At 63.2% G+C, this 57671-nt stretch carries 48 protein-coding genes (2 of these 48 cut by a window edge); 21 read left to right on the forward strand and 27 right to left on the reverse strand.

Annotated elements, in window-relative coordinates:
* The 4 genes from Q4S41_RS03985 to Q4S41_RS04000 form a co-directional block, all read right to left on the reverse strand.
* On the reverse strand, nt 1-2024 hold the 5' portion of the coding sequence (locus Q4S41_RS03985; protein ID WP_305029814.1) for a hypothetical protein. It extends 526 nt beyond the left edge of the window; 2024 of the gene's 2550 nt are visible here — the first part of the coding sequence; it begins with the start codon at nt 2022-2024; its stop codon lies beyond the left edge, outside the window.
* A 539-nt stretch (nt 2025-2563) separates the two neighbouring features.
* Entirely contained in the window at nt 2564-3262 is a 699-nt protein-coding gene (locus Q4S41_RS03990; RefSeq protein WP_305029815.1) for a metallophosphoesterase family protein, read from the reverse strand.
* A gap of 103 nt (nt 3263-3365) precedes the next feature.
* The gene (locus Q4S41_RS03995) at nt 3366-3581 is read right to left on the reverse strand and encodes a hypothetical protein (RefSeq protein WP_305029816.1); all 216 of its coding nucleotides are present in this window, start codon (nt 3579-3581) and stop codon (nt 3366-3368) included.
* Nucleotides 3582-3638: 57 nt separating this feature from the next.
* Complete coding sequence (locus tag Q4S41_RS04000; protein ID WP_305029817.1) at nt 3639-4142, reverse strand: hypothetical protein; 504 nt, start codon at nt 4140-4142, stop codon at nt 3639-3641.
* A gap of 144 nt (nt 4143-4286) precedes the next feature.
* Between Q4S41_RS04000 and Q4S41_RS04005 the strand changes: the two genes are divergently transcribed.
* The 6 genes from Q4S41_RS04005 to Q4S41_RS04030 all read left to right on the forward strand — a co-directional run bounded on the left by Q4S41_RS04005 (nt 4287) and on the right by Q4S41_RS04030 (nt 8821).
* Nucleotides 4287-4535 (forward strand): 4a-hydroxytetrahydrobiopterin dehydratase, encoded by a 249-nt coding sequence (locus Q4S41_RS04005; RefSeq protein ID WP_305029818.1) that lies wholly within the window; start codon nt 4287-4289, stop codon nt 4533-4535.
* Between the two features lie 73 nt (nt 4536-4608).
* Nucleotides 4609-5391, forward strand: a complete 783-nt coding sequence (rsmI, locus tag Q4S41_RS04010) for a 16S rRNA (cytidine(1402)-2'-O)-methyltransferase (RefSeq protein WP_305029819.1) — start codon at nt 4609-4611, stop codon at nt 5389-5391.
* The gene (lnt, locus tag Q4S41_RS04015; protein WP_305029820.1) at nt 5345-7027 is read left to right on the forward strand and encodes an apolipoprotein N-acyltransferase; all 1683 of its coding nucleotides are present in this window, start codon (nt 5345-5347) and stop codon (nt 7025-7027) included. The genes rsmI and lnt overlap by 47 nt, the downstream gene beginning before the upstream one ends.
* Nucleotides 7028-7176: 149 nt before the next feature.
* Nucleotides 7177-7980, forward strand: coding sequence for an inositol monophosphatase family protein (locus tag Q4S41_RS04020; RefSeq protein ID WP_305029821.1), 804 nt, complete (start codon nt 7177-7179; stop codon nt 7978-7980).
* A 154-nt stretch (nt 7981-8134) separates the two neighbouring features.
* A complete protein-coding gene (locus Q4S41_RS04025) occupies nt 8135-8356 on the forward strand; it encodes a hypothetical protein (RefSeq protein ID WP_305029822.1) in 222 nt (73 codons plus the stop codon).
* A 123-nt stretch (nt 8357-8479) separates the two neighbouring features.
* Nucleotides 8480-8821 (forward strand): hypothetical protein, encoded by a 342-nt coding sequence (locus Q4S41_RS04030; RefSeq protein WP_305029823.1) that lies wholly within the window; start codon nt 8480-8482, stop codon nt 8819-8821.
* 132 nt (nt 8822-8953) lie between these two features.
* Here Q4S41_RS04030 and Q4S41_RS04035 read toward each other — a convergent pair whose 3' ends face one another.
* The 8 genes from Q4S41_RS04035 to Q4S41_RS04070 form a co-directional block, all read right to left on the reverse strand.
* Nucleotides 8954-9973 carry an SPASM domain-containing protein gene (locus Q4S41_RS04035; protein ID WP_305029824.1) on the reverse strand — a complete coding sequence of 340 codons (1020 nt, stop codon included), beginning with the start codon at nt 9971-9973 and terminating at the stop codon, nt 8954-8956.
* A gap of 151 nt (nt 9974-10124) precedes the next feature.
* Nucleotides 10125-11747 (reverse strand): TlpA family protein disulfide reductase, encoded by a 1623-nt coding sequence (locus Q4S41_RS04040; protein ID WP_305029825.1) that lies wholly within the window; start codon nt 11745-11747, stop codon nt 10125-10127.
* Between the two features lie 441 nt (nt 11748-12188).
* Entirely contained in the window at nt 12189-13586 is a 1398-nt protein-coding gene (gene radA, locus Q4S41_RS04045; RefSeq protein ID WP_305029826.1) for a DNA repair protein RadA, read from the reverse strand.
* 495 nt (nt 13587-14081) lie between these two features.
* Nucleotides 14082-14813 (reverse strand): hypothetical protein, encoded by a 732-nt coding sequence (locus tag Q4S41_RS04050; protein ID WP_305029827.1) that lies wholly within the window; start codon nt 14811-14813, stop codon nt 14082-14084.
* A 186-nt stretch (nt 14814-14999) separates the two neighbouring features.
* Nucleotides 15000-16325, reverse strand: a complete 1326-nt coding sequence (locus Q4S41_RS04055) for a galactose oxidase early set domain-containing protein (protein WP_305029828.1) — start codon at nt 16323-16325, stop codon at nt 15000-15002.
* 78 nt (nt 16326-16403) lie between these two features.
* On the reverse strand, nt 16404-17135 hold the full coding sequence (locus tag Q4S41_RS04060; RefSeq protein ID WP_305029829.1) for a hypothetical protein: 732 nt from the start codon (nt 17133-17135) through the stop codon (nt 16404-16406).
* Nucleotides 17136-17157: 22 nt separating this feature from the next.
* On the reverse strand, nt 17158-18933 hold the full coding sequence (locus Q4S41_RS04065) for an SBBP repeat-containing protein (RefSeq protein WP_305029830.1): 1776 nt from the start codon (nt 18931-18933) through the stop codon (nt 17158-17160).
* Nucleotides 18934-18957: 24 nt separating this feature from the next.
* Nucleotides 18958-19776, reverse strand: a complete 819-nt coding sequence (locus Q4S41_RS04070; RefSeq protein WP_305029831.1) for a hypothetical protein — start codon at nt 19774-19776, stop codon at nt 18958-18960.
* Nucleotides 19777-20174: 398 nt separating this feature from the next.
* On the opposite strand from Q4S41_RS04070, the gene Q4S41_RS04075 reads away from it, so the two are divergent.
* Nucleotides 20175-21578: a sensor histidine kinase gene (locus Q4S41_RS04075; RefSeq protein WP_305029832.1), complete on the forward strand. Its 1404-nt coding sequence runs from the start codon at nt 20175-20177 to the stop codon at nt 21576-21578.
* A 154-nt stretch (nt 21579-21732) separates the two neighbouring features.
* Nucleotides 21733-23391 carry an FAD-dependent oxidoreductase gene (locus Q4S41_RS04080; protein WP_305029833.1) on the forward strand — a complete coding sequence of 553 codons (1659 nt, stop codon included), beginning with the start codon at nt 21733-21735 and terminating at the stop codon, nt 23389-23391.
* Nucleotides 23392-23602: 211 nt separating this feature from the next.
* Here Q4S41_RS04080 and rfbA read toward each other — a convergent pair whose 3' ends face one another.
* The 6 genes from rfbA to Q4S41_RS04110 all read right to left on the reverse strand — a co-directional run bounded on the left by rfbA (nt 23603) and on the right by Q4S41_RS04110 (nt 29944).
* Nucleotides 23603-24481 carry a glucose-1-phosphate thymidylyltransferase RfbA gene (rfbA, locus tag Q4S41_RS04085; protein ID WP_305029834.1) on the reverse strand — a complete coding sequence of 293 codons (879 nt, stop codon included), beginning with the start codon at nt 24479-24481 and terminating at the stop codon, nt 23603-23605.
* 113 nt (nt 24482-24594) lie between these two features.
* Nucleotides 24595-25602 carry an SDR family oxidoreductase gene (locus Q4S41_RS04090; RefSeq protein WP_305029835.1) on the reverse strand — a complete coding sequence of 336 codons (1008 nt, stop codon included), beginning with the start codon at nt 25600-25602 and terminating at the stop codon, nt 24595-24597.
* Between the two features lie 138 nt (nt 25603-25740).
* Nucleotides 25741-26796 carry a dTDP-glucose 4,6-dehydratase gene (gene rfbB / locus Q4S41_RS04095; RefSeq protein WP_305029836.1) on the reverse strand — a complete coding sequence of 352 codons (1056 nt, stop codon included), beginning with the start codon at nt 26794-26796 and terminating at the stop codon, nt 25741-25743.
* Nucleotides 26797-26914: 118 nt separating this feature from the next.
* Complete coding sequence (galE, locus tag Q4S41_RS04100) at nt 26915-27934, reverse strand: UDP-glucose 4-epimerase GalE (RefSeq protein WP_305029837.1); 1020 nt, start codon at nt 27932-27934, stop codon at nt 26915-26917.
* Nucleotides 27935-28017: 83 nt separating this feature from the next.
* Nucleotides 28018-29313 (reverse strand): nucleotide sugar dehydrogenase, encoded by a 1296-nt coding sequence (locus tag Q4S41_RS04105; RefSeq protein WP_305029838.1) that lies wholly within the window; start codon nt 29311-29313, stop codon nt 28018-28020.
* Between the two features lie 4 nt (nt 29314-29317).
* Nucleotides 29318-29944: an acyltransferase gene (locus Q4S41_RS04110; protein WP_305029839.1), complete on the reverse strand. Its 627-nt coding sequence runs from the start codon at nt 29942-29944 to the stop codon at nt 29318-29320.
* Nucleotides 29945-30034: 90 nt separating this feature from the next.
* On the opposite strand from Q4S41_RS04110, the gene Q4S41_RS04115 reads away from it, so the two are divergent.
* Nucleotides 30035-30634: a Uma2 family endonuclease gene (locus tag Q4S41_RS04115; protein ID WP_305029840.1), complete on the forward strand. Its 600-nt coding sequence runs from the start codon at nt 30035-30037 to the stop codon at nt 30632-30634.
* A 1-nt stretch (nt 30635) separates the two neighbouring features.
* Here the strand turns inward: Q4S41_RS04115 and Q4S41_RS04120 are convergent, their stop codons facing one another.
* The 3 genes from Q4S41_RS04120 to Q4S41_RS04130 are packed head-to-tail and all read right to left on the reverse strand — an operon-like array spanning nt 30636 to nt 33447.
* Nucleotides 30636-30989: a hypothetical protein gene (locus Q4S41_RS04120; RefSeq protein ID WP_305029841.1), complete on the reverse strand. Its 354-nt coding sequence runs from the start codon at nt 30987-30989 to the stop codon at nt 30636-30638.
* Nucleotides 30990-30994: 5 nt separating this feature from the next.
* Entirely contained in the window at nt 30995-32437 is a 1443-nt protein-coding gene (locus Q4S41_RS04125; RefSeq protein WP_305029842.1) for an aldehyde dehydrogenase, read from the reverse strand.
* A 59-nt stretch (nt 32438-32496) separates the two neighbouring features.
* Nucleotides 32497-33447 (reverse strand): glycosyltransferase family 2 protein, encoded by a 951-nt coding sequence (locus Q4S41_RS04130; protein ID WP_305029843.1) that lies wholly within the window; start codon nt 33445-33447, stop codon nt 32497-32499.
* 231 nt (nt 33448-33678) lie between these two features.
* Between Q4S41_RS04130 and Q4S41_RS04135 the strand changes: the two genes are divergently transcribed.
* Nucleotides 33679-35769: a hypothetical protein gene (locus tag Q4S41_RS04135; protein WP_305029844.1), complete on the forward strand. Its 2091-nt coding sequence runs from the start codon at nt 33679-33681 to the stop codon at nt 35767-35769.
* A 142-nt stretch (nt 35770-35911) separates the two neighbouring features.
* Here Q4S41_RS04135 and Q4S41_RS04140 read toward each other — a convergent pair whose 3' ends face one another.
* Nucleotides 35912-38254 (reverse strand): hypothetical protein, encoded by a 2343-nt coding sequence (locus Q4S41_RS04140; protein ID WP_305029845.1) that lies wholly within the window; start codon nt 38252-38254, stop codon nt 35912-35914.
* Between the two features lie 94 nt (nt 38255-38348).
* Here Q4S41_RS04140 and Q4S41_RS04145 point away from each other — a divergent pair, with 94 nt between their 5' ends.
* Nucleotides 38349-38894, forward strand: coding sequence for a carbohydrate binding domain-containing protein (locus tag Q4S41_RS04145; RefSeq protein ID WP_305029846.1), 546 nt, complete (start codon nt 38349-38351; stop codon nt 38892-38894).
* An 86-nt stretch (nt 38895-38980) separates the two neighbouring features.
* On the opposite strand, the gene Q4S41_RS04150 is transcribed toward Q4S41_RS04145, so the two are convergent.
* On the reverse strand, nt 38981-40825 hold the full coding sequence (locus tag Q4S41_RS04150) for a hypothetical protein (protein ID WP_305029847.1): 1845 nt from the start codon (nt 40823-40825) through the stop codon (nt 38981-38983).
* Between the two features lie 262 nt (nt 40826-41087).
* Here Q4S41_RS04150 and Q4S41_RS04155 point away from each other — a divergent pair, with 262 nt between their 5' ends.
* The 4 genes from Q4S41_RS04155 to Q4S41_RS04170 all read left to right on the forward strand — a co-directional run bounded on the left by Q4S41_RS04155 (nt 41088) and on the right by Q4S41_RS04170 (nt 46127).
* Nucleotides 41088-41639 (forward strand): hypothetical protein, encoded by a 552-nt coding sequence (locus Q4S41_RS04155; RefSeq protein ID WP_305029848.1) that lies wholly within the window; start codon nt 41088-41090, stop codon nt 41637-41639.
* Between the two features lie 24 nt (nt 41640-41663).
* Nucleotides 41664-43541 (forward strand): hypothetical protein, encoded by a 1878-nt coding sequence (locus tag Q4S41_RS04160; RefSeq protein ID WP_305029849.1) that lies wholly within the window; start codon nt 41664-41666, stop codon nt 43539-43541.
* Nucleotides 43542-43651: 110 nt separating this feature from the next.
* Nucleotides 43652-44203, forward strand: a complete 552-nt coding sequence (locus tag Q4S41_RS04165; protein ID WP_305029850.1) for a hypothetical protein — start codon at nt 43652-43654, stop codon at nt 44201-44203.
* Nucleotides 44178-46127: a hypothetical protein gene (locus Q4S41_RS04170; protein ID WP_305029851.1), complete on the forward strand. Its 1950-nt coding sequence runs from the start codon at nt 44178-44180 to the stop codon at nt 46125-46127. Before Q4S41_RS04165 ends, Q4S41_RS04170 begins: the two co-directional genes overlap by 26 nt.
* A gap of 88 nt (nt 46128-46215) precedes the next feature.
* Here the strand turns inward: Q4S41_RS04170 and Q4S41_RS04175 are convergent, their stop codons facing one another.
* The 3 genes from Q4S41_RS04175 to Q4S41_RS04185 all read right to left on the reverse strand — a co-directional run bounded on the left by Q4S41_RS04175 (nt 46216) and on the right by Q4S41_RS04185 (nt 49799).
* On the reverse strand, nt 46216-46941 hold the full coding sequence (locus Q4S41_RS04175; RefSeq protein ID WP_305029852.1) for a glycosyltransferase family 2 protein: 726 nt from the start codon (nt 46939-46941) through the stop codon (nt 46216-46218).
* Nucleotides 46942-47073: 132 nt separating this feature from the next.
* Nucleotides 47074-47865: an SDR family oxidoreductase gene (locus tag Q4S41_RS04180; RefSeq protein ID WP_305029853.1), complete on the reverse strand. Its 792-nt coding sequence runs from the start codon at nt 47863-47865 to the stop codon at nt 47074-47076.
* Nucleotides 47866-48032: 167 nt separating this feature from the next.
* A complete protein-coding gene (locus Q4S41_RS04185) occupies nt 48033-49799 on the reverse strand; it encodes a hypothetical protein (protein WP_305029854.1) in 1767 nt (588 codons plus the stop codon).
* A 276-nt stretch (nt 49800-50075) separates the two neighbouring features.
* Here Q4S41_RS04185 and Q4S41_RS04190 point away from each other — a divergent pair, with 276 nt between their 5' ends.
* Nucleotides 50076-50612, forward strand: coding sequence for a 3-hydroxyanthranilate 3,4-dioxygenase (locus Q4S41_RS04190; RefSeq protein WP_305029855.1), 537 nt, complete (start codon nt 50076-50078; stop codon nt 50610-50612).
* Nucleotides 50613-50635: 23 nt separating this feature from the next.
* On the opposite strand, the gene Q4S41_RS04195 is transcribed toward Q4S41_RS04190, so the two are convergent.
* Nucleotides 50636-51955: a hypothetical protein gene (locus Q4S41_RS04195; RefSeq protein ID WP_305029856.1), complete on the reverse strand. Its 1320-nt coding sequence runs from the start codon at nt 51953-51955 to the stop codon at nt 50636-50638.
* A gap of 186 nt (nt 51956-52141) precedes the next feature.
* Between Q4S41_RS04195 and Q4S41_RS04200 the strand changes: the two genes are divergently transcribed.
* The 5 genes from Q4S41_RS04200 to Q4S41_RS04220 all read left to right on the forward strand — a co-directional run.
* A complete protein-coding gene (locus Q4S41_RS04200) occupies nt 52142-53434 on the forward strand; it encodes an ArnT family glycosyltransferase (RefSeq protein ID WP_305029857.1) in 1293 nt (430 codons plus the stop codon).
* On the forward strand, nt 53434-54744 hold the full coding sequence (locus Q4S41_RS04205) for a hypothetical protein (RefSeq protein WP_305029858.1): 1311 nt from the start codon (nt 53434-53436) through the stop codon (nt 54742-54744). The genes Q4S41_RS04200 and Q4S41_RS04205 overlap by 1 nt, the downstream gene beginning before the upstream one ends.
* Before the next feature lie 10 nt (nt 54745-54754).
* Nucleotides 54755-55807: an amidohydrolase family protein gene (locus Q4S41_RS04210; protein ID WP_305029859.1), complete on the forward strand. Its 1053-nt coding sequence runs from the start codon at nt 54755-54757 to the stop codon at nt 55805-55807.
* Between the two features lie 66 nt (nt 55808-55873).
* Nucleotides 55874-57151, forward strand: a complete 1278-nt coding sequence (kynU, locus tag Q4S41_RS04215; protein WP_305029860.1) for a kynureninase — start codon at nt 55874-55876, stop codon at nt 57149-57151.
* Nucleotides 57152-57268: 117 nt separating this feature from the next.
* Nucleotides 57269-57671, forward strand: the 5' portion of a protein-coding gene (locus tag Q4S41_RS04220) for a hypothetical protein (protein ID WP_305029861.1). 293 nt of this gene lie beyond the right edge of the window; only the first 403 of its 696 coding nucleotides appear in the window; it begins with the start codon at nt 57269-57271; the stop codon falls past the right edge of the window.

The raw sequence follows: 57671 nt of genomic DNA on the forward strand, positions 1-57671 counted from the left end.
AAGGCGGTGAGGCCCACCGGCAGCGGCGCGTTGATGTCGCCCAGCGTCCAGCGCGAGAAGCCGTCCACGCTGTTCAGCACGGCGTAGCCGGTGCCGGCCGGCGTGCCCGCGCCGGCGCTGCTCACGCCCTTGTTCACCCAGGTAGCGCCCAGGTTGGAGGACTTGAAGAAGCGCAGGTTGCCGCGCGTGATGCCGTTGAGCTCGTGGTCGAGGTAGCGCAGCGTCATGGTCAGGTTGAGGCCGGTGAGGACGTCGGCGTCGATATCGAAGTAGCGCAAGATGCCCTGGCGGCCGGCCGCGCCCACCGGGGCCGTGCCCGTGATGCGCGTCACGAAGGTGCTACCGGGCAGCGTCGAGCCGTTGGCGGGCAGCATTTCCAGGCCCACGCCGCCAAAGTCTTCCAAGGTGCCGGCCGTGGGCGTGCGGTTCACTTCCACGCGGCCCAGCACGTAGCTGGCGTCGGTTTCGCTCAGGTTGGCCAGGCGGTCAAGGATGAGGCCGTAGCGGCCGGTGGCCAGCACGCCGTCAATCATTTGCACGCCGTTGTACACGGTGGCGTTGCCGGTGAGGGTTTTGGTGCCCGCGCCGTTCACTTCCAGGTTGAAGTAGAGGCCGCCGCTCACGGTCTGGGGGCCGGTGCCGGTGAGCTTCACCTTGCCCGTGGAGCAGGTGAACTGGCCCGTGTTGGTCATGTTGCCCTTGATTTCGAGGTCGCCCAGCGTCTGGGCAAAGGTGCCCGAGTTGATGAAGTTGCCGGTCACGAGCATGTCGCCGCCGGTGTGGTTGAGGATGCCCGCGTTGGTGAGGTTGCCCTGCACCACGGTCAGGCCGTTTTCCACCACCATCAGTTGGCCGCTGCTCACCGAGAAGTTGGTCAGCACGGTGGTGGCGCGGCTCACCAGGCTGTTCACGCCGCTGGTGCCGGTGTTGCTCACGCTCGATACTACGTTGCCCGACAGCTCGTTGCGGCCGGCATCGACGCCGAAGGCCGTGAGAGCCGCCGAGCTCGTGCCCGTCAAACTCACGTTGCTCACCGTGTTGCCCATCACCTCGTTGGTGAGGCTGGTGCTGCTGCCGCAGCTCATCACAATGCCGCGGAAGCTCTGCGTACCGGCATTGGTCCAGGTGCCCGCCGTGGCCCCGGCCGCCTGCCCGCCAATCACGTTGTTCGATACCAGGGCATCGTTGGCGGCGCTGCCGGGGCCAAAGTCGATGCCCGTTTGGGCCGTGGTGGGCACCGCCGAGGCATTGTAGTAGATGTTGTTGTTGCTGATGGTCCACTCGTCGCCGTTGCCGGTGGTCACCAGCACGCCGGTGCGGGTGAAGTTCGACAGCTCGTTGCGCGTGAGGGTGAAGCCGTCGTTGGTGCCACCGCCGGCATTGGCCGCGTACACCAGGTTGGCGGGCAGCTGCGCGGGGTTGGCATTGGACACGAAGCTTTGGGTCAGCGTATTGTAGTCGTTGCCCGTGGTGGTGCCGTCGCCCACCACCACCACGCCGCTGGTCCACGACGACGCCGCGCCGCGCACCAGGATTTCGCTGGCCGTGTTATGCGAGGCATCGTCGCTGAACACCAGCGTGGGCGCCAGCTGGCTGGTCTGGCGCAGCGTGAGGGTACGCGGGGTGCCGTTGTTGCCGCTGAGCGTGACGTAGGCACTGCCCGCCCCGAAGGTGAAGGTGCCGTTGATAATTGGCGTCACGCCGGGTCCGGGCTTGATGGTGAGCGTATTGGTTGCCGTGCCCGTTTGGGTTACCAGCACGTTTTCGCTGTACGAGCCGCTGAGTAGTTGTAGCTCATAGGGCTGCGTGAGCGGCGAAGGCACGGCCGCCAGCGCCTGCGTGATGGTGGCATACTGGGCCTGCCCGTTGCCGACGGTAATGATGACCGTGGCCTGGGCGCGGCTGCCCAGCAGCAGTAGCCCGGCCAGCAGCAGGGCCACCAGTTGCCAGCGGCGGCGTTCCCACCACGGCTGGACAGGCAGCGGTCCAAATGAATGAACGGCGGAGGGTAAGGAGTGTTTCATGACAGTTGTTGAAAAGAAGTGTGATGATTGCAGCCGGCCAGTCTGATGAGGACAGGCAATTCCATCAGCCGTTAGACATTCACTTGCACGACCAGGCATAGTTCAATCCTGGTTTTGGGCCATCTATGAAATGGCTTTAGTGGCGCATATGGTCAGACGGAGATAAATAGCATTTATCAAACCTATTCCTCCAACTATCAAAACGCAATACTCACGTCAATACCAAACAGTCATAATCCTATTTATCGTCAATATTATTTCCACCATTCTATTGATTTCCAAATATTTTCCAATTATATTTTTTAACAACAACTAAAATGACTCATTTTATTAAAAATACTTCAATTCATTATATCCCATGCAAAAAAAATTTGTGGGCACCCATGTAAATATAATTTTTCTAACCACAAATTTATTTAGAATATCAACTTCGCTTAAACAAGTGTATAATGGCAAAGAATTAATATTTGCATAATGCAAAAACCCGCCTCAGCCTTTGCATGCCTGAAGCGGGTTTTGAGAAAGGCAAATCGGACGGTTTACCGCTTCCCGATGGTATAGGCCGGCTCGCAGTTGGGCACCAACGTCAACTCCCAGCTGTCTAGGTTCAGGGCGGTGAGGTGGGCCATTTCAGGGTTGTGCCGGTATACGCAGCCCGTGTCGAGGCCCAGCGCGCCGGGATGCGTGGCGGCTTTGCTGCGCACCTGAGCCGTGGGCGTGGGCACGTGGCCGTGCAGCAGGCGCCGCCCGCCCAGCCGCGAGGCGTCGTAGATGAATTTCTTGGTGTTCATCATGGTGGCATGGTCCTGGCGCATCTCGGCCGGGGGCAGGGCAAAGTTGTAGCCGGCGTGTACCAGCACAAAATCGGGCAATTCGATTTCGTAGGGCAACGCTGCTAGCCAGTTGAGGTAATGGGCCGGGATGTCGGCCATGCGCCGCACGCCGAAGCTGCGCAGCGTGGGCTGCCGGCCGCGCGGGCCCAGCCAGTCCCAGCGCCAGCGGTGGCGCGCGGCGTCGAGCAGGGCCTGGTCGTGGTTGCCGCGCAGGCAGTGCACGCGGTAGCCGCCGGCCTGCAGCTGCATGAGGTAGTTGAGCACGCCGCGGCTGTCGGGGCCTTTGTTCACGTAGTCGCCCAGCAGGTAGAGTTCGTCGCGGGGCGTCAGGCGCAATTCTTCTTCTACCAGCTTGCGAAAAGTGTGCAGGCAGCCGTGCAGGTCGGTGGTGGCGAAGCGGCGCATGAGGTCAATTTGGAATTGGGACTCAATAAAACGAAAAGCACGTCATGCTTCGGCTGCGCTCAGCATGACGTGCTTTTTGCTTAATCTAGACTATGCTAGCAGCCTAGTGGCCGCCGCCGTAGGCCGGTTTGTCGAGGTCGGCTTTGTCGTGGCTGCGGTTGGGATGACGCTGGCCGGCGTCGAGGGCATCCTGCTCGAGCTGGTCTTCGGTTTGGTCGGTAGTTTCGCCGGCGGGCGTTGCATCGGCTTTAGGCGTGCCTACGGCTTTGCGCTCGTTGGGATGCTCGCCGGTTTTCTGGTCGTTGTGGTGCGTGGACATGGCGGAAAGGAATAAAAATGTGGAAAAGAAGGGACCGGAGGTAGCCGGTCCAGGAGGCTATTGGTCGATGGCCGAATCGGAGGCGTTCGGGTCGTTCAGCTCGGCGTTGGTGTCGGTGCCGGTGATGGGCTTAATGGGGCGCGGCTCCATCTGGCCCATGCCCACGCGGGAGTTGGGGTTCAGCATCTCATCGAGACCGGGGCGGCGGTCGTGCACGTCGAGCTCATCGACGGGGCGGCCACTGGGTTCGATGGTGTCGGTGAGCTCGTCGTCGGCCGGCAGGTCCTGGTTGGCGCGGCCGGCGCGGCCCTCGTCGTTCGAGCGCATGTTGTCGGCGGGCGGGCTCATGTTGTCGGCGGTTTCGTTCACGCCCACGGCCGTTTCGCCGCCCGACGTGTCGGAGCCGAATCCCTCCTTGCCGTCGCGGTTGCCGAAGCCCCCGCGGGCGGCGTCGTTCTTGGGCGGGTCGGCGTTGGGAATGTGGTGGCCGGCCTCCATTTCTTCGTTAGTGGTGTCGTCGTTGATGACGCGGATGGGGCGGTTGTTGGGGTCGATGGCCATGGTTTTAGGGTATGAGGGTACGGGGGTATGGGGGCGGGAAGTGTGTAGGAAAGGTGTACTTTGGTTCAGCGGTTTGGGTTGCCCCAACCTCACGCCGGCCTTGCCTCCTACCCCCATACCCGCCCGCCCTCTTGCCCCAGCCTCATGTGGACCGAAACCGACAACAGCCTGCGCCGGCGCTTCCGCTTCGCTGATTTCAAAACCGCCTTCGCCTTCCTGACCGACGTAGCGGCCGAAGCCGAGCGCCTCGACCACCACCCGTGGTTCAGCAACGAATACAACGTGGTTGAATTTCGCCTGCGCACCCACGACGCCGGCAATACCGTGACCCGGCGCGACCACCGGCTGGCCGAGGCCATCGATGCCGTGGCGGCGCGGTATAGCGTGGAGTAAGCGCCTGTCATTGCGAGGCAGCGCCGAAGCAATGACAGGCGGCCTCGGCCTTCCCACTCGCTACCTTTGCCCTATGCCCAACACGGTTCTGTACCTCGTGCCCACGCCCATTGGCAATCTGGAAGATATTACCCTGCGGGCCATCCGCGTGCTGGGCGAAGTGGGCACCGTGCTCTGCGAAGACACCCGCACCAGCGGCCGCCTCATGCAGCACCTGGGCCTGAAAAAACCGCTCCTCTCCTACCACCTACACAACGAGCACCAGCAGGTGCCCCGCCTGCTGGAACGGCTTGCCAGCGGCGAAACCATGGCCCTGATATCCGACGCCGGCACGCCCGGAATTTCCGACCCCGGGTTTCTGTTGGTGCGCGAGTGCCTGGCCCGCGGCCTGGGCGTGGAGTGCCTGCCCGGCGCCACGGCCTTCGTGCCGGCCCTGCTGAAGTCAGGCTTCGGGGCCGAGCGGTTCACGTTTGAAGGCTTTTTGCCGGTGAAGAAGGGCCGGCAGACGCGCCTGCAGCAACTGGCTTCGGAAACGCGTACCATGATTTTTTACGAGTCGCCGCACCGCATCGTGAAAACCCTGGGCCAGTTGGCCGACGTGCTGGGCCCGTCACGCCCGGCTTCGGTGAGCCGGGAGCTGACTAAATTGTTTGAAGAAACCGTGACCGGCACGCTGGCCAGCCTGGAGGCTGACTTCGCGGCCCGGCCCGCTATTAAAGGAGAAATTGTCGTTGTCGTCGAAGGAAACCTTGCCCCGCCCGCCCGCGAGCCCCGCCCCGGCCGCGAAGACCGAATCCGCCGCCCCGCTGATGACGCCGACGAGGCCGATGACGACGACTTCGACGGCCAGGACTAGCCTGCTGCGGCTGCGCACGCCCGTGCTGGCCGCACTGGGTGCCCTGCTGCTGAGCGGCGGCTGGGCGCCGTGGCCCACGGCCTGGCTGGTGCCGCTGCTGTTCATCGGCTGGCTGCCTTACCTGCTCATGGAGCGCAAGCTCACGCTGGAGGGCGCGCGCAAGGGCCGCGTGTTTGCCAGCACCTACCTCATGCTGGTGGGCTGGAACGCCCTCACCACCTGGTGGGTGAGCTATGCCGAGCTGGCCGCCGGCATCGCCGCCGTGGTGCTGAACGCGCTGCTCATGTGCCTGCCGCTCATGGCCTTCCGCCAAACCAAAAAGCGCCTTGGCAACCGCTGGGGCTACCTCTCATTGCCCATCTACTGGATTGCTTTCGAGCAGCTGCACCTGCACTGGGACATCACCTGGCCCTGGCTCACGCTGGGCAACGGCTTCGCGGCCGCGCCCGGCTGGGTGCAGTGGTACGAGTACACGGGCTTCCTGGGCGGCAGCGTGTGGGTGTGGGCAGTGAATCTGCTGGCATTCTGGGCGTGGTTTGGTCGAGGCGGCGTGGCTCCGTGGGCGGTGGCTGGCACAGCCCGCTTCCGCTGGGCCGCGCCGGTGCTGACGGTGGCCGTGCCGCTGTTCATTTCGACGCTCATCGGCCGCAGCTATGAGGAGAAAGGCCCGGCGGCCGAAGTCGTCGTGGTGCAGCCCAACCTCGACCCCTACGTGGAGAAGTTTGAAGGCGGTGCCCAGTTCGTGCCCTACGACGAGCAGCTGACACGCCTGCTGAACCTGTCGGAGCAAAAGCTCACGCCCGAAACGCGCCTTATTCTCTGGCCCGAAACGGCGCTGGAAGAGCCGTATTGGGAGAATACGATTGAAAGCCATCCCAAAATCCGGCGGGTGCGGGCGTGGCTGGCGCGGCACCCCGGCGTGGCCCTGCTCACGGGCATCACCACGCTCGGCTCCTACCCTAACAAGGAGGCTGCCAGTGAAACGGCCCGCTACCGCGACGACCTCGGCTACTACGACTTCTTCAACACCGGCGCCTACTTCGCCGGTGCTACGGCGCCCGTGGCCCTCTACCACAAGTCGCGCCTCGTGCCCGGCGTGGAGAAGATTCCGCCGGTCTTGGCCTCGCTCATCTCACACATCGACCTGGGCGGCACGGTGGGTAGCGTGGGCAGCCAGGCCGAGCGCACGGTGTTTGCCGCGCCGGCCAATGCGCCCGCCCTACGCGTGGCCCCCATCATCTGCTACGAATCCATCTACGGCGATTTTGTGGGTGAATACGCGCGCAACGGCGCCACCCTGCTGGGTCTCGTCACCAACGACGCTTGGTGGCACGACTCGCCTGGCTACCGGCAGTTGCTGAGCTACGGCCAGCTGCGCTGCATCGAAACGCGCCGCGACTTGGCCCGCTCGGCCAACACCGGCTTCACCGGCTTCATCAACCAGAAAGGCGAAATCACCCAGCGCGAAACGGCCTGGATACCGACGAGCAGCCGCGCCACCGTGCATTTGAATACGGAAACGACATTTTATGTCCGCTTCGGCGAGCTAATTGGGCGCGGGGCGCAGCTGGCGGCGGTGTTGCTGTTGGTAGCAGCCACTGTAATAGGCTGGCGGCGGAAACGCTTGGCGGTGTAGAGACGCGGCACTTCGCGTCTCCGCGTTGAGCGTCTGTCACTCCACCATACTAAAGCAAGCCATCTGAACAACAATAGCAAACGAAGTTCAGCGAAACTAACGCTGAGACGCGAAGTGTCGCGTCTTTGCATCGTTCTAACCATTCCATTATGCCCCTCGATTTCACCCAACTATCCCACGACCTCGCCGCTCTGTGCTGCCGCACGGCCGAATTTATCCGTCAGGAAGCCACCACCTTCGACCGGGCCAAAATTGAGCACAAGGGCCTGCACGACCTCGTGAGCTACGTGGACCAGGAAACCGAGCGCCGCCTTGTGGCCGGCCTGCGCCAGCTGCTGCCCCAGGCCGGCTTCATCACCGAAGAAGGCACCGCCGGGCCCGACTCGCAGACCGAGGAATTCACCTGGATAATCGACCCGCTCGACGGCACCACCAACTTCGTGCACGGCCTGCCGGTGTATTCCATCAGCGTGGGGCTGCTGCACGGGGCGGACCTGGTAGTGGGCGTGGTGCACGAGGTGAGCCGCGACGAAAGCTTCCGGGCCGTGCGCGACGGCGGCGCGTTTTGCAACGAGAAGCCCATCCACGTCACTAATACCGACGACCTGCACAGCGCCCTTATTGCCACGGGCTTCCCTTACAAAGACTTCGGCCGGCTCGATGCCTTCCTGCAAATCCTCGGTGCTTTCATGACCCGCACCCACGGTGTGCGCCGCCTCGGCTCCGCCGCTGTCGACCTAGCCTACGTGGCCGCCGGGCGCTGCGAGGCCTTTTTCGAATTCAACCTCAACTCCTACGATGTGGCGGCCGGCATCCTGCTGGTGCGCGAGGCCGGTGGCCACGTCACCCAGTTCCTGACCGATGGCGACCCGCTATTTGGCCGGGAGCTGGTGGCCAGCAACGGGGCGCTGCACGCGCAGGTGCAGGGCGTAATTGGCGAGTTCTGGAAATAGCACGAGTCGGTTAGAACGTCATGCTGAGCGATGTCGAAGCATCTTTACCGCAGGAGTAAATCAAATTACTTGCGCGGTAGAGATGCTTCGACTTCGCTCAGCAAGACAGCCACCCTCCCCCAAACTTTTCCTCCGGCAACGTAGTTTTCCCCGCATGCTTCTCGCCATCACCTCCGTCGAAATTCAGTACTTCCTGATTGGCGCCCTTTTCGTGGGAGCCGCGTTCTACGTGGGCCGCATTTTCTGGCGGGCTTTCTTCAGCCGCACGGCAGCGGGCTGCGCCAAGGGCTGCGGCGGCGCCTGCGGGCAGCTCGACGTGGAACGCCTGCAAGCGACTATTGAGGCGCGGGCGGCCCGCGAAAAGGCTACGGCCTGAGCTGCTACACTTTCTTCTGGCCACAGAATAACCCGCCCCCGCCCCGGCTCCGTATAGCCGGGGCGGGGGCTGCCGTTTTAGCGCTGCCCGCACTTCCTTTCATTACCCAAACACCCCACCGCCATGCAGGACAAAGAAGAAGAACGGTCGCTTGTCAACGTTGAGAACCGGCTGACTAAGGACGGCTTCACGCAGGATTTTAAAGTGACCGATGGCCGCCTCCACACCCTCGACCCCGCCTCGCCGAAAAGCTACGCGCCCGATGAGGTCACCATCGTAGACTTCTACCGCTTCGAGGGCGAAAGCAACCCTGACGACACCTCCATCCTCTACGCCATTGCCGCCAACGATGGCGTGAAAGGCACCATCGCCTCGGCCTACGGCGTGTACGCCGATTCCGACACCGACGACTTCCTCAAGCAAGTGGAAGACCTCGGCAAGAACCTGGATAAAAAGGACAAGTAAGTTCAGGCGACTGCCTAACCAGAACGTCATGCTGAGCGAAGTCGAAGCATCTCTACCGCAATAGTAAAATCAATTACTCCTGCGGTAGAGATGCTTCGACTTCGCTCAGCATGACGTTCTTTTTATCTCTGGCTACCCCCACACTTTCGTGCCTTCCGAGCAGTTGCGGCACATCTCAATCTGGTCGCGGCCTTTGAGGAGGCTGCCGCGGAAGCGCTGGTACTTGGGGCCGCGCCAGAGCTGCCGGAAGGTTTCGGTTTTGAGGTCGCCTTGGCGGTATTCGGCGTCTTTGTCAAAGCAGCAGGGCACCACCAGGCCGTCCCAGGTGATGACGCAGGAATGCCACATTTTCCAACAGTGGTCCACCAGCTTGTTTTTCAGGCTCCAGGTGCCGTTGGCGTTGTTCTGGTAGCGCGAGTAGTAGTCGATGGTGGGAATGAGGGGCGAGCCGTTCTGGTGGTCGTAAATCTGGGCGGTTTTGAACCACACGTCGTCCACGCCTAGGGCATCGGCCAGTTGCTTGGCGTCGTCAATCTGGTGCTCATTCGGCCGCACTACTAGGAACTGGAAGATGATGCGTGGCGTGGCCGACTTCAGTTCCTTACGCCATTTCACCACATTGCGGGTTCCCTCCAATACTTTTTCCAGCTTGCCGCCCACGCGGTACTGCTGGTACACGTCCTGTGTGGTACCGTCGAGGGAGATGATGAGGCGGTCGAGGCCGCTTTCCACGGTTTTGCGGGCGTTTTGGTCGTTGAGGTAATGGGCGTTGGTGCTGGTGGCGGTGTAGATGCCCTTGTCGGCCGCGTACTTCACCAGTTCCAGAAACTGTGGGTGCAAATAAGGCTCGCCCTGGAAATAGAAAATCAAGTACCACAGCCGGCTGGCTACCTCATCGATGGTCCGCTTGAATAAGTCGCCCTGCAGCATGCCGGTGGGGCGCGTGAAGGAGCGCAGGCCGCTGGGGCACTCGGGGCAGCGCAGGTTGCAGCTCGTCGTCGGCTCGAAGCTCAGGGCCATGGGCAAGCCGCTCATCCGGGCCTTGCCCGTGAACTTGCTCAGAATGTAGGAGCCCACCACCTGCGCGGTATTCCACACGCGCAGGGGCGTGGCTTTGGAGAGGAGGTTGAGGGTGTCGGTGAGCGTGGACATGAAGGCAGGGAAAGGCTAAAAATACGTCATCCTGAACGTAGCGAAGGACCTTATTCCGTCTGAACAGTTGGCGCCAGGATTGTTCTAGCGGTTGTTCTGACGGGATAAGGTCCTTCGCTATGCTCAGGATGACAAGTGGTTGATTTACCGCTTACTTCTTCGTGGCCGGAAAATCGATGGCGCTGGTGTAGGTGCTGGCCTTGCCGAACGACTGGTTGATTTCGTCGATGGCGGCGCGGCTGCTCAGGCGCTTAGGCTTGGTGTTGAGGAAGGTACCGTCTTCGCCCACCAGCATGTAGGTAGGCACTTCCTGCAGGGCATATTCTTTGGCCAAGTTCGAGCGGAGGCCGCCGCTGGGCACGCGCACCTGCACGCCGGGCAGCTTTTTCACCGTCACGAGGGAGCGCCAGGCCTGCTCATTCTCATCGAGCGCGATGTTGATGAAGGCAATGTTTTTGCCCTCAAACTTGCGCATCATCTCCTGGGCGTAGGCTAGGTCGCGCAGGCAAAGGCCGTTGGTGGTTTTCCAGAAGTTGAGGTAGACCAGCTTGCCGGCAAAGTCGTGCAGGTGCACCGTGTCGCCGGTGGCGGTGGGGAGCTTGAAATCGGGCGCGGGCGCGCCGATGGCGAAGTCCTTGTGCTGGTCGAAATCGTTCTGCAGGATGGGGAAGTACAGGTTCTTGGGGTCGTAGTTGCGGAAGTCGGCCAGCATGGCGGCCGACTGCTTCACGTGCCCGAAACGGAACGACTCCTGCAGGATGCGGCCCAGAATGATGGCGCGCGTGGGGCCGGTCAGCTTCTTGCTGGCCAGGGCGTAGGAGGCGGGGTAAAAATCCGGGTCGGTGCGCTGGTGGTGGTCCTGGGCCACGGCGAAGTGCACGTAATTGAGCAGGAACTCGTGGTACAGCTCGCTCTGGGCGGCGTTGGGGTCGTTCAACAGGCCGGGCTCGCGGAGGAAGTTGTAGTAGTCGGGCGCCATTTTCAGGCGGCCTTCGGTGTTCACCACCTGCTCGCGCAGGTCCTGGAAGGTGAGCTTGTCGTTGGCGTAGGCGTACACCACCTCGGCGTGGGCGTAGTTATAGAAGTCCTGCGTGAACGACTGCTTGGCGGCGTGGTCTTCCAGAAATTCGTACTCGTGCTTGCGGCGGTACTCCAAGAAGGACAGAAACGGCGCTTCGTAGAGCTGAATGTTGTCGGGCAGCACCTGGAAGCCGTCGTTTTCCACGAACTGGGCGTCGGCCTCCACCAGGTAGTTGTTGGCGTTGGCGCCCTGCTGGCGGTGGCGCTGCTCGTCGGTCAGGTTGTTGCCGTTGCGCAGCTTGGTGGCCAGGCCGGTGGGCACGTCGTTGGCCTTGAAGCGCAGCGTGCCCGACATGTCGTTGCCCTTGAAGCGCACGTCGATGTCGGTGCCGGGGTCGAGGTAGAGCGGGGCCACGTCGTCGCCGTACACGAGGTCGGCCTTGGTGGGGCCGGCCACGGGCACCGTCAGCTTGAATTCGCCTTTGTCGCCGATTTTGGTGCGGAACAGCTTCTCCCTGGGCTCTAGCGGGTTTTCGCGCAGCGAGATGGCCACGGAATCGGTGGTGGGCCCGCTGATGCGGCCGGTGAGCGTGGCCGTGCCGCCGGTGGCCGCCGCCTCGGTAGCCGGGGCTTTGCGGGCGGCGGCGCCAACCACCGTGGTAGTCATGCGCCCTTGCCCGTAGCTCAGCAACGGCCCCAGCAACAGGGCCGCGCCCAGCAAGCGGCGCGCATACGTAGTGAGAGTGGACGTCATACTTATAATAAAACCTACCGCCGACGACCGCCGGCAATTGCTAAAATCGACTAAACCAGCAGGAGCTTTCGGGCTGCCTTACCCGGTATTTCGCGGTAAAAGCCTATCAGCACTCCGAAGATACGGCTTTTTGATTTATAAAATCCAAATCTTAACGCAGATTTATTAAGCAGTTAGGTGGGTCGACACTCGACGGAGGGCACCGGGACCGGGGGGCGCCGGCTGATTATCAGGGCGGTTTTTGGATTGGGGTGAGCAGAGCACGTTGAATAGGACGTCGTGCTACGCGCCTTGCGACATTGTTCTAACGTGGCGCCTCACCCCCGGCCCCTCTCCCCAGGGAGAGGGGAGCCTGACGGTTTGCGCATTGGAGCAGAACCGGCGCCCCCTCTCCCCAAGGAGAGGGAGGTCAGGGGGTGAGGCGCCACGTTAGCACGATGCCTACCCAAACAGGCCGTTCAGCACCTCATCGAGGCGGCTCACGGCCTGTACCTTGAGGCCGAAGCGGGCCAAATCAAGCCCTTTGCCGTTGAATTGGGACACGTACATCTCGCGGAAACCCAGCTTCTCGGCTTCGGCCAGGCGCTGGTCGAGGCGCGAGACGGCGCGGATTTCGCCGCTCAGGCCCACCTCGGCGGCCAGGCACACGTGGCCGGGGATGGGCAGGTCATTCAGGGAGGAAACCACGGCGGCGCACACGGCCATGTCGAGGGCGGGGTCGTCGAGCCGCAGGCCGCCTGCTATGTTCAGGAACACGTCGTGCTGGCCCAGGCGCAGGCCGGCGCGCTTTTCGAGCACGGCCAGCAGCATTTGCAGGCGCTTGGCGTCGAAGCCGGTGCTGCTACGCTGCGGCGTGCCGTAGGACGTGGGCGAGACGAGGGCCTGCACCTCCACCAGCAGGGGGCGGTTGCCCTCCAGGGTGGCGCCGATGGCCATGCCGCTCAGGCTTTCGCCGCGCTGCGAGAGCAGGATTTCGCTCGGGTTGCTCACCTGGCGCAGGCCGTCGCCCTGCATCTCGTAGATGCCCAGCTCGGAGGTGCTGCCGAAGCGGTTTTTGGTGGTGCGCAGGATGCGGTAGCTCAGGTGCCGGTCACCCTCGAACTGCAAAACCGTGTCGACCATGTGCTCCAGGATTTTGGGGCCGGCAATGCTGCCATCCTTGGTGATATGGCCGATGAGCAGGACGGGCGTGCTGGTTTCCTTGGCGAATTTGAGGAACTCGGCGGTGCACTCGCGCACCTGGCTCACGCTGCCGGCGCCGCTTTCCACCAGCGTGGAGTGCATGGTCTGGATGGAGTCGATGACGAGGATGTTGGGCTGCACCTGGTCAATCTGGCGGAAGATGTTCTGGGTGTTCGTTTCCGTCAGAATGTAACAGCCTGACTGCTGGCCCTCGGCCATGCGCTCGGCGCGCATCTTAATCTGGGCTTCGCTTTCCTCACCGCTCACATACAGCACCTTCATGTTGCGCAGGCTGAGGGCAATCTGGAGCATAAGCGTGCTCTTGCCGATGCCCGGCTCGCCGCCGATGAGCACCATGGAGCCCGGCACCAGCCCGCCGCCGAGCACACGGTTCAGCTCGCCGTCGGGGGTGACGATGCGTGGCTCGTCTTCCACCAGAATGTTGTTGAGCTGCACCGGCTTGGCGGCTTTGGCCAGGTTGCCGCCGGGCACGGTGCTGGCGGGCTTCCACTGGCCGGTGGTGGTGGCCACGGTTTCTTTCTGGACGACTTCTTCGACGTAGGTGTTCCACTCGCCGCACACGGGGCAGCGGCCTATCCACTTCGCGGATTGGGCGCCGCAGGACTGGCAGAAATAGACGGTTCTGGCTTTGGCCATGCTGGTTGTTTAGGGAGGGTTGGAGGTGTGGATGATAAGGCCGGCGGGGGCAAAAAAGTTGCCTGGGAAGCGGGGGCGGCAAGGTACGGCGCCTCGCCCTCCTCGTCAACCTCACCCCCTGACCCCCTCTCCAAAAAAGAGGGGGCACCGGTTCGTGAAGACGATTTCAAAAACCGCGTTTCGTTCGTCTAGGAGAAGGACAGGTGCCCCCTCTTTTTTGGAGAGGGGGTCAGGGGGTGAGGTTGACGAGGAGGGCGAGGCGCCAGCACACCTCCAAAACCTAAAAACCCGCCCCCGCCGAGGCGGAAACGGGTTTCGGAGGTTCCGGAAGTCCATCCCGCTAAGGCGGGAGGCACTTCCTCATCTACTGAAAGCCCATCCCGCCGAGACGGGAGGCACTTCCCCACATACCGGAAGTACCCTCCGCCGAGGCGGGATGCACTTCCCAAGGTACCGGAAGCCCCTCCCGCCGAGGCGGGGGGCACTTGCGGTAGCCTAGGCAGCGGGGCCCGCCTCGGCGGGGGCGGCAGGGACTTTGGCAGTGGCTTTGGCAGCTTTCTTGGCGCTCTTGCGGGCGCTTTCGGCCGCCGAGAAGTCGAAGAAGCTGTACACCTTTTCGGGCTCCTCGAAGGCCAGCTCCAGCTGGGCCTTGAGGCGGCGCTGGGCGCGGGCAATGGCCCGGCGGTCGGCGGTGAGGTCGAGGCGGGCGTCGGTGATGGTGGCGGCCTGGGTGTCGCGGGTTTCGTCGGCAGCGGCCAGGGCCTGGTAGAGGGCGTCGGCCTCGGCGCCGAGGGTGGGGTACTTGAGGGCGGCCTGCTGGGCGTGGTAGAGCTTGAGCAGGGTTTGGGACTGGGTGAGCAACGTGCCCTGGTCGAGGGCCTTGAGCTTGCTCTTGCCAAACTTCTTGAAGTCGGCAAACACGGGCAGCTTGCGCAGCTTGGGCGTCACGTAGTCGAGCATGGTGTCGCCCACGAAATCGAGCCAGGCGGTGCGGGCCGCGTGGTAGGCATCGGTGCCGCCGGCCGTGGACTGGCCGCCGTCGGTCAGGTTCTCGTCGAAGCCGTTGATGGCCGTTTCCAGCGCGGCCAGCAGGGGCGTGAAGGCGGCGCCGAGGCTGGCCTCGCGGCCGGCGCGCAGGCTGTAGGCGGCCTGGGCCTTGTAGGCGGGCCGCGCCATGCTCAGCGTCAGAAAGGGGTTTTCGAAGTAGGTAGAGTTGGGGCCTTTCATGATTTAGTTGGTTGGTTGGTTGGGGTAAGGGTAAGGGTTGAATTAATGGTCCGTCATGCTGAGCGCAGTCGAAGCATCTCTACCGCGCAACGCAGCTCAATCAACTGGATTACTGCTGCGGTAAAGATGCTTCGACTGCGCTCAGCATGACGTGCTTTTAGTTGGTACAGCATTAGCCCGGCCCGGCTACGGCGAGGGGCAGGCAGGGCAGTTGCCGGGCGAGAAGCCGCGGCTCACGCTCACGAAATTCTCCACCGCCGGGCCGCCACAGGTCGGCGTCACGCGCACGCCCAGGGTGGCCTGGGGCCGGCAGCGGCTCAGGTCCACGCTGGCCGAAGGCTGCCCGTCGAAGCTGGAATCAGCCACCCCATCAATGGTCCAGCGGTAGTCGGTACCCAGGTTCTGGCCCGCTACCGAGGCCGTGGCCGTGGCGGCGCAGTTACCGTCGCTGAGGTAGGCCGCCGTGAGCACGGGCGCCACCGCACAGGGGCTGGCATCAATCTGCACCACCTGCCCCACCGAGGGCACGCCGTCGCTGTTGAGCACGAACAGCCAGTAGTGGCCCGGCGGGCACACGTTGCCATCGGCCGGGGCCGTGAGGGGCACCGACGTGGCGCCCTGCGCCGTGGTCATGGCGCCCTTGGCCGGCTCCAGGAAGCGCTGGTTCATGTTGAAAGAGTGCGTGACGGACGACAGGCGCACGAGCGTGACGCGGGCCACCGTGCCCGTGCCGGGCCGGGCCACCACCGTGAACGGCTGCCCGTAGCCCACGTGCGTCGGCGCCCCTGTGATGGTGGGCCGTACGCGCGGGTTGCCGGCCGCGTCGAACAGGTAGGGCGGGCTGTAGAGCTCGGCCGTGCAGTGGTTGTTCACATTGGGCTGAAACGGGTCGTACTTGATATTTTCCTCGCCCCCGGCCGAGAGCACGCGCCCGTCGGGCAGCAACACAGCCGTGGAGTGGTACATGCGGGCCTCGGCCATGGGCGCCACCGTGGTCCAGGTGCCGGTGCCGGTGGCGCCGTTGCCATAGGGCGGCGGCGGGCTCCAGATTTCGGCTTCCATCACTGCCTGGTGGCGGTCGCTGGCCCCGTTCACGCGGGAGCCGCCGGTGGCCAGCACGGTGCCGTCGGGCAGGATGGTGGAGTTGACGTGCCAGCGGGCATTGCGCATGTCTGCCGCCCGCGTCACCACGGGCTGCTTGTAGCTCACCCCATCCTGCCCGGTCACGGTGGTGACACCGCCGGTCAGGTCGAGAATTTCTGCCGTGTTGGTGACCGTGTTGCCGTCGCAGCCGCCCGCCAGTAGAATCTGGCCCGGCGCGAACATGGCCGCCGTCCCGTACACGCGGTTACCGAACGCCCGGCCGCCGGGCGTAAACACATCGGTCCAGGTGCCCTGCTGCCCGTTGGCGGGGTTCACGTAGGTCGGGTTGAGGTAGCTGAGGTTGTAATCAGACCCGGCATAGAATACTTTGCCATTGGGACCCTGGAACATCCAGGGATAAAGCGGCATGGAGCGGGAAGCGCCCGTAAGCGTGGTCCAGTTACCGCTTTGGAACAGCTCGGGGTAGTGCTGGGAAGCTGGTAAAATTTATGCTGGCTCTGTTTCTCCCGAGGTTGTCAGCACCGCTCCACTGTTCAAGGTGGTATTGGTGGGGTACCAGCGGTTGCGAATCATGTCCCGTTCTTTGTGCCAACTCAATGGGTCATGTGCTGTATTTGGCTGAAAGGCATCGGGGTTCTTGGTATAATCGTAAGTGTTAGCACTGTTAAGCCCTTTAATATATTCTGGAACAATGATATTACCCGCTGCGTCTTTAGTTGCAAGAACCGTTCGGTCATGCCCGCCTGTCACTAATAGTTTCCCATCGGCAAGAAAGCTGTGCCCGGTGCAAAAAGCGTTGGTCCAATCAACATGAAATATTGTTGTGAGGAGTTGATTGAGACTGGGGTCCCAACGGTACATATCGGTTCCAGGATGTGGGGAACCAGTCGTCGAATATTGGTTATCATTATGCCCTTGCCAAGACAGCACTATACCGTTTGGTAACACACTGGTGTGAATGCCGATGAATACGTTATTGTTGTTGTACGCCTGGAAGTCCCAATGGGCAGCTGCCCACTGACCGGTTGTGTTAATAGGGGCCACAATGCTTATATCTATTTCGCTCGTACTGGAGAAACCATCGCCTAGCTCTATACTATTAGTCGCGTGAAGTGACTGGGATTGTCCATTTGTGGATGAGGACAGGTCAACTGGCACCTGTGCATTACCAACTTGCACAAGTGATAGCAGACAGCCTAGTAGCATGATGTTTTTCATGACTGATTTGCATTGAAGTGTATTACTCTACTACCACTCGGCGAGCTTCTTTTCCAGCTCGCACGATATACAAGCCTGCAGGAAGACCTGCCGGCAACTCCAATTGCATGTCACCATGTTCAGGCATAGTGCCTACTAGTATTACCCGCCCCAGAGCGTCCAGCATCTGAATGGCTTGTTTTGGTGATAAACCAGTAACCGTCATATTCCGATGCGCTGGATTAGGATATACGCTGAATAAGGAAGCATTCTGCCCCCGCGTAGACAACGGGCCATTGGCACCAAGTCGAGCTGTAAATGCCGTGAAATTGGTATAGCTAGCAGTGGGTACGGCAGCCATGTTTGTTGTCCCTAACGTCAGGCTAGGGCCGTAAAACCTACCGGTAACGAAAACCCGCCCTTGTCCATCAATGTAGCTAGGCGCAGCATTCTCATTACTCGTCCCCCCAGCTTGGGCCACCCAGCGCCAAGTACCGGCCGTGTCCAGTTTAGCAATGATAACGTCAGCGCTTCCGGCTGCTGTCGTTATAGTGGTATTCCCAAATTGATGGCCCGGCTGCAAGGGCGAATGCTGAAACCCTGGTTCGCTGACTCCAGCCCCTAAGTATAGTCCCCCACTAGCATCAAGCACCGGGGCACTGAATATCTCGTAGCCGTCGCCTTGGCTTTGCAAGGCCCAACGCCATGCACCGGTGGCAGTATTGAGCCGGGCCAGATAAGCATTATCCGTATGGGCTTGGCGTGAAGCACCGCTCGGGGAAGGCGCAAGGGGGCCGCGGTTCACCAAGCGGGTTTGCCCAAATGTAGCGGTATCACCGTTATAGGTTCCTGCCAGGTATAGGTCGTTCTGAACGCCCATAGTAAGGCCATTACAGCTTATGTCTGTTTCGCGGGCGTTGTTTTGCGCTTTGACGACCCATTGCCAGGCGCCGGCGCCGTCTATTTTAGCTATTGCGATGCCTCCCGCCGGGTAGGGGGTCGTGACAGTATAAGCCCCAAACTGTGCCAAGGCGTGGAATCCGCTAACGAAATAAGCATTGGTCATTGCGTCGGTTATTACCCCAGATACTACCCCGCCATAATACTCGCTCCGGCGAGCCCACTGCCAGACGCCCGTTGGGCTTAGCTTGGCGATGAATACCGTTTCGCGACCGGCGGCATAAGGGTCAGTGGTAGCCAGTTGAATGGTTGGACCGAAAAATGCCACCGAACTACTGTAAGTACCGGCCACGTAAATGTTGCCGAACAGGTCCGCAGCTATAGCCGTAGCGTAATCGTTGCCATTTATGGTCGTGCCACCGCCGGCGCTAGCCGCCCATTCCCAAGTGCCACCGGCCGTTACTTTAGCCACAAATACATCACTAGTTGAGGTGTTGGCAGCTCGCGCGTTGGTGAGCGTGCTCGCACCGAAGCTAGCCGTAGAGCTGTCGAAGGAGCCGGTCACAGCTACATTGCCGGCCGCATCAACGGCTAGGGCCTTGGCCCGTTGCGTGCCGGCTCCTCCCCCGGCCACGGCCCAGACGTACACCCCGGCCGCGTTGCGCTTGGCCACCACCACATCGGTATCAAGCCCGGTGAAGTTGAAGCTACCGAAATGGACGGTGCCGGTGAAAGAACCCGCTTGGTAGGTGCTGCCCTGCGCGTCAGTGAATTCGACCAAGTCAATAATGCTGCCGCTGCCGGGCGTGGCTAGCGAAGGCAACACGGCAGCTTGGTCGATTACTAATTGGTTATTTTGGGCCTGGGCCGGGCGCGTGCAGGCCACGGCCAGCACGAGCAAGAAAAGAAACGTTTTCATTGTCAAAGGAGATAAAAAGCCCGTTTATTTGCTCACCGCCGGCGCGGCGGCTTGGTTCACCTTCGCTTTCAATGCCGCCATATCCGCTTGCAACTGCGCATTCTGTTTGCCCAGCTCAATGACGTGCAGGGTCAGTTCTTCTAGGCTTTGCAGCAACCGGGCATTCATCTCACCCAGGTCAATGCCGTTTTTTTCCACCTCGGCCGCCGAGGGAATAGCCGGCAAGTGCCGATTCTGCTTTAAGTAAGATTCCAGCTCGGGCAAGGGCTGTAGCGCGTAGGTGGGGGCAAACACAAAATCGGCCCAGTTGGCCGTGGCCTGCGTCACAAAGATGGACTTGGCTACTAGCTTGCCATCCACAGCAAGGCGGTAGTCGTTGTGGGTGCTCGTTGCAGGAGGAGCCGCTAGGCCTATCCGCACCTGCATGGTGGGTTTAATCTGCATCACCCGGTAGGCCTTCACCTCGTTGGCGTACCAATAGTTGGTGGTTGTGGCATTGATGCCGGTGGCACCGCCGCCGCTGGGAAATGCCGTGAAATTCAACGTTCCCTCCACATCGCCCCAAATCAGGGCACCCCCGTTGCGGCTGTCACTATTTGGATTATACGAATCGAGTAGCCCCGGGTCGCAGGCAAAGGCCGCATCGCTTTGCCGGGAGGCGTTGAACCCGATGCAGGCGCCGCCGCCGAGCACATAATCCCGGTTGCCATTGCTCCGCACGCGGTAGCTGCCCGCATCGTCAATGGAAAGGCTATTTGCTCCCAGACCAACGCTCAACATGGAGCGCGAACCATAGAGCAGTTGATTACCAATGCCCACACGGCCGGCATTGGTAATATTCATCACCCTTGGGTATTCCCATCCTCCAGATGATGGGCGTGCCACCACAAAACTGTGTGATACATCTCCGGCGCTACCAGCGTTCTGGCCACCTACCAGGCGCAAATCGTCATGATTGGTTTCGACCCCCTGAGCATTTCCCCGGTGCGCCAACGTCAGTAGCACGGCGGTAAGTAAGTAAGTGTTTCATGGTAGCGACTGGTTTGGTGAGTGGAAAACGGGTTTTGTTGCGCAGCTAAATGTATGAGAAAGAAGGTGATTTGCGGGTGTCATTTTCAATAAACCCGTAGATATACCTGCATCCCGTCTTCCCGTCCCGGCGCTGAAGCGGGTGTTTCTCGCGTGGCTTTGGCTACGGCCCGCCGGCCTCAACATTGTGCCCCGCGCCGGGTTATAAGGACATGCCTATTGCTACTCCGCTCACCCCCGCCGACCTCGCCCCCATCACCGCCTTCGCTGGCCTGCCCGCCGAAACGCTGGCCTGGCTACTGGCCCACGGCGAAGGACGGGCCTACGCCCCCGGCGAAGTCCTGTTCGAGCCCGGCGCCCCGGCCGAGTTGATGACGGCCATCATCCGGGGCGGCATCCAGTTCTACGCCGTGAAGGGCGCCCAGCGCGACCCGGTGTTTCGCATCGAGGCCGGGCAGGTGACGGGCGTGCTGCCCTACTCGCGGCTGCGCGTCATCGCGGGCCAGGGCGTGGCCGTGGGCGACACCCTGCTCTACACCCTGCACCGCGACCAGTTCCCCGCCCTGGAGCAGGCCAGCCCCGAGCTCACCCAGCGCCTGGTGGCCGTGATGAACGACCGCAGCCGCGACCAGGTGCGCGCCCAGGAGCGCGACGACAAGCTGCGCGCCCTAGGCAAGCTCTCGGCCGGCCTGGCCCACGAGCTCAACAACCCCGCCGCTGCCATTGCCCGCGCCGCCCAGGCCCTGGCCCAGCGCGCGGCGGCCAAGCCCGGCCTGTTTGTGGAGCTGGTGGGCCACTGCCCCACGCCCGAGGCCATGCGTGCCCTCACCGGACTAGCCGTGCCCAACGATGTAGCACCGGCTTCTATGTCGGCCCTGGAGCGAGCAAACCGCGAGGATGAGCTGGCCGACTGGCTCACCACCCAAGGCGCGCCCGACGGCTATTACCTGGCCCCCGCCCTGCTCGAAGCCGGCGTGACCGTGGCAGCCCTGGCGCCCGTGGCCGCCCTGCTGCCGCCCGCCGCCCGCCCGGCCGCCTTCGCCTGGCTCGAAGGCCAGCTCACCACCATGCAGCTGGTGCGCGACGTGCAGGAAGCCGGCGGCCGCATCAGCAAGCTGGTGGCCGACGTGAAAACCTACTCGCACATGGACCGCGCCGGCGGCTTCGAGCAGCTCGACGTCACGGCCGGCCTCGAAAGCACCCTCAACATGCTGGGCTTTCAGCTGCGCCAGAAAAACGTGCGCCTCACCCGCGACTACGCGGCGGAGCTGCCCCCGATTCGCGGCCAGGTGAGCAGCCTCAACCAAGTGTGGACCAACCTGCTCGACAACGCCATTGATGCCCTGCCCGCGCAGGGCGGCGAAATCACGCTCCGCACCCGCCGCGAGGGCGACTTCGTGCGCGTTTTCCTGATTGACAACGGCACCGGCATCCCGGCTGAAGTTTTGCCACACATCTTTGAGCCCTTCTACACCACCAAGCAGGCCGGCGACGGCTCCGGCCTGGGGCTCGATATTGCGCAGCGCATCATTCACCAGCACGATGGCCGGCTGGAAGTTGATTCCAAGCCGGGCCGTACCGAGTTTTGCGCCTGGCTGCCGGTGGCGGGGGCGTGATGCCGTTCGACCGGGGCGCCTCACCCCCGGCCCCTCTCCCCAAGGAGAGGGGAGCCAGACGACTTCATTCAGAGCAAGACCGGTGCCCCCTCTCCCCGAGGAGAGGGGGTTAGGGGGTGAGGCGCCCCGTCAGAACTTTAACAAACTATTTCCCATGGCCACCCCCAAACCCATCATTCTCGCCGTCGACGACGACCCGCAGGTGCTGGCCGCCATTGCCCGCGACCTGCGCCAGGAGTTCGCTCAGGACTACCGCATCCTGCGCGTAAACTCCGGCCCCGAAGCCCTCGAAACCATCAAGGAGCTGCACGCCAAGGAAGAGCCGCTGGCCCTGATTCTGGCCGACCAGCGCATGCCCGAGCTCGAAGGCGTGGAGCTGCTAACCGCCTCCCGCGAGTTTTTCCCCGACGCCAAGCGCGTGCTCCTCACGGCCTACGCCGACACCGAGGCGGCCGTGCGCGCCATCAACTCGGCCCGACTCGACCACTACCTGATGAAGCCCTGGGACCCGCCCGAAACCCTGCTCTACCCCACCCTGCACGACCTGCTCGCCGCCTGGCAGGCCACCAACAAGCCGCGCTTCGATGGCGTCCGGCTCATCGGGTTTCAATGGTCGCCGCTCTCGCACGAGCTTAAGGATTTCCTCAGCGGCTATATGGTGGGCTACCAGTGGCTCGACTACGAAACCAGCCCCGAAGCCCAGGCCTTGGTCAAAGCCAAAGGCTTCGACTCGACGGACCTGCCGCTCATCATCTGCGCCGACGGCAAGGCCGTGGCCAATCCCAGCAAGGCCGACCTGGCCAACCACCTCGGTATTGCCAATCAACCCTTGCAGGATATGTACGACGTGGTGGTGGTGGGCGCCGGCCCCAGCGGCCTGGCCGCCGCCGTGTACGGCGCCAGCGAGGGCCTGCGCACGCTCATCATTGAGCGCCAGACGCCCGGCGGGCAGGCCGGCACCAGCTCGCGCATCGAAAACTACCTGGGCTTTCCCACCGGCCTGAGCGGCGCCGAGCTGGCCCACCGCGCCTGGACGCAGGCCGTGCGCCTCGGTGCCGAGTTCCTGGCCCCGCAGGAAGTGACTGACCTCTGCATTCAGGACGGCTACAAAGTCCTCACCCTCAGCGATGGCCGCGAGGTGAAAACCAAGGCCGTGGTGCTGACCACCGGCGTGAGCTACCGTACGCTCGACGTGCCGGGCATGGACCGCCTCAGCGGCGCGGGCGTGTACTACGGCGCAGCGCGTACCGAGGCCCGCAGCTGCGACGAGCAGGACGTGTACATCGTGGGCGGCGGCAACTCGGCCGGGCAGGCGGCCATGTACCTGGCCACCTACGCCCGCAAGGTGTTCATCGTCATTCGCGGGGCCAACCTGGCCGCCAGCATGTCGGCCTACCTCATCGAGCAGATTCGCAACACGCCCAACATCGAGCTATTGCCGCACTCCCAAATCAAGGAAGTGTGCGGCCAGGACCACCTCGAAGCCGTGATGGTCGACATCAACGGCACCGTGGAAAAGCGGCCGGCCCGGGCCCTGTTCGTCTTCATCGGCGCCAAGCCCAGCACCGAATGGGTGTGCGACCAGGTGCTGTGCGACGGCAAAGGCTTCGTCCTCACCGGCCGCGACCTAGTGACGGACCCGCGCTACCCCCAAATCTGGAAAAAGGCCCGTGAGCCCTACCTGCTCGAAACCTGCGTGCCGGGCATCTTCTCGGCCGGCGACAGCCGTGCCGGCGCCATGGCCCGCGTGGCCTCCGCCGTGGGCGAGGGCAGCATGGCCATCAAGTTCGTGCACCAGTATCTGGACGAGTAAAACGAATGTAGTGTGTCATTGCGCGGCGCAGCCGAAGCAATCCGTCCTGTCAAAACCAAACACTTCTTTTTACCAGAAAGCCCCGGCACTGCGCAGTGCCGGGGCTTTGTATTGAAAAGGCTTTAGCTTCGCTGACCTTCGGTTGTCACATTACTAGGCTGGTCGCTGAGAACAGGACGGATTGCTTCGCTCCGCTCGCAATGACAGGCGTTTACTCGTCCAGCATCAGCTGCTCGGGCAGGTTCATGAGGTAGTCGCCGTAGCCGCTTTTGCGGAGCGGGGCCGCGATGGCGCGAAGCTGGTCGGCGTCGATGAAGCCCTGGCGGTAGGCCGCCTCTTCGATGGAGCCCACTTTCAGGCCCTGGCGCTGCTCAATCACCTTCACAAACTCGCCGGCTTGCATCAGGCTTTCAAAAGTGCCGGTGTCGAGCCAGGCCGTGCCGCGGCCCAGGATGCCCACTTTCAGGGTGCCGCGGCGCAGGTACTCGCGGTTCACGTCGGTGATTTCGTACTCGCCGCGTGGGCTTATTTCTAGGTTTTTGGCGATTTCCACCACGTCGTTGTCGTAGAAATACAGGCCCGGCACGGCGTAGTTGCTCTTGGGCTTGGCCGGCTTTTCCTCAATGCTGAGCGCTTTCTTGTTCTCGTCGAACTCGACCACGCCGTAGCGCTCAGGGTCATTCACATGGTAGGCAAACACCACGCCGCCCTGGGGGTCGTTATTGGCCTTGAGCAGTTCGGCGAGGCCGGCACCGTAGAAAATATTGTCGCCGAGCACCAGCGCCACCTTGTCCTGGCCGATGAAGTCAGCTCCCAGCACGAAGGCTTGGGCCAAGCCGTTGGGCACCTCCTGCACCACGTACTGGAAGTCGCAGCCCAGGCTCTTGCCGTCGCCCAGCAGCTTTTTGAACTGTGCCTGGTCGTGGGGCGTGGTGATGATGAGCACTTCCCGAATACCCGCCGACAGCAGAATCGACAGCGGGTAGTAAATCATCGGCTTATCGTACACGGGCATGAGCTGCTTCGAGACGGCCAGCGTGAGCGGGTGCAAGCGGGTGCCGGAGCCACCGGCGAGGATAATGCCTTTCATGGATGGGGTGGGGTGAATTGCTGAATGGTTGAATAGGTGAATGGTTGGATGGTCAAATTACTGAGTGGTAAAACCACCCAAACAATTCAACCATTTAACAGTCCAGCCATTCGTCAATTTCTTTCTTTGATGAAATCCTGGTTGGCCTTGAACCACTCCAGCGTCTGCTTCAAGCCCTCGCGGATGCGCACCTGCGGCTGGTAGCCCAGCAGGCGGTTGGCCTTCGAGATATCGGCCAGCGAATCGCGGATGTCACCAGCACGGTCGGGGCCGAATTTCGGCGCCAGGTCCGAGCCGGCTTCCTCGCGCAGGATGTCGTACATCTGCACCAGCGAGGTACGGTCGCCCACGGCGATGTTGTAGACCTGGCCCAGGGCCTCGGGGTTTTCCACCAGCGCGGCGCGGATGTTGGCTTCCACGCAGTTTTCCACGAAGGTGAAGTCGCGGGTCTGGCCGCCGTCGCCGTTGAGCGTGGGCGCTTCGTTGCGCAGAATGGCGTCGATGAACAGCGGAATCACGGCCGCATAGGCCCCACCGGGGTCCTGACGCGGGCCGAAGATGTTGAAGTAGCGCAGGCCGACGATTTCCATGCCGTAGGTGCGGGCAAACACGTCGGCGTACAGCTCGTTGGCGTACTTCGTCACGGCGTAGGGCGAGAGCGGCTTGCCGATGCGGTCTTCCACCTTGGGCAGGCCGGGGTGGTCGCCATAAGTCGAGCTCGAAGCTGCGTACACGAAGCGCTTCACGCCTGCGTTTTTGGCGGCCGTCAGCATTTGCACGAAGCCGCCCACGTTCACGTCGTTGGTCAGTACCGGGTCTTTGATGGAGCGCGGCACCGAGCCCAGCGCGGCCTCGTGCAGCACCACGTCCACGCCTTCGCAGGCATTGGCGCACGTAGCCGCGTCGCGGATGTCACCGTCCAGAATTTCAAGGCGCGAATCACCGGCAAAGAGCGCCAGGTTTTTGCGGAAGCCGTTGGAGTAGTTGTCCAGCGTCCGCACTTTTTTCACGCCGTATTTCAGCAAATACTCCACGATGTTGGAGCCGATGAAGCCCGCGCCGCCGGTAACGAGAAAGGTGAGGTTGTCGAGCGGCCGCTCGTGGAAAGGGTTTTCGTACACGTTGGTGAGTTAAGAGTTAATCAGCACGTCATGCTGAGCGAAGCCGAAGCATCTCTACTGCTTCGTTGCCAAAGTAATTGAATAGTATAGCAGTAGAGATGCTTCGGCTTCGCTCAGCATGACGGGCTGATTAGCGTTCTACCGCCCCGCGTACTGCTTGGCGTTGTAGTCCTGATACGCGCCGCTCGTTACGCTGTTGAGCCACTCTTCGTTGGCGAGGTACCAGTCCACGGTTTGGGCCAGGCCCTGCTCGAAGGTCACGGAGGGCTTCCAGCCCAGCTCGTTCATGATTTTGGAGGAGTCGATGGCGTAGCGCATGTCGTGGCCGGCGCGGTCGGTCACGAACTTGATGAGCTTGCGCGAGGTGCCCACTTCCTGGCCGGTTTTCTCGTCCACCACATCGCAGAGCAGCTCGATGAGCTTCAGGTTCTGCCACTCGTTCACGCCGCCGATGTTGTAGGTATCGCCGTTTTTGCCCTTGTGGAACACCGCGTCGATGGCCGTGGCGTGGTCTTTCACAAACAGCCAGTCGCGCACGTTCTCGCCCTTGCCGTACACGGGCACCGGCTGGCCGGTGCGCAGGCGGTGAATGGCCAGCGGAATGAGCTTCTCGGGGAAGTGGTTGGGGCCGTAGTTGTTCGAGCAGTTGCTCAGCTTGATGGGCAGGCCGTAGGTGTGGTGCCAGGCCCGCACGAAGTGGTCGGACGAGGCTTTCGAGGCCGAGTAGGGCGAGCGGGGGTCGTAGCTGGTTTCCTCCGTGAACATCTCGGGGCCAAAATCCAGCGAGCCGTACACCTCGTCGGTGCTCACGTGGTAGAATACGTGGCCCTCGTAGCCGCCGGGCTGCCACAGGTGGCGCGCCGCGTTCAGCAGATTTACGGTCCCTATGACGTTGGTTTTCACAAACGCCATAGGGTCCGTGATGCTGCGGTCGACGTGCGATTCGGCCGCGAGGTGAATCACGGCGTCGGGCTCCTCGTTGGCAAACAGCTGGTCGATGAAGTTCTGGTCGGCAATGTCGCCCTTGATGAACTGGTAGTTCGACGCATTCTCAATGTCGCGCAGGTTTTCCAGGTTGCCGGCGTAGGTCAGCGCGTCGAGGTTGAGAATCTGGTACTCCGGGTATTTCGTCACGAACAGCCGAACGACGTGGGAGCCAATGAAGCCGGCGCCGCCGGTGATGAGGATTTTCATGAGTTTTAATCGTTTGTCATGCTGAGCGCAGCCGAAGCATCTCTACCGTGCAAGTATTTAGTTGCTATTACAGTAGAGATGCTTCGGCTGCGCTCAGCATGACGTTCTTTTGGATTATTTACTTAGCCAACGTTTGCTGCCACTTCCAGGAGCTGGCGAGCGAGTCGGCCAGCGAGGTTTCGGTTTTGAAGCCCAGCACCTCGGCGGCCTTGGTGGCATCGGCGTAGATGGCCGGCACATCGCCGGGGCGGCGCGGGCCGATGCTGTAGTTCAGCTTCTGGCCGCTGGCTTTCTCGAAAGCCTGCACCACTTCCAGCACCGAGTTGCCGTGGCCGGTGCCCACGTTGAATGTTTCGACGGTTTCGGTCGCTTTGCGGTCGAGCAGGCGCTGCACGGCCACCACGTGGGCCTTGGCCAGGTCCACCACGTGGATGTAGTCGCGCACGTTGGTGCCGTCGGGCGTGTCGTAGTCGTTGCCGTAAATGGTGAGCTTCTCGCGGATGCCGGCCGCCGTCTGGGTGATGAAGGGCACCAGGTTGTTGGGCACGCCCAGCGGCAATTCACCAATCTTGGCCGATTCGTGCGCCCCAATTGGGTTGAAGTAGCGAAGCAGAATGGTGCGAATCTGGTTATCGGGCGCGCCCGACACGTCGTGCACGATGTCCTCGCACATCTGTTTGGTGCGGCCGTAGGGCGAGGAGGCCGGCTTGGTGGGCGTGGCCTCGGTCACGGGCAGGGCATCGGGAATGCCGTACACGGTGCACGACGACGAAAACACCAGATTCTCAACGCCAAATTCCTTCATCACTTCCAGCAGCGTCAGCAGCGAGCCCACGTTGTTCTGAAAGTACGCCAGCGGCTTCTGCACCGATTCGCCCACCGCCTTGAAGGCCGCGAAGTGAATCACGCCCTTGATGTCCTTCTCGGTTTCGAACACCTGACGCAGCGCCGCCGCGTCGCCACAGTCGATGCGGTGCAGAGGCACTTTCGTGCCCAGAATGGCCTCAATGCCTGCCGCGGCCGACTCCTGCGAGTTGCTGAAGTTATCGACAATAATGGGCTGGAAGCCCGCCTGCGCCAGCTCGACCACCGCGTGCGAACCGATATAGCCGGCGCCGCCGGTCACGAGAATTTTCATAGTCAATGGCTGAATGGGTAAATGGGCGAATGGCTGAATGGCCTGGGGATTCATTCAGCCATTCGCCCATGCACCCATTGAATTTAGAGGCTCCAGTACTGGATGTCTTTCATTTTGCCGCGGTATAGGCCCTTGATGTCGACCAGCACGGCGTTGTCGGCGGTGATGGACTGGAAGTAGGCTTCGTCCTTGGCGGCGTAAGGCAGGTGGCCCACGGCCACAATCACGGCGTCGTAGTCTTTGCGCACGTCGTCGTTCGGCGTGAGGCGGAAGCCGTACTCGTGGTGCAGCTCGTTCGAGTCGGCGTGGGGGTCCACGATGTCGACGTTCACCGAGAAGTTTTTTAGCTCCTGAATCACGTCGGCCACTTTGGAGTTGCGGATGTCCTCCACGTTTTCCTTGAAGGTGGCGCCCATCACCAGCACGCGGCTTTTGGCCACGTCCTTGCCCTTCTTAATCATCATCTGCACCGTTTTGCGGGCGATGTAGGCGCCCATATTGTCGTTAGTGGTGCGGCCGCTCAGAATCACCTTCGCGTCGTAGCCCAGCTCTTTGGCCTTGTAGGTCAGGTAGTAGGGGTCGACGCCGATGCAATGGCCGCCCACCAGGCCTGGGCTGAACTTGAGGAAGTTCCACTTGGTGCCGGCGGCTTCCAGCACCTCGTAGGTGTTGATGCTCATGCGGTCGAAAATCATCGACAGCTCGTTCATCAGGGCGATGTTGACGTCGCGCTGGGTGTTTTCGATGATTTTGGCGGCCTCGGCTACACGGATGCTGCTGGCGCGGTGCACGCCGGCGTCCACCACCAGCTCGTAGACTTTGGCAATGGTGTCGAGGGCTTCTTGGTCGTTGCCGCTCACTACCTTCACGATGCGGCGTAGGGTGTGCTCCTTGTCGCCGGGGTTGATGCGCTCGGGCGAGTAGCCCACCTTGAAATCGTGCGGGAATTTCAGGCCCGACAGGCGCTCAATCACCGGAATGCAGTCTTCCTCGGTGCAGCCGGGGTACACGGTGCTCTCAAACACCACATAGTCGCCCTTTTTCAGCACCTTGCCCACCGAGCTCGACGCGCCAAGCAGCGGCTTGAGGTCGGGCATGGCGTGCTCGTCGATGGGCGTGGGCACGGCCACAATGTAGAACTGCGCCTGGCGCAGCACCTCCAGCGAATCGGTGAAGGTGATGTCGCAGCCCTCGAAGGCTTCCTTTTCGAGCTCGCCGCTGGGGTCGATACCCTGTTTCATCTGGGCCACGCGGCCGGCGTTGATGTCGAAGCCGATGACTTTCAGCTGCTTCGCGAATTCGAGGGCGATGGGCAAGCCCACGTAGCCGAGGCCGATGACGGCCAGGGTGGCCTCTTTGCGCAATAGTTGGTCGTACACGTAGTTAGATTTTCGAGGTTCGTTTGTCGGTTTTGGTGAGCGGGCGCACCGACTGTTCGTCGGCGCTGAGCTCGTATTGTTCGCCGCTTTCGGGGCAGGTGGCCCGGCGCTGGGCATCGAAGGCGAGGCGGTGGCCGTAGGCGCTCATCCAGCCATGAGGCCGGGCGGGCGCGCCGTATACGAGAGCATAGGCCGGAACGTCGTGCGTGACCACGCTGCCCGCGCCCACAAAGGCGTAGCGCCCCAGCCGGGTGCCACACACAATGGTGGCATTGGCCCCGATGGTGACGCCCTGCTCCAGGTAGGTGGTCTGGTACTGGCCGTTGCCCTTGCGGGGCACGGCGCTGCGCGGGTTCTTCACGTTGGTGAACACCACGGAGGGGCCCAGAAACACATCGTCTTCGCAGATAACGCCGCCGTAGAGGCTCACGTTGTTTTGCACCTTCACGTTGCGGCCCAGCACCACGCCGTCGGCCACGAACACGTTCTGGCCCAGGTTGCAGTCTTCGCCAATGTCGGCCCCCGCCGAGACGTGGCAGAAGTGCCACACGCGGCTGCCCCGGCCTATCTGGCAGCCCTCGTCGAGGACGGCGGTGGGATGGGCGTAGTAATCGGGGGCAGTGTGGGCCATGCGGGCAAGCAGGTGGTTGGGCCCGCAAAGGTAAGACGGGGCCGGGGTTGGGTTCGTACTTTTGGGTAATTCCCTTAAACTGATAACGTCATGGGCCTGCCAGCTTTCAAACTTCCCGAGAAATCCGGCTACGTTTCGGCTGACGACTATCTCGCAATCGAGCTCGACGCCGAAACCCGCCATGAGTACGCCAATGGCCGCGTGTGGGCGATGGCCGGCGCCGAAATGGCCCATAACGATATCAACTACAACCTCAACCAAGTCATTGGCCCGCAGCAGCGAAAAAATGGCTGTAAAGCCAATATGAGTGACCTTTGGGTACAAACAAAGAACCGTTCCGGCTACCTCTACCCCGATACGGTAGTGGTTTGCGGCACTCCTATGCTTTCTGATGAAGTGAAGCCCCGGTCTTTGACTAATCCAGTGCTAGTGGTGGAAGTAACATCCGCCTCAACGGCCGAGCGAGACCATTACGAAAAGTTTACGCTTTACCGGCGCATCGACAGCCTGCGCCAGTATCTCATGCTCAGCTCTGAGGAGGTGCACGCCGAAATCTATACCCTGGACGAGTTGGGCCGCTGGATATTCACCGAAACCCGCGACCTGAGCGCTGTGCTGGACCTGAGCAGCATCGGCTGCCAAGTGCCGCTGGCGGAGGTGTATGCGGGGGTGGAGCTGGAGAGGGCCTGATTTAGTCACGTAACGCTTCAGCGTAGTCCTGTAGCATGAATATCACAGCAAGTGCTGCCGTTCCTAAGCAGAACAAGACACCTAATCCCGCCAGGATACCGTCGCCGGTCCGAGCATGAGCGTGGCGAAACGCCCTGTACAACGCCCATAAATTGAGAAATAATCCGACCGCATAAACAAAAGCTGCCACCGCTCCTTGATGGCGAGTGTGAAGGGGCAACCAGCGGTTTGAAGCGGTAAGAGCAGTTGCAATTACCAGTATCAACTGCCAGACCAAGCTCCCCAGAATGGTGCCGCCAAAACCCTTCAGGAACAGCCCACGCTCCTTAGCTGGAGCTATTGCCGGCTTTTCCATGACGCCTACAGCTTCACGCACACGTTCTGCGCTTCGGTGAAAAACCGCAGGGCTTCCAGGCCGCCTTCGCGGCCCACGCCGGAGTTTTTCATGCCGCCGAAGGGCGTGCGCAAGTCGCGGTGCAGCCAGGTGTTCACCCACACAATGCCGGAGTGCAACTGGTGCGCCACGCGGTGGGCGCGCTGCAGGTCGCGCGTCCAGAGGGTAGCCGAGAGGCCGTAATCCGTGCTGTTGGCCATCATCAGGGCTTCCTCCTCGGTGTCGAAGGGCGTGAGGGTGACAACGGGACCGAAGATTTCTTCCTGATTGGTGCGGCAGTCGAAGGGCAGGTTCTCGAAGACGGTGGGCTCCAGGAAGTAGCCGTCGGCGCAGCGGCCGGGCACGGTGGCGCGGTGGCCGCCGGCCAGCAGCGTGCCGCCTTCGTCGTGCGCCAGCTGAATGTAGGCCAGCACTTTATGCAAATGCGCTTCGCTCACCAGCGCGCCCTGCTTGGTATCGGCCTCAAGCGGGTCGCCGATTTTTTGCAGCTCCAGTTGCTTCAGAAACTCGGTTTTGAAAGTCTCGTAGATGGACCGCTCCACGAAGATGCGGGAGCCGCAGAGGCAAATCTGGCCCTGGTTGGCGAAGCTGCTGCGGATGCTGGTGGCCACGGCGGCGGCCAGGTCGCAGTCGGCAAAGACGATGTTCGGGTTCTTGCCGCCCAGCTCCAGGCTCAGCTTTTTGAACAGGGGCGCGGCCGTGCGGGCCAGGTGCCGCCCGGTGGCCGTGCCGCCCGTGAAGCTGATGGCCTTGATGCCCGGATGCTCCACAATGGCCTGCCCGCAGTTTGGCCCGTTGCCGTGGATGATGTTGAGCACGCCGGCCGGCAAGCCCGCTTCGATGCACAGCTCACTCAATAGAAAGGCCGTGGCGGGCGTGATTTCCGAGGGCTTGGCCACCACGCAACAGCCCACGGCCAAGGCCGGCGCAATTTTCCAGGTGAAGAGGTAGAGCGGCAGGTTCCAGGGCGAGATGCAGCCCACCACGCCCACGGGGTGGCGCACGGTGTAGTTCACGGCCACGCCTTCCTGCACGTGGGCCTCGGTGGCGAAATGCTGGGCGGCAGTGCCGAAAAAGTGGAAATTGGATGCCGCGCGCGGGATGTCCATCACCCGGGCCAGGCTGAGGGGCTTGCCGTTGTCCTGGCTCTCGGCGTGGGCCAGGCGCTCCAGATTGGCGTCGATGAGGTCGGCAATTTTGACGAGCAGGCGGCCCCGGTCCTCGGCCGGAAGGGCGCGCCAGGCGGGCAGGGCGGCTTCGGCGGCGGCCACGGCGGCGGCCACGTCTTCGGGGCCGGAGTCGGGAATCTGGCCGTAGACCTGGCCGGTGGCGGGCTCCACGTTGGCAAGGTAGCGGCCGGCCTGGGGCGGCACCAGCTGGCCGTTGAGGTAATTCTGGATGCGCAGCATAAAGCGGGGAGCGAGTGGGTTGGGCAAAGCTAACGCCGCTCGCACATTAGCCCCGCGCCCTACTTCGCGGGCGGCGAATACGGCGGCAGGTTCGTGTCCGAAATAAGGTAGAGCGGGCGCTGGCGCACGTTGGCCGAGAGCCGGGCGATGTACTCGCCGATGATGCCCACCGAAATGAGCTGCACGCCGCCCAGAAACAGGATGCTCACCATCAGCGACGCCCAGCCCGGCTGGTAATCATGCGTAATGAAGCGCGAATAGAGCGTGTACAACCCCACAAAAAAGGCAATGCCCGACACCAGAAACCCGCTGATGGTGGCGGCTTTGAGCGGCACGTCGGAGAAGGCGGTGATGCCATCCAGGGCCAGGCGCAGCATTTTGCGGTAGGTGTAGCCGGTTTCGCCGCCGGCCCGCTCGGCGCGGTCGTACTCGATGAACGTCTGGCGGTAGCCAATCCAGGAAATCTGGCCTCGGATGAACTTGTTCTGCTCCGGCATGAGGCGCAGGCCCTCCACCACTTTGCGCGAAATGATGCGGAAGTCGCCGGTATCGACCGGAATGGAAATGTGGGTGATGCTGGCCAGCAGGCGGTAGAACAGCCGGGCGGTGAGCTTCTTGGCGGCGCTGTCGCCCTGGCGCGAGCGGCGCTTGGCGTACACCACTTCGTAGCCTTCGCGCATCCTGGCGCGCAGCTCCGGGATTAGCTCGGGTGGGTCCTGCAGGTCGGCGTCGATGATGACGACGGCGGCACCCGCGGCCCGGTCGAGGCCGGCCGTGACGGCAATCTGGTGGCCGAAATTGCGGCTCAGGTCGATGTAGCGCACCCGCTCGTCGCGGGTGGCCAAGTTGAGGAGCAGGGGCAGCGACTGGTCGCGCGAGCCATCGTTGACAAAAATCAGCTCGAAGCCGCCGGGCAGAGCCATGGGTTCCAGCACGCTCAGCAAGCGCTGGTATAGCTCGTCGATGTTGCTTTCCTCGTTGTAGATGGGGATGACGACGGACAGTTCCACGCGGGGTTGGGGCGAATCCGGTTGGGAAAATCTAGCTTCGGGAGCGGAGGCCAGCGGGCCAAAAGTACGGCATGCCGGCTTGGCGACGGACGGCCCATTGGCCCAGCGCCGGGCGGCACGTCTTTTCCGGTGCCTGGCCGCGTACGTATCAGTCCGCAGGGCTTTTTTCGCTTGCGGCCGGGCCCTACCCGGCACTTATTTTCAACGTTGCTCCGCTAATTACGCTTCCACATGACCGGCAAACGATGTTTATGGCCGATGCTGGGCTGCCTAAGCTGGTTTGCAGGACTTGCGCAGGCGCAAACTGCGGCGGGGCCCTGCCCGCCGGTGGCCGGCCTCGTGCCTAGCCTCGACAGCAGCAGCGCAGCGCCGGTAGAGCGGTATCTGGCCCGAGCCGTGGCCATGAACGGCCTGTGCGAGGAGCTGATGCCCGCACCCTTCGCCTGGAACCAAGCCAACGACAAAACCCCGTGCTACACCGGCGGCCCGCCCAACGACCCGGCCAGCTACAACGACAGCCTGACCTGCCGGGGCCTGTGCAACTACCCCTACTGCCCGGCCAATTTCGCGGCCGATGTGTCCCTGCTGGTGCGCCTCAAGGCCAGCTTCGTGCAGTTTGCGGCCAGCGCCTGGAATTCGCCCGAACGCTTTCTTCCGGGCTCGGAGTACTTGCAGGCCGCTGCCCAAACCGTGCGCCGCATCAACGAGGAGTATGACTGCGCCGGGCTGGCCCGCCCCTTCATTCAGGCCAGCGTGCTCGAAAACGCGGACCCCGGCCCGGTGTGCGGCGCGCCCGGCACGCCCTGCGCGGCGTGGATGCAGCCGGGCCCGCCGGGCACCAACTCCGGCGTGAACCGGGTGCTCATTCCGCCCGAAGTCATTGCCGAATTCGCGGCCGAAATGCAGGCCGATTCTGTCCGGACTTACTACCTGGACGAGGCCGGCCAACCACGCAGCGGCCTGAAATTCCGCTTTTCTCGCCTCACGTATCTGTTCGATAACACCAGCTACACGCCCGACCTGACCAAGCTGGAAGGCCGCATGTGGCTTTTTTACCAGGCCAAAACCTACCTCGACCTGGGCTACACCTCGCTCCACATGGGCCAGCCCAAGGTGTGGGGCAAGCTGTATCCGGTGATGGGCGAGGCCCGCGCCCAGGCCCTGCATCAGGTGGCCGTACTCATCGGCCGCATTCGCCGCTACGCCCGCACCACGCCCGGCCACGCCAACGCGGCCCTGGTGCTCACCGCCGAGCCCATGAGCGAAGTTGACAACAACGGCCAGCACACCGTGAAGCTGATTGATGGCACCACGGCGGCCGGGCGCGACCGGTACATTTTCGATTTCGCTATGGCCACGATGCGCGCCCGCGAAACCAGCCCCGCGCTCGACGACCGGGCCAACACTAACGCGGGCACCTCCTACCAGTGCCCCGTCGTGGCCCCCGCGGCGCTGAACACGCCCGCCTGTGCCGGCCAGTTCATGGCCACCATCGACCCCTGCCACGGCTTCAATTTCCTGCCCGATGGCGGCGGCGCCACGGCCCTGGGGCAGGCCTACGCCAGCCAGCTGCCCTACGTGGTGTACTTCGACCACGGCAACACCATCTTGCGGAAAGCCAACGGCGATTTGGCCCCCACCGGCCAGCTTTCGCCCGGCAATATGGGCACCTGGAACTGGGACGACTCGGGCTGGTTCAGCGCCGCCCTGAGCGATGCCTGCCAGGCTGACTGGCTGCGCTTTCAGTTTGCCAACGTCCGGTCGTTCAGTGCGGCGCAGCTTGGCTTTCTGGCGGCGCCCGGCCGGCTTATTAATAGCTTGCGGGTGGGCCTCGACTTAGGCCCGGGCCTCCCCGACCGCCCCGAAGCGGCCGTGCCCGACTACCGGCTGGCCGCCCATCCGGCCGTGGCGGCGGCCGTGGCCGCGGCCTGGGAACCCACCGTGCCCCGCGTGACGCTGCGCGCCACCCCGGGCGCGGGCCTGTCGCTCGGGCAATGCGCGCTCAGCACGTTTCTGCACCGCACCTTCCGCCAGCTGCCCGCCTGGCGCGGGGCCGTGGCCAATCCGGATGTTACTTCGATATACAGCTGGCGCATCACCGGTCCGCGGGGGCCAGAGCCGGCGGTAATGGGCCCCGTCCTCACGTTTTTCCCAACGGAGCCCGGCGAGTACACCGTCACCTTGCAGCAGGACAATATGGGGCTGCCCGTGGCCACGCACGGCATCTATTCCTATCGAGTGCCGGGCGTCGGCGCCGTAGCGGAAGTGTGCCTGACCCGGAACGAGCGACGGGCCGCCCGCCGGGCGGCTCAAGCGCCGTAGGGTATATAATCCCTATCCAAACCCGCGGCTAGTCAACCCTATTTTGCTTAGACCGGCAATAAAATAAGAGCCCCAGCGGGACAACACTCGTTCAACAAGTGTTGCCCCGCTGGGGCTCTTATTTTATTGCCGGCCAGTTGGGTTACTTGCCGAGCAGATAGGTGTTTTTAACCAGTTGCCGGCCGCTGGGGGTGGGCACGTAGTAATACACATCGGTGTCGACAGGCCGGACGAGCAGGTCGTCGGCCAGCAGGTCGCGGCTGTCGTAGAGCACTTCGAGGCGCGTGGCATCGGCCGGCCGGTTGAAGGGCAGCACCACGCGCAGCCAGGGGCCGTCGAGTTCGGTGGCCACCCGGCCGTCGGCCCCCTTGTGCTCTAGCTGGCGGCCATCGGCCGAGAACAGGTTGATTTGCAGGTTGCCGTTGCCGTACTGGTTCTTGATGTTCACCCACACCGACACTTCGTAGCGGCCGGTGTCGGCGGGCAGGGGCAGCGGGCCGTCGTAGAGCTTCGAGAACTGCTCGGGCTCGGCGTAGAAGGCGCCGCCCGTGCCCAGGTGGCTGCGGTGGTCGGGCTCCTTGTCGTAGCCCTGCACCAGCACGCCGCGGCCGGTGGTGGTGTACCAGCCGCCGGGCTGCTGGGGCAGCGTGGGCAGCAGCGTGGCGGCCTTGGCGCGCTCGGCGGCAATATCGGTGCGGGCCAGGTCGGCTACGGCCAGCTCGTAGAGCGTGAAGTCGGTGAAGGGCACGTTGAGCGGGTGGGCCAGTTTGATGATGCGCTCCTCGGCCGGGCTCAGGCCGCCGCCGTTAGCCACCATCAGCAGAATGGGCTTGCGCGAGGGAAAGTCGTCGAGCAGCGGCTTGGGCAGCATGGGGCTGCTGAGCAGCTGCACGTGCCGTATCATGTGCTCGACCGACGGGCGCGACACGTAGGTGGCCAGCAGCGGCAGGCCCGTGGCAACGGCTAGATGCTCAGCATTGTAGAAGGAGTTGGGCGTGCCGCTCAAATCCACTTTATCGCTGCCAATGTTGAAGTAGGGCAGCGGCAGAATGGCCTGGAAGTCGCTCACTTGGTGGTTGGCCCAGCCCAGTTGCTGCGCAATGGTGTGGTCGGGGTCCATGAAGTCCTTGGCAATGGGGAAACGGCTGATTTCGTCGCCCTTCACGTAGAAGTTCACCCACGCCTCGCCCGCCCAAATGATGAGCAGCAGCGGCAGCCACGGCAGCGCCATCCCGCGCACGCCGTGCAGCCGGTGGTAGCGCCACCAGCGGTAGATGTAGTAGGCGGCGTAGGTGCCGGCCACGTAGTAGAACGGCCACGCAAAGCGTCCCAGCGCCCGAAACTGCTTGATGGGCCCCGAATGGTCTTTAAACCACACAAACCATTGCCACTTAAGCGGGTAGCCGAAGGCGTACATTAGCAGCAGGAAGCCCGCCCACAGGCCTGCCGCCAGCGGCGCGGGCATGGTGGGCCGCACCAGCCGCATCCATTGCCGGCTGCGCAAGGCCCGGTACAGGCCAAGTATTGCCCCGCCCACCAGCACGCCCCCGGCCACGAGGCCCAGGTAGTTTTCGCCTTCGAGCCCGGGCAGGTCGGTGGGAGCAATGGCCAGCCACACTTCGCGCGCCGGAGCGTAGAAAGGCACGAAAATGCCGGTCCAGGACGAGGTGTAGACCAGCAGGCCGAAGGGGTTCGGCGGGCGGTCGGTGGCGGGGTCGGTCAGCCAGAGCCACGCCCGGTACACCAGCAGCGGCAGCAGCGCCGCCACCACCATGCGCCAGAGCAGGGGCTTGGGATGCTTGCGCTGCCAGCTGAGCACGATGACGTGGCTGAGCAAAAAGAAGCTGGCCGCCGCCGTGAAATACGGCATGATGCCCGCCACAAACAGGCTCATGCCCACAAACCAGGCATACCAGCGCCATTCCAGGGGCTCCTCCTGCATCCGAATGATGTAGTACCAGAGCAGCGGCAGGAAAAACGCGTAGCTCAAGGACGTGTGCCCGCCCAGGCGCAGCAGCTGCGGCGTGAGAAACACGATGAGCACCGCCGTCAGGGCCGCATACAGCACCGGCAGCCGGAACCGCCGCAGCACGGCATACATCACCAGGGGCGAAATACCGAAGGCCAGCAGCGCCAGAAAATTGGTGATGCCAATGGTGCGGTGGCCCGCGTGCACACCGTGGCGCTCCAGAAAGCTGATGACCCAGGCAATGAGCGGCTGCATGTTGGGGTAGTTCACGTGCTCGCCGTAGGGGTAGTTCATGCCCGTGAAGCGCACGCCCTGGTCATACAAGCCGTAGAAGGCCGTGGCGAAATAGCTCTGCACCCCGTCGCCGCCGTTGGCCAGCAGGTAGGTGTCGGGATGGAAGAGCGGGCCGCTCATTTTCAGCGTCATCAGCCCAAACGTGACCAAGGCCACCACCACGTAGCCCCACGCGTGAGGATGCCGCCGGAAACTACCGGTTGAAAGAAAAGAAGTGCGCATACGCGGCAAAAGTACGGCGCCGGGCCGCTCCAATGGGAGGCAAAGCCATGGATGCCATTATCTTTGTCGGCATTAACCGCCTTTTTTCTAATTCATGCCCCGTTATTTTACCCTCGCTGCGGCCTTGCTCGCGCTTTCGCTGAGCGGCTGCTCTGACAAATCACAATCCGACGCCGAGGCCGGCCTGCTGACCTCGAACGATTTTGAGCACCTCAACGGCTGGAGCGACTCGCCCAGCATGGCCACCCTCACCACCGAAAAGGCCCACTCCGGCCAATACAGCGTGGTGGTGAAGCCCGGCGCCGACTACGGCCTCGGCTACGGCAACCTGCTCAGCAAGCTGTCGGCTTCGCGGCCCAACAAAATCACGGTTTCGGCGTGGGTATTCCTGCCCAGCAACCAGGCCCCGGCCGTGCTGGTGACCCAGATTACCGAGCCCGCCACCAACAAGGTGTACCTCTGGGACGGCATGCAGCTGGTGAAAGAAGTGAAAAAATTCAACGTGTGGCAGAAGGTGGAGAAGACCATCACCGTGCCCGCCGAAGCCACGGCCACCAGCCGCATCCAGATTTACCCCTGGCGCGGCGACAGCACCCAGCCCGTGTACCTCGACGACGTAGAAGTGAAGCTGGCCAAGTAACTAGCTTCTGCTTCCCAAAACAAAAAAGGCTGGGGGCCTGCTTAGCAGCAGGCCCCCAGCCTTTTTTTAGGCGCCAAGCGGCCGGTCTATTTCACCTCCACCGGCACCCGCAGGCGCACGGGCCACACGCGGCCAGCCTTGCTGCGCAGGCCCAGTTCCAGCTCGTAGCGGCCGGGCGCGCTGGGGCAGTTGATGGGCAGCGTTTGCGACCAGGGGTGGTACACGTCGACTTCAAGCGGCACGTCTACTTCCTCGCTCTCGTTGCCCGCCACCGGCCAGTCGCCGGTGTAGCGAAACCGCGCGTAGAGGAAGGTGGTGTGCGGCCCCTGGGTGCCCGAGTGCAGCGGCTGCATGGCGGCCGGCACCTCAATGCGCACGTCGGCCGTTTCGGCGTGGCCGTGGCGCAGGCGGGGCAGCGGCGAGTTCAGCGACAGGCGCACGCCCTGGTGGGCGGCCACGTAGCCGGCCAGCGCGGTGGTGTCGGCCACGGGCGGGTCGGTGTTCAGCAGCCGATAGGGCTTGTCGAGGGGCAGGCGGAAGTAGGCGCCAGGCAGGTCGAAGCTGGGGATGTTTTCGAACGGCCCCAGAAAACGGCCCGGCTGCTGTCCGTCGCGGATGCGGGTGGGCAAATCGGTGGTAATGAACACCGTCTGGGCCGAGTCGGGACTGGGCACGGAGCTGAGGAACAGGCTTTCGCAGGGCGAGGCCCAGTACGACCAGCCGGCCCGCTGGCGGTAGGGGTCCACGTTGGGTTCGTGCACGAGCAGGCGGTGCTCCGGAAAGGCCTTGGCGTAATGCATCACGTGCTTCAGCCACTGATTATAAGCCGTGTAGGGCTCGTGGGTGCGCCACACCACCAGCAGGCGGCCCACCAGCACCAGGGCCAGCACCGAGGCGGCCACCCAGGGCCCGCGCCGCCCAAACGCCCGCTCCAGTGCCGGCAGCAGCTCCATCACCAGGGGCACGGCAATGAAAATGCCGAGGGGCAGAAACTGATTTTCGCGGTAAGTAGCCTCCGTGTAGCCGGGGCGCGACACGATGACCACAAACGTGTAGCCCATCACAAAAACCCACACCAGCAACAGCCGCGCCACTCCCCACCACGACTTTTTCCACAAAAAATATACCGTGCAGACGGCCAGCAACACCGGCAGCGCAATGAAGTTGTTGGCGCACAGGTGCCAGAAGTTGGGCCAGCTTTCCAGCGACATGTAGTTGGGGTAGTACTGCGCCAGGTTGGCCCCAAACGTCATCTGGTGCGCCTCGTAGTTGTCGGGCGGAATGGTGGCCGAGCGGTATTCGTACACGGCCAGGCCAAAGGCCAGCACGCCGTAGTAGAGCCAGTCGCGCAGGCGGCGGTTCAGCAGCCAGTCGTAGGCCCACAAAAACACAAACGGCACCACCACCAGCGGGTGGCAGAAAATGAATGCCGGCACCAACGCCAGCAGCGCCAGCGTGCCAAGGGAGGCCCGCACCGGCGCCTGCTTGGAAATGCCGGCATAAAAAAGCAGCAGCAGCGCCAGCCCCTGCGGCAGCTCCGACTGCGCCCAGTAGAACGTGCGCGAGGCAATAAGTACAAATAGCAGCGGCACCAGCAAGGCCGCATACTCGTTCTTGAACCAGTAGGCGCTTATCAGGTAAACGCTTAAGTAAAAGAGAATAAACACCAGCGAGTAGGTGCGCATCACGGCCTCCAGCGACCAGCCGGCCCGGATGGACAGCAGCGTGGGGTACTGCGTGATGGCGGCCGCAAAGCGCCGGTTCTGAATGAACAGCTCGTTGTTTTGGAAGTACCGGAACAGGTGGTAGGCCAGGTCGTAGTACGCGGTGCGCTCCTGGTAGAAATGCCAGGCCATGGCCAGCAGCACCAGCATGGTGAGAAGCCCGAGGCGGGCAGGCCACCGGGTAGTGTATTGTTTAGAAAGGAGCATAAGCGGGGGTGAATGCGACTGCTTGGCGGCCTGACACGCAGGCGTTTTGGGGGGCGAGGCCCACCAATGGCTGCCGCAAAAGTAAGCAGATGGCCCGCCTGGCCGCATAGCCGCGCCAACTGCCTGCCCGGAAAGCGCGCGGACATGCAGCGGCGGGCGTACTTTTGGGAGCCCTTGGTCTGGGCCGTTGCGCCGGCGGCGGCTCCCCCGGCTGCAGGCACCGTGCTCACGCTCCGCTTGTTTTCCCCAATCCGCTCATTCAATGCGCTTTTTTATTGCGGCTGCCCTGGGCAGCGCGGCCCTGCTCACGGCCTGTCATTCCGCTTCCGATTCGGCCCCCGCGGCGGCCGACCCGGCGGTACTCATCCGCAACGATTTTGAGGGCAGCGCGGGCTGGGGCGAGGGCGGCAACACCTCCATCACCTCGGCCAAAGCCCACGACGGCCGCTGGAGCATGCACGTGGCCCCGGAGCTGCCATTCGGCTACACGTTTGCGCTGCCGCTGGGCGAAATCAGCCCCCAGCCCATCCAGAAAATGATGCTGCACGCCTGGGCGCTGCGGCCCGAGGCCGGCAGCACGGCCCAGCTGGTGGTGCAGGTCGAAAACAGCAAAACCGATGAGGGCAAGGTGTTCTATGCCAAGCTGCCCCTCGATGAAGAAGTGCCCACCGTGGGCGAATGGAAGGAATTCAGCGTGCCCCTCACGCTGCCCACTTCGGCCAAGGGCACTAATGTGCTGAAGCTATATCTGTGGAACGGCGCCGCCACGGCCCCCACCTACCTCGACGGCCTCACGCTGCGCAAGGCCGATTAAATGAATCCCGGCTGCCCCTCTGCCATGACTGACCTTCGCTCTCCTGCCGGCCCCACGCCGCGGGCGCCCTACTCGCTGCTGGCCATCCTTGTGCTTTTCCTGCTGATGCTGCAGGCCCGGCTGTGGGCGCCGTATTTCGACACGCACTCCACGCAGGGCATCCTCACCTGGGACGCCATGGGGTACTACATCTACCTGCCGGCGCACTTTATCTACCACGACCTCGGGCACATGAAGTTTGCGCAGGACATCATGCGTGACTACCAGCCCAGCAGCTCGTTCTACCAGGCGTTTCAGGTGCCGGGCGGGCCCGAGGGCGCGCTCGTAGCCAAGTACACCTGCGGCCTGGCCGTACTCTGGACGCCGTTCTTTTTTCTGGGCCACTGGGCCGCTGGCTGGCTCGATTATCCGCAGGACGGCTTTTCGGCGCCTTACCAAATTGCCATTGCCTTCGGGGGCATGCTGTTTGCGCTGCTGGGCCTGGGGCTGCTGCGGCGCGTGCTGCTGCGCTACTTTTCCGATGTGGTGACCACCCTGGTGCTGGTGCTGTTGATACTGGGTTCCAACTACTTCCAGTACTCGGTGTTCGACGCCGCCATGGCGCACAACTACCTCTTCACCGGGTATGCGCTGCTGCTCTGGCTCACGGTGCGGTGGCACGAGCGGCCCACGCGCGCGGGCGCTTTTTTCATTGGCCTCACGCTGGGCCTGCTGGTGCTCATCCGGCCCTCCGAAGCCGTGGCAGCCGTGGTGCCGGTGCTGTGGGGCGTGGGCTCGTGGGCGGCGCTGCGCGCGAAGCTGGCGCTGGTGCGCACGCGCTGGCCCGACGTGGCGCTGCTGGTGCTGGGCGGCGTGCTGGGCGTGCTGCCACAGCCGCTGTACTGGCACTGGGCCACCGGCCACTTTCTGTTTTACAGCTACGGCGACCAGCATTTCAGCTTTCTCAAGCCCCACCTGTGGGAGGTGCTGTTCAGCTTCCGTAAAGGCTGGCTGATATATTCGCCGCTGCTGCTCATGCCCTTGGCGGGCTTTGTGGCGCTGTGGCGCACCCACCGCGGGCTGGCCGTGCCGGCGCTGGCGTTCTTCGTGCTGAACCTGTGGGTGGTGTCGGCCTGGGACATCTGGTGGTACGGCGGCAGCATTGGGCAGCGGGCCTTGGTGCAGAGCTACGCCGTGCTGGCCCTGCCCTGGGCCGCGGCCCTGGCGTGGCTGGTGCAGCCGCAGCGCCGCGGCACAGCAGTGGCGGTAGCCGTGGCGGTGGTGGCCGTGCTGCTCATCAGCCTGAACCTGTTTCAGCACTGGCAGTACATGCAGTCCATCATCAACCCCGATGAGATGAACCGGCGCTACTATTTCGCCATCTTCAATAAAACCAAGCCCACGCAGGCCGACTACGCCCTGCTCGATGTGAAAACCCATCTGCCCCGCGCCGAGCGTTACTACACGCCCAAGGTGCTGGCCAAGCTGGATTTTGAAAACCTGCCCTCCGACGCTGCTTCCGCCATCACGGCCGACCGGGGCTACTACAGCAAGCAGTCGTTTCACGCCGATGCCGCCCACGCCTTCAGCCCGGAGCTGAAGCTTACGCTGGGCGATTTCAGCCTGAACCCCGGCCACTACATCCGCGCCTCGTGCCGGGTCTATTCCGATTACGGCGCCTGGGGCAACCGCCTGGTGATGACTGTGGAACGCAACGGCAAAACCCTGACCTGGGACGCCATTCGGCTCCAGAACAACCTGAGCGTGGCCCGCGGCTGGGGCCAAGTGTACTTCGATGCGCCCCTGCCCGCCAACGCGCTGCCCAGCGACGTGCTGCGGATTTATGTGCTCAGCGACAACGCTTCGAGCTGCTACATCGACGACATCCAAGCCGAGTGGATGAAGCCCAAGATGACCCACTAAGCCTCGGCGCTCACAACTAGGTGCGGCTATTCGGCCCGGGGCCGCCGGGCAGGCCTTGGCGCCGCCCGCCCGGGTTGTATTTTTACCTTTCCACTTTACCCTCGCATTACATGATTCATTTGAACCGTGCCTTCTGGGCCGCCTGCGTGCTGGCCCTGGGCGGCTGCCAATCGGCCACTGCCCCCGATGCCACCGCCAATGCCAAGCAGCTCATGCACAACGATTTTGAAGCCAGCGTGGGGTGGGGCGGCATTGCCGAAGGCTCCCTCACCGACAAGAAGGCCCACGGCGGCCACTGGTCGGTACAGGCCGGCCCGGACGCCACCTACGGCTTCACGTTTGAGCGGGTGCTGGGGCGCCTGGCCGACCCCGTGCCGCACAAGCTGCGCCTGCAGGGCTGGGCCCTGCGCGCCAACCCCGGCAGCACGGCCCGCCTGGTGGTGCAGGTGAATGCCAGCCCGACCGACACGGCCAAGGTATTCTACGGCTCGCTGCCGATGGCCGAGGCGGTGCGGGAGTTTGATAAGTGGACGGCCGTGTCGTACTCCTTCAGCCTGCCGGCCAAGGCGGCGGCCGGCAACGATATCAAAATTTACCTGTGGCGCGACCAGGCCACCGCCCCCACCTACCTCGACGATGTTGAGCTCCTCCGTGAAGAATAGCACCGACCAGTCCTTGGTCGAGCAGCCCCGGGCTACGGCGGCCCCGGGCCGGTCGCGGCCGTGGAGCTGGCTGGCGGTGGCGCTGGTGGCGCTCGTTCTGCTCCAGCAGTTTGCGAGCGTGGAAAACTGGCGCGAGAAACGCGTCACGAAGTACGACGTGTTCGGCTACTATCTCTACCTGCCAGCCACGTTCATTTACCACGACCTGGCCGGCCTGTCCTTCGTGCCGGCCGTCATCGACCAGTACCAACTCACCAATCGCGGCAACCCGGCGCACCCGCTGGGCAACTTCGAGGTGTCGCGCGCGCGCACCGAGCCCGACCGCTACGTGGTGAAGTACACCATGGGGCTGGCGATTTTGTATGCACCTTTTTTCGCGGTGGCGCACTTCTACGCCACGCATTCCAGCGCTTATTCGCCCGATGGCTACTCGCCGCCTTATCAGGTAGCGGCCTATCTGGCCGGCCTGGCCTACGCGCTGCTGGGGCTGCTGCTGCTGCGGCGCTTCCTACGCTACTACTTCTCCGAGGGCCTGACGGCGCTGCTGCTGCTGGTGGCCTATTGCGGCACCAACTACCTGTGCTACGCGGTGTCGCGGGGGCTGTATTCGCACAACTTTTTGTTTGTGCTGCACGCGGGTACGCTGCTGCTCACGCATAAGTGGCTGCAGCGGCCGCGGCGGCGCTACGCGCTGGGCCTAGGCATCACCATTGGGTTGGCTATTCTCATTCGGCCCACCGAAATCATCATTGCGCTGGTGCCACTGCTGCTGGGCGTGGCTTCGGGGGCGGACCTGCACGGCCGGTTGGCGCTGCTGTGGCAGCATCGCGGGCAGGTGGTGCTGGCGGGCCTCGTGGTGGGGCTGATTTGGCTGCCACAGCTGATGTACTGGCACCACATGTCGGGCCACTGGTTCTACGACTCGTACCCGGGCGAAACCTTCAATTTCCGCCACCCACGCCTCAAATCCGGCCTTTACAGCTTCAACAACGGCTGGCTGACCTACACGCCGGTGATGCTGCTGGCCATTGCGGGCATTGCGGTGCTGTGGTGGCGGCGGCGCGACTTGTTCTGGCTTTCGGCCAGCTACCTGGCGCTGCACGTCTGGATTGCCTTTAGCTGGTGGTGCTGGTGGTACATGGACAGCTTCGGCTCGCGGGCCATGGTGCAAACCTACCCCCTGCTGTGCCTGCCCCTGGGCTACTTCCTGCTGGAGCTGCTGAAGCGCGGCCGGGTGGCGGCCATCGCTACGGTGGCGGTGCTGGCCGGCTTTATCGCCCTCAATATGTTTCAGTTCTGGCAGTTGCAGAACGGCATCTTCGTGTCGGAATACATGACGCAGCGCTATTACCTGGGTATTCTGGGCAAAACGCAGCTGACCAAGGACATCCTTGCCAAGTTCGACACCAACGAGCCCGACCCGCCGGCCGCCGCCCCGGCCCGGTCCGTTTTTGTCGATAATTTCAGCCAGGGCACCGGGCCGGGCTACACCGCCGAGCAGGCGCCGGCCGGGGCCGCCCCCGTGTTCCGCGTCGATGGGCAGGTGCAGTACAGCCCGGCTTTCCGGGCCACGCTGGGCAGCCTGCCCGCCCAGCCGGGCGAGTGGGTGCAGGCCAGCATCAAAGCCTTTTTCCCGGATAAGGAGTACAACATCAACCAGATGCCCGGCCTGGTCATCGAGTGGAAGCGCGGCGACCAGCAACTGAAGTGGCAGTCGGTGCGCATCACCAACAAGGTGGGCCCGCCCAGCACCGTGTACGGTGGCACGGCTGGCGTGTGGGATACCGTGGGGTTCGCCTCGCAAATCCCCGACGATGCGCAGCCCGGCGACCAGCTTGCCGTGTACGTCCGCAACGACCAGTCGACCAAAGCGCTCTACCTCGACGACATGAGCGTGCGCATCCTGGGCGCGGGCACTAAGTAAGCGCGGGTTGCAGAGCACATTAAAGGCCCGGCGGAACGGTTCCGCCGGGCCTTTTTTTGCCTTGTAATTTCTGGTTAAGCTAACGGGCCTACTGGCCCAGCAGTCCGTATTTCAGGATGCAATAAATGGCGCGGAAGCCGTCGCGCCAGCCAATTTTCTTACCCTCGGCGTAGGTGCGGCCATAGTAGCTAATGCCCACTTCGTAGATGCGGGCGTCTTTCACGCGGGCCACTTTGGCGGTTACTTCGGGCTCGAAGCCGAAGCGGTTTTCTTCCAATTTGAGGCTTTGGATGATGTCGCGCCGGAACATCTTGTAGCACGTTTCCATGTCCGTCAGGTTCAGGTCGGTGCACATGTTGGAGAGGAAGGTGAGCCAGGCGTTGCCGATGCTGTGCCAGAAAAACAGTACCCGGTGCGGGTTGCCGCCCATGAAGCGCGAGCCGAACACCACGTCGGCAAACCCTTTCAACACCGGCTTAATGAGCAAGTTATATTCCTCGGGGTCGTATTCCAGGTCGGCGTCCTGAATGATGACGTAGTCGCCGGTGGCCTCGCGGATGCCGGTGTGCAGCGCCGCCCCTTTGCCTTTGTTCACGTCGTGCTCCAGCAGGCGCAGGCCCATATCGGGGTAGCGCGCGGCGTAGGCCCGGATGGTTTCGACCGAAGCATCAGTCGAGCAGTCGTTGACGAGGATGATTTCCTTGCCGATGTTATTCACCAGCTTCAGCTCGCGCAGCAAATCCAGAATCTGGTGAATGGTGCGGGCCTCGTTGTAAACGGGGATGACGATGGAAAGCGTGTCGAATTTTACCACAAGAATAAAGCTGGGCGAGGCGAAGGGAATAGCAAAGGTAAACGCTGACGCTTCGCTTAATGAAGAATGAAAAATGAGGAATGAAGAATTATCCCAACGGCCATTCTTCATTCTCCGTTAAGCCGCAGGCGCCTACAGGCTGCCCGTGCGGCCGCCGTCCACGGGCACGCTGGTGCCGTTGATGTAGCCGGCGGCCGGCGAAGCTAGGAAAGCCACGGCGGCGGCCACTTCCTCGGCTTGGCCAAAGCGGCGGGCCGGGATGGTTTTCAGCATGTCGGCCTCAATGGCATCGGCGGACTGGCCGGTTTGGGCGGCTTTTTTCTCCACCAGCGAGTGGTGGCGCTGGGTGAGCGTAGCACCGGGCAGCACGTTGTTCACGGTGATGCCTTGTGGGCCAAGCTCGTTGGCCAGGGTTTTGGCCCAGCTGGCCACGGCTCCGCGAATGGTGTTGCTCACGCCCAGGCCCGCCAGCGGAATCTTCACCGACGTGCTGATGATGTTGATAATACGCCCGTAGCCGGCCGCCTTCATGCCCGGCACCAACGCCTGCGCCAGCAGGTGGTTGCAGATAACGTGCTGATTGAAAGCCACCCGCAGCGCATCAACCGAGGCATCGAGCAGCGGCCCGCCGGCAGGGCCGCCGGTGTTGTTCACCAGAATCTGGAAACCTGCGGGGTGCTGGGCCAGGGAAGCCTGCACCACCTCGGCCACATGGCTGGGGTCGTCGAAATCGGCTACCAGGTAGTCGTGCGCCTGGCCGGCGGGCGTGGGTAGGGCGGCGGCTACTTCGCGCAGCCGGTCTTCGTTGCGGGCCAGCAGCGTGATGACGCAGCCGGCTTCGGCCAGCGCCTCGGCCACGGCGCGGCCGATGCCCTGGGTGCTGCCGCCCACCAAGGCGCGGCGGTTTTCGAGTGAGAAGTTCATGTCAGTGGGTAAGTGAAAAAGGATACCGGCGAGAAGCACAAAACTAGACCGTCATGCTGAGCGCAGCCGAAGCATCTCTATTGCAATACTAAAATTGATTAGTTGCACGGTAGAGATGCTTCGGCTGCGCTCAGCATGACGTTCTTATATGAGATATGAGAACAGAATTATTTACCGGAATTCCCCGGCGGCGTGAGCAGCACGTAGCCGTCCACGAGTTGCTCGCGGTAGCCGTAGGGCAGCAACAATTGGCGCAGGAAAAGGTGGGCCGGCTGGTCACGGAAATCGGGGTTGATGACAAAGGCGGCGGGGTCGAACTGGCGCAGGAAGGCCTGCACCTGCGGGGCCGTGGGCGGCGCGGGCTGGATGGTGTCGGGCTTCATCTGGCGCAGGAGCAGGGCGCCCAGCACGGGGTCGTTTTGCAGGGCGGCGAAGACTTCCGGCGGCACCCGGGCCATGAAGCCGACGGGCACCTTTTTGTGGTGCACGGTCTGGTAGAAGAGGTGCTCCGACAGCATGTGGCCCACCTGCCGGTAGCCGCTCGATACGCCTATTGGCACCGGAATCATGGTTTTGCCGGGTAGCTTAGCCACTTCATGGAACACGCGCGGCACGGCGGCGGCCGAGGTGCGCTCGTAGGGCTTCGGCCAGTACTCAAACAGCACCAAACCCACCAGCAGCAGGCTGAGCGCCGTGCGCGCCGGGGCTTGCAGGCGCTGCGTCCAGGCAGCTTCAAGGGCGCTGAAGGTGAGGATGGGCAGGAACAGACCCACCATCATAATCCAGCGGGTGGGGCAGCGGATATTGTTGAAAAACGGGATGAAATGCAGAAAGGCCGTGGGCAGGTGCAGCCGGTCGTGGCCGTAGAGGCGGGTGGCGGGCAGCGTGAGCAGCACGAAGAACAGCAGCACCCAGGCCAGCGGGCGGCCCTGCTCGTCTTGGGCCACGGCCGAGAGCGGCCGGCGGTGCGCCCGGCGCAGCAGCCACAGCCCAATGGCCAGCAGTGGCAGCGCGTAGCCCATGAAGAGCGTGTTTTCCAGGGAGCCGGGCATGGTGAACACCTCGGGGTTATTGTAGAGCCGGGCGGCCCAGTCCCAGTACACAAACCGGCTGGTGGGCGGCGGCATGATGAAATCAACGAAGTCGCCGCCCCACCAGAAGCCGCCGTTGTCTTCTACGCCCCAGCGGCGCAAGAGCCGGATAAGAATGTGGCTCACCACCAGAATGCCGCCCAGCCAGGCCCAAGTGCGCCACTCGCGCCACCGGATGCGGCCCAGCCCAAACCAATACCACGCCGCGTAGGCCAGTGAGAAATACAGTAGCCCGAACAGCACGTAGTAGTCGCTCAGCAAGGTGATGAAGCCCAGCGCCGCGCACCAAGCCACCGCCGCCCAGCTGCGCACCCGCGGCAAAAACTGCTTCTCCCGAAACTCGAACGCATTCAGAAAAGCCAGCACGTAGAAGGGCACCGTGGCCGTGAGCACGAGGTTGTAGTGCTCGGCCAGGCGCTGCAGCTTGTAGGGCGAATAGGCGAAGATGAAGCCGGCCAGCAGGGCCAGCAGCGGGCTGCGGAGCCAGCGGCGGGCCAGCAGGTAGGCCCCGGCGCCGGAGAGGGCGTAGCTCAGCAGCAGGCCGATGTTGAGGGCCAGCGGGTCGCTGCTGGTCAGCAGACTGATAAGGCCAATAATGGGCGTGTAGGTGTGCAGGATGAGCCACGCGCCGGTGGGGTAGAAAAGCCAGTCGGTGTGGAAAACGGGCTGGCCAGTTTGCACGGCTTGGCGGAAGTGCCAGGTGTTCCAGGGGTACATGTAGGAATCGTGCCCGGGCACCACCAGAAACTCCGACGTAAAATGCGCCGCCAGCGGCCAGGTGAAAACGAGGAACAGCAAGCCGTAGAAGGCCGTCAGCAACGCTAGTCGCAGCCAGTTTTTCATAGAGGGGGACGCGGGCTTTCGGAACGGCGCCGGGGGCAAAAGTAGCGCATGCGGTCAGGCAGATTCTGCGCGATGGTCCGAAACGTCATGCTGAGCGCAGCCGAAGCATCTCTACCGCGCAACTAATCAATTTTAGTATTGCAATAGAGATGCTTCGGCTGCGCTCAGCATGACGTTCCTTAATTATGGTCATTGTGCTGCTAGGAGACCCTGCTTCAACACGCAAAAACAGAAGCCCCGCCGTAGCTTAGCATCCCAACCACCCGCTTCTTCGCCATGATAACGCGCCCCTTCAACTTCCAAAAGTGGATTGACGAACACCGCCATTTGCTGAAGCCCCCAGTAGGCAACCAGCAGGTATTCAAAGACAACAAGGACTTCATCGTGATGGTGGTGGGCGGCCCCAACGCCCGCAAAGACTACCACGTGGACGCCGGTGAGGAGCTGTTTTGGCAGATTGAGGGCACGATGACCGTCAAAATCATCGAAGACGGCCAACCCGTCGACATCACCATCGGGCCCGGCGAGATGTTTCTGCTGCCGCCCAACGTGCCGCACTCGCCGCGCCGGCCGGCCGGCACTGTTGGCCTGGTGCTGGAGCGCTACCGCGAAGGCGGTGAGCTGGACGGCTTCCAGTGGTACTGCGAAAACTGCGGCCACAAGCTTTACGAGGAGTTTGCCGAGATTACCGACATCGTGGCCCAGCTGCCGCCCATCATGAACGCCTTTTGGCAAGACGACGCCAAGCGCACCTGCTCGAACTGCGGCACCTACATGGAAGCGCCCGCGCCGCCCGTGCCCGCTGCCGAATAGGCGCCTGCCTGGCCCGGTCCGGCTCAGGTGCCGGGCCGGGCGGGCGGGTTCAGGAGTTCGCGGTAGGCCGGCCAGTCCCAGTCGCCCTTGCCATAAAAGCAGCGGTAGAAATGGTCGGTCAGGCGCAGGTTGTAGGCCACCAGTGCCAGGCACAGCGCGCCCACTAGCCAGCGCCGCCGGACCAGCACGTTCTCGGCCAGGGCGGCCAGGGGCCAGGCCAGCACCGGATACAACTCCACGAAGCCGCGGCCGCCGTAGCTGCATCCCAGCGCGTAGGCCCACCACGCGGCGTAGAGGTAGGACGCCACGGCCCACACCCCGGCTGCCAGCCCGCTCCACCACCACGAGCGGCCCCGGCCCAGCAGCCACAGCCCCGGACCCAACACCAACAGCAGCAGCGGGTTGTAGAGAAACGCGCCGTTGTTGGGCGCGAAACACACCTCGGCCAGCCGGGGCGCCAGCGCGTACGGGAAGCCTTCCTGGCCGTAGCTATACACCCAATAGCTGCCGTGGGCGTAGTGATAGTACAGCATTTGCGGGAGCCAGCACACGGCCACCACCCCGGCCACCGTGCCGATGGTGCGCCAATACAGCAGCCCGCGCAGGCGGGCGGCTAAGTCATCGGTGGGCTGGGCCGGCCACAGCAGCAGCGGCGCGGCCAGCACTAGGTTGAAGGGCCGCAGAATGGCGATGAGCCCCAGCGCGGCCGCCACCGCCAGCACCTCGCGGCCCCGGCCGGCCGCCAGCTGGCTCCACTCGGCCACGTGCGCCCGCCCCAGCAGCCAGAGCAGCAGCGCAAACGCAAAGAAGGAGTAGACGTGCGACATGCCGGTTTCGACGACGCCGTAGTAGAACAGGTTGGTGCCCAGCACCAGCAGGGCCAGCGTAAGGCCCACCACCGGGCGGGCAAAACGGCGGCGCAGGGTGGCGGCCAGCAGCAGAAGCCCCGCCACCAGGTAGCTCACCCCGGCCACATCAATGCTCTTGCGCACGGCGGTCGAAAACCCGCTTTTGTCGGCGTTCAGGGCCTGGGCCACGGCCCAGAACGGCGCCTGTAGCAGCGCCACGCCGTAGGGATACTTGGTTTCAACTACGTTGGTGGCGCGGTTCAGGGTGAAGCCGCTGCCCAGCGCTTTATCGACGCCCGCGGGAAAGCGCCGGGCTTCGAACCCGTAGCAGAAAGTAGCCGGCAGGTACACCAGGTAGCCGCCTTTATCGCCCGAAATCTCGTTGAGAAAATTGTTCAGCTCGGTGTTCCGGTGCCGGTCCAGGCTTTGGGTTATAGCCAGCCAGTACACCAGTCCCCAGGCCAAAAGGCGCAGATAGCGCATAAGGAGCATCATTGATTGGGGCGAAAGTACGCCCCCGGCCGGGCCGCGGCGGCTGCCCTCGTAATTTGGGAGCCGCGGGCAGCGGCGGGGCGGCCCGGCACTGCCGGCCTGCGGCAGCGGCCCCGCAGCGTTGTAGCTTCGCGTTTGCAACCTGGCGGTTTCGGCCCTGATTTATTGTTTTCTCATTTCTCCGCCCTAGTGCCCACACGCTCCTTCTACATCTGGCTGCTCACGGCGGCGCTGGCCACGCTGGCCCTGTTTCAGGACCGGCCCTGGAAGTCGCTGGAAGTGTTTGACTGGGACGAAGGCGGCTATTACACCTACCTGCCCTCGGCCTTCATCTACCACGACCTGGCCCGGGCCGACTCGTTGGAAATCCTGGCCAACAAGCTCGGCCCGCCGCGGGGGCGCGGCATCGGCCTGCACCACCTGCCCGATGGCAAAGTGGTTTCGAAATACCCGTTGGGCGTGGCCCTGGGCGAGTTGCCGTGGTTTGCGGGGGCGCACGCCTACGCCCACCTGCACGGCGACCAGCCCGACGGTTTCTCACGCCCCTACCAGATGAGCATCATGCTGGCCGGGCTGGTGTATGGCCTGCTGGGCCTCTGGCTGGTGCGCAAGCTGCTGCTGCGCTTTTTCGATGACGGCGTCACGGCCTGGGCACTGGCCGGCATCGGGCTGGGCACCAACTACTTCAACTACATCTGCTACGACGCGGCCATGTCGCACGCGGCCCTGTTTATGTGGCAGGCGGCTATGCTCTACTGCACCGTGCGCTGGTACGAAACCTTCCGCTGGCGCTGGGCGCTGGGCGTGGGCTTGTTTCTGGGCATGGCCACGTTATGCCGCTTCACCGAAATCCTGTACGTCATTGTTCCGCTGCTGTGGGGCGTCACCTCGTGGGCCGGGTTGCGGCAGCGGCCCGCGTTGCTGCTGGCGCACTGGCGGCAGTGGACCGGCGCGGCGCTGGTGGGCGCGGCTTTGCTGAGCTTGCAATTTCTGTTCTGGCGCGCCGCGTCCGGGCATTGGGTAGTTGATAGCTACGGCGACGAATACTTTGATTTTCGGCACCCGAATGTGCTCTACGGCCTGTTCAGCTACCGCAAGGGCTGGCTGCTCTACACGCCGCTGGCGGCGCTGATGCTGCTGGGCCTCATCGCCGCCTGGCGCCAGCTGCCGGCCGTGGTGGTGCCCGCGCTGGCACTGCTGCCCGTGCTGCTCTACGTCACCTTCAGCTGGTATGCCTGGTGGTATGGCGGCGGTTTCAGCGCCCGGCCGCTGGTGAGCTTGTACCCGCTGCTGGCCCTACCCTTCGCGGCCCTGCTGCTGGCGGCGCGGCAAAGCAACTGGCAGCCCGCGCTGCGGCTAGCCATTGTGCTCTGCATTGGGCTGAATTTGTGGCAAACCTGGCAGTATGCGGCGGGCATTCTGCTTTATGACAAGAACACCAAGGAATTATACTTCCGCAATTTTTTCCATACCTCGCTCTGATGTCGTCGAAACGCTCGTTGCTTGCGTGGCTGCTGGTGGCAGCCATGGCGCTGTGGGTGAACAAGCGCGACCGGGTGTGGCGGGCCCTGGAAGTATTTGAATGGGACGCGGGCGGCTACTACACCTACCTGCCGTCGGCCTTCATCTACCACGACATTGGCCGGGCCGATTCGCTGGAGCGGCTGGGCGACAAATACGGTCCGCCCAAGGCCCGCGGCATCGGCATCATGACCCTGCCTAATGGTCGCGTCATCTCAAAGTATCCGCTGGGTGTGGCGCTGGGCGAATTGCCGTTTTTCACGGCTGCGCATGCGTTTACCAAGCTCGTGCCCCGCTACCGGTCCGACGGCTTTTCCAAGCCCTACCAGGAAGCCATGCTACTGGCCGGCCTGACGTATGGTCTGCTGGGGCTGTGGGTGGTGCGTAGGCTGCTGCTGCGCTTTTTCGACGATGGCGTCACGGCCTGGGCTATGGTTGGCATTGGGCTGGGCACCAACTACTTCAACTACATCACCAACGATGCGGCCATGTCGCACGCCGCGCTGTTTATGTGGCAGGCCCTGCTGCTCTACTGTACCGTGCGCTGGTACGAAACCTTCCGCTGGCGCTGGGCGCTGGGCATGGGGCTTTTCCTGGGAATGGCGGTGCTGTGCCGCTTTACGGAGGCGCTGTACGTCATTGTTCCGCTGCTGTGGGGCGTCACCTCGTGGGAAGCGGTGCGGCAACGGCCCGCGCTGCTGCTGGCGCATTGGCGGCCGCTGGGGCTGGCCGGGGCCGCGGGCGCGGCGGTACTGAGCCTGCAACTGCTGTTCTGGCACGCCGTGTCGGGCCATTGGGTGGTGGACAGCTACAGCGTAGAACATTTCTATTTCTCGCAGCCGCACGTGCTGTATGGATTGTTCAGCTACCGCAAGGGCTGGCTGCTCTACACGCCGCTGGCGGCGCTGATGCTGCTGGGCCTCATCGCCGCCTGGCGCCGGCTGCCGGCCGTGGTGGTGCCCGCGCTGGTGCTGCTGCCCGTGCTGCTCTACGTCACTTTCAGCTGGGAGGCGTGGTGGTACGGCGGCGGTTTCAGCGCCCGGCCGCTGGTGAGCTTGTACCCGCTGCTGGCCCTGCCCTTTGCCGCGCTGCTGGCCACCGCCCGGCGCTGGCCAGCGCCCGGCCGCGCCGCGCTGCACGCGGCCGTGGTGCTGTGCATCGTGCTCAACCTGTGGCAAACCTGGCAGTACGCCACCGGCCACTTGCTTTACGACAAGAACACAAAGGAGCTGTATTTCAGCAAGTTTTTTGAGTCGCCCTACCCCTTTTAAGTTTTCCGATTTGCCCCACCCGCCCGTGCTTTCCATCGACATCCACACCCATATTTTGCCCGAGCGCTGGCCCGACCTGAAGGAGCGGTACGGCTACGGCGGCTTCATTCGGCTCGACCACCACAAGCCCTGCTGCGCCCGCATGATGCAGGACGACAAGTTCTTCCGCGAAGTGCAGGACAACTGCTGGGACCCGGCGGTACGGATGCGCGAGTACGACCAGTTTGGCGTGCAGGTGCAGGTGCTGAGCACGGTGCCCGTCATGTTCAGCTACTGGGCCCAGCCGCTCGACTGCCTCGATTTGAGCCAGTTGCTCAACGACCACATTGCCGACGTGGTGCACCGCTACCCTACCCGCTTCGTGGGCCTGGGCACCATTCCGATGCAGGCGCCCAAGCTAGCCATTCGGGAGCTGGAGCGCTGCATGAAAATCGGGCTGGCCGGAGTGCAGATTGGCTCGCACGTGAACGATTGGAACCTCGACGCGCCCGAGCTGTTCGAAGTATTCGCCGCCGCCGAGGAGCTGGGCGCCTGCGTGTTTGTGCACCCCTGGGACATGATGGCCCAGCAGAAAATGCCCAAATACTGGCTGCCCTGGCTGGTGGGCATGCCCGCCGAAAGCACGCTGGCCCTCTGCTCGCTCATTTTCGGCGGGGTGCTGGAGCGGCTGCCGCGCCTGCGCGTGGCAGTGGCCCACGGCGGGGGCTCGTTTGCCAGCACCATCGGCCGCATCGAGCACGGCTGGCAGGTGCGGCCCGACCTCTGTGCCATCGACAACCCGCACAACCCGCGCAACTACCTGGGCAAGTTCTGGGTCGACTCGCTGGTGCACGACCCGCTGATGCTCGACTACCTGGTGAAGACGCTGGGCGCCGACAAAATCACCCTCGGCACCGACTACCCCTTTCCGCTGGGCGAATTGGAGCCGGGCCAGCTCATCAAGTCGATGCCTTTTTCGGCCGACATCAAGGAGCGCATGCTGGGCCAGAACGCGCTCGACTGGCTGGGCCTGGCCCGCGAAACATTCCTCAGCAGTCCAAACGTCGGCCGGCAAGCCCGCTAGTTCTCGCCCCGGATGCCATAACCTTTTGTTAGCATTGGCACCGGCTTTGGGCCGACCTTTGCGGGCATGACTGCCCCGCTTACCCTCGCCCCCGCCGCCGAGCTCGACGCTGCCGATACGTTAGCTTCTTTCCGCCAGGAGTTTCACCTGCCGCCCGGCCCCGATGGCCGACCCGTCGCCTACTTCTGCGGCAACTCGCTGGGCCTGATGCCCAAAGCCGCCCGCGCCGCCGTCGAAACCGAGTTCGATACCTGGGCGCGGCTGGGCGTGGAAGGCCATTTCGAGGCGCCCTCGTTCTGGATGCACTTCCACGACACCCTCACCGAGGCCACGGCCCGACTGGTGGGCGCGCTTCCGATTGAGGTGGTGGTAATGAACAACCTGACCGTGAACCTGCACCTGCTGCTGGTCACGTTTTACCGCCCCACGGGCTCACGCTACAAGATTCTGATGGAAGGCGGCGCCTTCCCCTCCGACCAGTACGCCATCGAAAGCCAGGCCCGCCTGCACGGCCTCGACCCCGCCGACGCCATTGTGGAGCTGGTGCCGCGCCCCGGCGAGCACACCCTGCGCACCGAGGACATCGAAGCCACCATTGCCGACCTGGGCGACTCGCTGGCCACCGTCCTCATCGGCGGGGTAAACTACTACACCGGCCAAGCCTTCGATATGGCCGCCATTGCGCGCGCCGGCCACGCCGTGGGCGCCTACGTGGGCTTCGACCTGGCCCACGCCGCCGGCAACCTTGACCTGCGCCTGCACGACTGGGACGTGGATTTTGCCTGCTGGTGCACTTACAAATACCTCAACTCCGGCCCCGGCGGTACGTCGGGCGTGTTCGTGCACGAGCGGTTCGCCAACCGGCCCGACCTCGTGCGCTTGGCCGGCTGGTGGGGGCACGACGCCAGCGTGCGCTTCCAGATGAAAAAAGGCTTCCGGCCCATGCCCGGCGCGGCCGGCTGGCAGCTTTCCAATGCCCAGATTTTCCCGATGGCCATTCACCGCGCCAGCCTCGACATCCTGGACCGGGCCGGCGGCATGCCCGCCCTGCGGCGCAAGAGTGAGCAGCTCACGGCCCGCCTCGAAAGCCTTATTCGGGGCCTGAATCTTCCCACGGATAAGCTCGAAATCATCACGCCCGCCGACCCCGGCCAGCGCGGCTGCCAGCTCTCGGTGCTGGTGCACGAGCGCGGGCGCGAGCTGTTCGATTTCCTGGCCAAACAAGGCATCATCGCCGACTGGCGCGAGCCCAACGTCATCCGCTTGGCACCCGTACCGCTTTATAATTCGTTTGAGGACGTAGACCGGGTGGGCGAAGCGCTTACTCAATGGATAAATGGCTGAACGGATGAATGGTTAAACGGTTGAATAGGCGTTTTGCCATTCACTAATGCACTCGTCCAACCATTCAATAATCCACCAATTCACCTATCCAGCCATTCACCAATTCACTCACTAAAGATGGAAGATTACGCCGCCAAGATGCTGCTCAAAACCGATGCGGCCCTGCGCGAATACGTGACCGGCCATGTCCAGTACCGCGAGGCCGCCGTGCTCGCCGCCTTCGACGAGCTGCGCCGCCGCGGCCAGCCCGCCCCCGAAGAAGCGGCCCTGCGCCCCGCGCTTGAAGCCGGCGCCGCCGAGCAGGCCACCCGCGAGGCCGCCGCCGAAGCCGAGCGACAGGCAGAACAATCGGTGGACACAACGGATACGGCCGAAGCCGACGAAAACGCGCCCGCGCTGTATTCGCCGGCCACTATTGTGCTGTTTTCCATCCCATTCACGTTTCTGGCGGGCGGCGTGCTGCTGGGCCTGAACCTGTGGCGGCTGGGCCGCAAGCAGGCGCTGCTGGGCCTGGTGCTTT

The organism is Hymenobacter convexus (assembly GCF_030580955.1).
Classification (GTDB): Bacteria; Bacteroidota; Bacteroidia; order Cytophagales; family Hymenobacteraceae; genus Hymenobacter.

Excerpts from the sequence above, each read along its gene's own strand:
- Q4S41_RS03990 (WP_305029815.1), bottom strand. The coding sequence starts at position 3,262 with ATGCGCCGCTTCGCCACCACCGACCTGCACGGCTGCCTGCACACTTTT.
- Q4S41_RS03995 (WP_305029816.1), bottom strand. The coding sequence starts at position 3,581 with ATGTCCACGCACCACAACGACCAGAAAACCGGCGAGCATCCCAACGAG.
- Q4S41_RS04000 (WP_305029817.1), bottom strand. The coding sequence starts at position 4,142 with ATGGCCATCGACCCCAACAACCGCCCCATCCGCGTCATCAACGACGAC.
- Q4S41_RS04005 (WP_305029818.1), top strand. The coding sequence starts at position 4,287 with ATGTGGACCGAAACCGACAACAGCCTGCGCCGGCGCTTCCGCTTCGCT.
- rsmI (WP_305029819.1), top strand. The coding sequence starts at position 4,609 with ATGCCCAACACGGTTCTGTACCTCGTGCCCACGCCCATTGGCAATCTG.
- lnt (WP_305029820.1), top strand. The coding sequence starts at position 5,345 with ATGACGCCGACGAGGCCGATGACGACGACTTCGACGGCCAGGACTAGC.
- Q4S41_RS04020 (WP_305029821.1), top strand. The coding sequence starts at position 7,177 with ATGCCCCTCGATTTCACCCAACTATCCCACGACCTCGCCGCTCTGTGC.
- Q4S41_RS04025 (WP_305029822.1), top strand. The coding sequence starts at position 8,135 with ATGCTTCTCGCCATCACCTCCGTCGAAATTCAGTACTTCCTGATTGGC.
- Q4S41_RS04030 (WP_305029823.1), top strand. The coding sequence starts at position 8,480 with ATGCAGGACAAAGAAGAAGAACGGTCGCTTGTCAACGTTGAGAACCGG.
- Q4S41_RS04035 (WP_305029824.1), bottom strand. The coding sequence starts at position 9,973 with ATGTCCACGCTCACCGACACCCTCAACCTCCTCTCCAAAGCCACGCCC.
- Q4S41_RS04040 (WP_305029825.1), bottom strand. The coding sequence starts at position 11,747 with ATGACGTCCACTCTCACTACGTATGCGCGCCGCTTGCTGGGCGCGGCC.
- radA (WP_305029826.1), bottom strand. The coding sequence starts at position 13,586 with ATGGCCAAAGCCAGAACCGTCTATTTCTGCCAGTCCTGCGGCGCCCAA.
- Q4S41_RS04050 (WP_305029827.1), bottom strand. The coding sequence starts at position 14,813 with ATGAAAGGCCCCAACTCTACCTACTTCGAAAACCCCTTTCTGACGCTG.
- Q4S41_RS04055 (WP_305029828.1), bottom strand. The coding sequence starts at position 16,325 with ATGCCGCTTTATCCCTGGATGTTCCAGGGTCCCAATGGCAAAGTATTC.
- Q4S41_RS04060 (WP_305029829.1), bottom strand. The coding sequence starts at position 17,135 with ATGAAAAACATCATGCTACTAGGCTGTCTGCTATCACTTGTGCAAGTT.
- Q4S41_RS04065 (WP_305029830.1), bottom strand. The coding sequence starts at position 18,933 with ATGAAAACGTTTCTTTTCTTGCTCGTGCTGGCCGTGGCCTGCACGCGC.
- Q4S41_RS04070 (WP_305029831.1), bottom strand. The coding sequence starts at position 19,776 with ATGAATATTACCAATGCCGGCCGTGTGGGCATTGGTAATCAACTGCTC.
- Q4S41_RS04075 (WP_305029832.1), top strand. The coding sequence starts at position 20,175 with ATGCCTATTGCTACTCCGCTCACCCCCGCCGACCTCGCCCCCATCACC.
- Q4S41_RS04080 (WP_305029833.1), top strand. The coding sequence starts at position 21,733 with ATGGCCACCCCCAAACCCATCATTCTCGCCGTCGACGACGACCCGCAG.
- rfbA (WP_305029834.1), bottom strand. The coding sequence starts at position 24,481 with ATGAAAGGCATTATCCTCGCCGGTGGCTCCGGCACCCGCTTGCACCCG.
- rfbB (WP_305029836.1), bottom strand. The coding sequence starts at position 26,796 with ATGAAAATCCTCATCACCGGCGGCGCCGGCTTCATTGGCTCCCACGTC.
- galE (WP_305029837.1), bottom strand. The coding sequence starts at position 27,934 with ATGAAAATTCTCGTGACCGGCGGCGCCGGCTATATCGGTTCGCACGCG.
- Q4S41_RS04110 (WP_305029839.1), bottom strand. The coding sequence starts at position 29,944 with ATGGCCCACACTGCCCCCGATTACTACGCCCATCCCACCGCCGTCCTC.
- Q4S41_RS04115 (WP_305029840.1), top strand. The coding sequence starts at position 30,035 with ATGGGCCTGCCAGCTTTCAAACTTCCCGAGAAATCCGGCTACGTTTCG.
- Q4S41_RS04120 (WP_305029841.1), bottom strand. The coding sequence starts at position 30,989 with ATGGAAAAGCCGGCAATAGCTCCAGCTAAGGAGCGTGGGCTGTTCCTG.
- Q4S41_RS04125 (WP_305029842.1), bottom strand. The coding sequence starts at position 32,437 with ATGCTGCGCATCCAGAATTACCTCAACGGCCAGCTGGTGCCGCCCCAG.
- Q4S41_RS04135 (WP_305029844.1), top strand. The coding sequence starts at position 33,679 with ATGACCGGCAAACGATGTTTATGGCCGATGCTGGGCTGCCTAAGCTGG.
- Q4S41_RS04140 (WP_305029845.1), bottom strand. The coding sequence starts at position 38,254 with ATGCGCACTTCTTTTCTTTCAACCGGTAGTTTCCGGCGGCATCCTCAC.
- Q4S41_RS04145 (WP_305029846.1), top strand. The coding sequence starts at position 38,349 with ATGCCCCGTTATTTTACCCTCGCTGCGGCCTTGCTCGCGCTTTCGCTG.
- Q4S41_RS04150 (WP_305029847.1), bottom strand. The coding sequence starts at position 40,825 with ATGCTCCTTTCTAAACAATACACTACCCGGTGGCCTGCCCGCCTCGGG.
- Q4S41_RS04155 (WP_305029848.1), top strand. The coding sequence starts at position 41,088 with ATGCGCTTTTTTATTGCGGCTGCCCTGGGCAGCGCGGCCCTGCTCACG.
- Q4S41_RS04160 (WP_305029849.1), top strand. The coding sequence starts at position 41,664 with ATGACTGACCTTCGCTCTCCTGCCGGCCCCACGCCGCGGGCGCCCTAC.
- Q4S41_RS04165 (WP_305029850.1), top strand. The coding sequence starts at position 43,652 with ATGATTCATTTGAACCGTGCCTTCTGGGCCGCCTGCGTGCTGGCCCTG.
- Q4S41_RS04170 (WP_305029851.1), top strand. The coding sequence starts at position 44,178 with ATGTTGAGCTCCTCCGTGAAGAATAGCACCGACCAGTCCTTGGTCGAG.
- Q4S41_RS04180 (WP_305029853.1), bottom strand. The coding sequence starts at position 47,865 with ATGAACTTCTCACTCGAAAACCGCCGCGCCTTGGTGGGCGGCAGCACC.
- Q4S41_RS04185 (WP_305029854.1), bottom strand. The coding sequence starts at position 49,799 with ATGAAAAACTGGCTGCGACTAGCGTTGCTGACGGCCTTCTACGGCTTG.
- Q4S41_RS04190 (WP_305029855.1), top strand. The coding sequence starts at position 50,076 with ATGATAACGCGCCCCTTCAACTTCCAAAAGTGGATTGACGAACACCGC.
- Q4S41_RS04195 (WP_305029856.1), bottom strand. The coding sequence starts at position 51,955 with ATGATGCTCCTTATGCGCTATCTGCGCCTTTTGGCCTGGGGACTGGTG.
- Q4S41_RS04205 (WP_305029858.1), top strand. The coding sequence starts at position 53,434 with ATGTCGTCGAAACGCTCGTTGCTTGCGTGGCTGCTGGTGGCAGCCATG.
- kynU (WP_305029860.1), top strand. The coding sequence starts at position 55,874 with ATGACTGCCCCGCTTACCCTCGCCCCCGCCGCCGAGCTCGACGCTGCC.